Below are 57,671 nucleotides of genomic sequence, written 5' to 3'. Positions count from 1 at the left end.
ATTGTGGCGCCGGCCACTTATGATGAAACACGTTTTTAATTTTGGCTCAGGTTATGTCTACCCTCACGGTTTCCAAACACTTTGTTGAAGCATCCCTGTCCGGCGCACAAAGGCTGGGGCTGGATGTGCACGAGTTGTTGCAGGAAGCCGGTATCTCGCCGGATTTGTTGCGTATCGAGAAAGCGCGAGTCAGCAGTGATCAGTTCAGCACCCTGATGCAGGTAATCTGGAGCCGCACCGGCGATGAGTTTATGGGGCTGGGTTCACGCCGGGCCCGCTCGGGCACCTTTGCCACCATGTGTGCGCTGGTGATCGATTGCCAAACCCTGGAAGAGGTGTATCAGCGGGCATTCCAGTTCTCCCGCCTGTTCGAACCCATGGTGGCCATGGAACTGGAAGTGGGCGAAGAGAGCGCCCGGCTGGTGACACGAATCGAAGGTAAAATCCACGATCCGGACTACTACCTGCGAGAAAGCATTCTGGTGATCTGGCACCGCTTAGGCAGCTGGCTGATCGGCCAGCCGGTGGAACTGGAGAAAGCCGAGTTCAACTACCCGCGGCCGGAGCATGGCGATGAGTACCGCCATATCTTCCACTGCCCGCTGAGCTTTGACTCTGATTGCACCGCCCTCACCTTCAGCAAACGCTTTCTGTCTGCCCCGGTGATTCGGGATAAGCCGGAGATGCGGCAGTTTCTGAAAACGTCTCCTGCGGACCTGCTATCCCGACCAGATGAAAGCAACACCTGGACCGGCCGCATCCGGGGCCTGATTGGTCGGGATTTCTCCAGGCCCATGCCGGATTTCGACTGGATTGCCCAGGAGTTGCACACCAGCCCGCAAACCCTGCGCCGAAGGCTGAAGCAGGAGAATACATCGTTTCAGGAGATCAAGGATTTACTGCGGCGGGATATGGCCATCTACTACCTGAGCCATCAGGAACTGCCCATTAACGATATCGCCGAGCGGGTAGGCTTTACCGAGCCCTCCACCTTCCACCGGGCCTTCAAGAAGTGGACCGGGGTTACCCCGGGCGCCTGGCGGGAAGGCGAGCGGGGCGACCTGGTGCAATAATTCCCGCTCAGGAGCCGGAACGGCCCTGCTGCAGGTTACGAATTAGCCTACCCAGGGTCTGGGCCGCCTCCCGGGCTTTGTCCTGGTTCTGGGTCATCTGGAACAGTCGGGAGCCGTCCCTCGGGTCGTATACCCAGCAGGCCGCAACAGCGGGCTCGCAATCCCAACGCAGCTGAGGGTTTACACCGAACACAGGCAACACGCTGGTTTTGCGCACAAAGCTGTTATCCAGCTCCCGGCGAATCTCCTGGACATTCACGTTGCTGTTATCAATCGTCACCCGGTACTGAATGTCGGCCGGCCGGTCCAGCCGCACCACGGTTTTGTCCCTGCGCCAGCCTGCGGTATCCAGCACGGCATTCAGGTGAATAACCAGCGCTTCCCGGTCAGTTCTGGCCAGGTACAGCTGACGCAGGGTTTTCAGGCTTTCCTGCCCGGCGGGTTCGATCACGGCAACCGGCTCTTCTACCTGCGCAGCGCCTTCGGCCAAAGCGCGTACGTTATCCCGGTTTACCTTCTCGATATCGGTAATCAGCTTCAGGGATTCCTGATAATGCTGGCCCTCGGCCCCCACCTGGCTCACGTAGGTTTCCAGTGCCGCCCGGGCTTCGTTCAGGTGATTAGCCTTGAGCATCGCACGGCCACGGTAATAGTAGTATTCCGCCGGCTTCTCACCTTCCATCGCCTGCAGGCGGTTCAGGAACTCGCCGGCCTCGGCCCAGTTGTCAGCCTGCACGGCGGCTTCGGTGGCCAGCATCAGCCGTCGAATTTCATGCTCGGGCTCCAGGGCAAACGCCTGTCCGGAAAAGGCCGCCAGCGCGGAAGACAGCACCAGGCCGGCCAGCCATGAACGCTTTACCAGCGTTTGCCGCTTGTTCGATACCAACATTCTGCTACTCCTGAGTCTTCTCTGTGCTGTCTTCAGGCTCATCGGGCTCGTAAGGGTCGTCCGCATCTACCTCAGCCTGTTCCGTAATACTTTTGGGCAACTCTTTTTTAACCCGCACGCCCAGCTCCACAAACCGGTTGGCCTGGGAAATCAGGTTACCGCGGCCACGGGTCAGGGTATTCATGGCGTTGTCGTAGGTGCCCTGCGCGGTGTGCAGCTGGCTGCCCAAACGCTCCATAGCTTCCACAAACACCCGCAGTTTGTCGTACACCGCGCTGGCCCTGTCGGCAATGCGCCGGGCATTCTGACTTTGCCGTTCGTACCGCCAGATGTTCTCGATTGTCCGCAGGGTGGCCAGCAAGGTGGTGGGTGTCACCACAATAATCTTTCGCTCGAAGGCTTCCGCGAACAGGTTCTCGTCCTGCTGGAATGCTGCCACAAAAGCCGGCTCAATGGGCATGAACAAAAATACAAAGTCCGGTGAATGCAGGCCATTCAGCTGGCTGTAGTCTTTCTCGCTCAGGGTTCTGATGTGGTTGCGCACGGCTTCTACGTGCTGTTTAAGGGCCTCTTCACGCGCGCTGTCTTCCTCTGCCACCACCCACTGCTGATATGCCACCAGCGAAACCTTGGAATCAATCACCAGGTTGCGCTGGTCTGGCAGGTGCACAATCACGTCCGGACGCAGCAGCTGGCTGTCGTCGTCCCGGTAGCTGCCCTGAGTTTCATACTCTACGCCCTTGCGCAGGCCGGAACGCTCCAGCACCCGCTCCAGAATCAGTTCGCCCCAGTTGCCCTGCACTTTTTTGTCCCCTTTCAGGGCCCGGGTCAGGTTGGCGGCTTCTTCGGTGATCTGGCGGTTCAGCTCCTGCAGGGATTTGATCTCGCTGCGCAGGGCCTGGCGGTCGCGGGTTTCGGTGGTATAAACGTCCTCCACCCGTTTGCGGAAGTCCTGTAACTGGTCGCGGAACGGGTTGAGCAAGGAATCCAGGCTGGTTTTGGACTGCTGGCTGAAGCGCTCAGTTTTCTGGTCGAAAATGCGGTTGGCCAGGTTCTCGAATTCCTGCTTCAGGGCATCCCGGTTGCGTTCCAGCAGTTCCAGCTTTTCATTGGCATTGCGGCGTTCTTTATCCAGGGTTACCTGCTGCTCCCGCAGATCGGCTTTCAGTTCGGTTACCTGGTTACGCCAGCCTTCTATCGCTGCTTCCAGCTTTGCCGACCGCGTTCTCTGCTCTGTCAGCGACTGCTCCAGGTGCTGAACCTGCTGGCTGTGAAGGGCGCCAGTATGCTGCTGCCCGGCCTTAAGCCTGAACAGCGCCCACAGCGTCAGCACCAGCAGAACAGCACAGGCCGCAATCAGCCCCAGAAACCAGCCCGCCATCCACTCGGGGCGTTCAGCCATTGCCCGGATGAGTACGTCTGTCACAAGATTGAACTCCTTGATACGGGAACCATCAAACCCGAGAGTGTACCTGATTGCCACAAGCTTGTTACGGTGGCGGAACCACCACGCAAATCGGGTATCGACTGTTTGGCAATTAAAGGAATTGTATAGATCTCTTGCTGGACGCCCGCCGTAAATTCATCTAAAACGGATTAAAGGTTAATCAAAACCTTTCTCGTGTTGCGCTCACTGGCAAGGACAGGAGCATGTTGAAGGAACTCTGGAGAAAACTGGGAGCAGAATTTCTGCACAGCGATGGCGCCGATGGCCAGCGCGGAGACGGGCTGTATCCCGGCGGTGCAGGCGTGTCTCACGGTGTACGGCTACTACCTCACATTACCCACACCGGCGAGTTCCACCTGGAGCGCCTGACCTCGCTGCTACGTGCGCGCTACGGCAAAAGCTTTGTTGTGCCGGACGACACCGCCGCCAGCGACCACTCGCTCAAGCAGGTGATCAGCTTTGCAGCACGCACCCAGGATCAGGATATCCAGCGGGAATTGCTGCTGTTCTACCTCAACTGTTCGCCGGTGATCCAGGAGTACCTGAGGGCGGAAACCCCGCTCGGGCAGGGTCCGTTTTTTGCCGGCTAAAGCGCCTTAACCATCTGTAAAGTCAACACACAGATGCTTGTAGTATACTTCCCCGCCTGACCGACAACACATCCAGCGCTACCGCTTTATGACCACCGGCGGGCAGCCGTTTCAGGGGATATTCATGGGTTACAGGTTTCCGAAAGCCCGTACACTTACCTTTCTGGCCATTACCGGGCTCGCTGTAGCCTTGGCGGGCTGCTCCACAGACCGCTACCTTATGGTTCCCAAGGATGGGCTTGAAGACGTTCGCGCCACGGTAAAAACCCAGCGCTCCACACTGGTTACCATGGAAGAAAACGCCAACGTTCGGCACAACCAGCTGCTTACCGATAACCGCCAGTCTACCCAGACCATCCTGGATGCCATCGCCACCCAGGTTGAAAAACCCGTGTGCCCGCCGGTTAAAGAAAAAGTATGCCCGCCAATCCCCAAAGACACCGGCCGCGCAGACCGGCTGAAGGGCAAGGTGATTGTGGGCGAGGTGGAAAAATTCTATCTGGCTGACCCGGGCCTGATTTACACCGCCCGTATCGACAGTGGCGCCGAAACCTCCTCTATCCACGCCCAGAACATCAAACGTTTCGAGCGGGATGGCAGCAACTGGGTTCGCTTTGACGTGCCGGTACCAGGCACCGACTACGAACAGTGGGTTACCCTGGAACGGGAAATCTCCCGCCGGGTACGCATCATCCAGTCGGCCGCCGATGAAGCCGAGCGCCGGGTGGTGGTCGAACTGCAGTTTGCCATTGGCGACCACCAGCAAGTGGCGGAGTTCACCCTGGCAGATCGCACCAACCTGACCCACGAAGTGCTGATCGGCCGAAACATACTGAGGGATGTCATGCTGATTGATGTTGGCAAGGAATACGCCACAGAACTGCCGGCCTCCTATCGCGAACAGGCCGAAAGCGGAGGCAATGAATGACCGCCCGCTCACGAGTTCCGTTCTATGTGTTTGTCTTCCTGCTGATTGCGGCCGGGATTTCTATTGCCACCTGGCGCCACCTGGAACTCGGCATTCCCTGGATGACCGGCGAACAGCGCCCGGTATGGATGATTGAAGCCCGGGTGGATTTCGACGCCCTGGGTGACGCCGCCGAGGTCAGCCTGCACATTCCGGAGCAGCCGCCCGGCTTTCGTATTCTGACCGAACAGGCGGCCTCTCCCGGCTACGGCTTCTCCATCCTCGAATCCCCCAGAAGCCGGCGGGCGGAATGGACCAAGCGTGAAGCATCTGGCCCCCAGACCTTGTATTTCAAGGCCCAGTTCGTTCCGGATGAAGATGTTACCGAGCAAACGCCGGTGCGCACGCCCCGGCCCCAGGCGGTATTCTGGGAAGAACCCCAGGCCACCGCGGTTCGTGAACTGCTGGACCAGGCCATGGAACGCTCCAGCAGCCCGGAAAGCATGACCCGGGAACTGATCCGCCTGATGCAGCCAGACACCCGCACCCAGAACACCACCCTGCTGGTCTCTGAAGACAATTACCTGCAGCTGATGGTGCGCATGCTCAACCACGCGGGCATTGCCGCCCGCACCGCCGATGCGCTGAAGCTGGAAGATGCCCGCCGGCGCCAGCAGCTGGTGCCCTTCCTGCAAATCTACAACGGTGAACGCTGGCTGACCTTTGACCCCCGCACCGGCGAGCAAGGCGTGCCGGAAAACCTGCTACTGTGGCGCCAGGGTTCGGAATCCCTGCTGGATGTTCTCGGTGGCGACAACTCCCAGGTCAGCTTCTCCATGCTCCGGCAAACCGTGCCGGCATTGCAGCTGGCCACGCTGGAAGCCAATCAGAACGGGCTGGGCGTACTTAGTTTTTACCAGCTGCCCATCGAAGAACAAAGCATGTTCCGCATGCTGTTGTTGTTACCGCTGGGCGCACTGATTGTCGCGTTCATGCGGATTGTGATCGGCGTCCGCACCTCCGGCACTTTCATGCCCGTGCTGATTGCGGTGGCCTTTGTGCAGACCACCCTGGTGCCCGGCCTGATAGCGTTTCTGTCTGTGGTGGCCATCGGGCTGGTGCTGCGGGGCTACCTGTCGAGCCTGAACCTTTTGCTGGTCTCTCGGATATCCGCGCTGATTATCCTGGTTATCTTTATTACCGCCGGCCTGAGCATCATCGGCTACCAGATGGGCTTCAACACCGGGATGACGGTAACCTTCTTCCCCATGGTGATCATTGCCTGGACCATCGAACGCATGTCCATTCTCTGGGAAGAGGAAGGTGCCCGGGAAGTGCTGGTGCAGGGCTCCGGCAGCCTGTTTGTGGCGATTTGCGCCTATTTGGTCATGAGCCTGCCGCTGGCCGGCCATCTCACGTTCAACTTCCCGGAATTGCACCTGGTGATTCTGGGGCTGATCCTGCTGATGGGCCAGTACACCGGCTACAAGCTCAGCGAACTGCGCCGGTTCACCCCCATGAAGGCCTACGACTGATATGGGCGGCTGGATATCTCCGCGCAGGCTCACCCGGCTTGGCATGCTGAACATGAACCGGCGTAATGTGGATTACATTGCCAGGTATAACGAGCGCTCGTCTTACCCGCTGGTCGACAACAAACTGAAAACCAAGCTCGCTGTCAGCGAATACGGGGTAAAAACCCCGAAACTTCTTCAGGTTGTGCGCCAGCAGCACGAAATTTCCCACTTCCGGGAAATGGCCGAAGACCTGGACGGCTTTGCCATCAAACCCGCCAAGGGGTCCGGGGGCAAAGGCATTACCGTAATCACCGGGCGCGATGGTGACGACTTCGTAAAAGCCTCCGGCGCCCGCATCAGCGTGGCCATGCTGGAGCGACACCTGACCAACATCCTGGCCGGCCTTTACTCGCTGGCCGGTACGCCGGATGTGGCCATTGTCGAAGACCTGGTGCAATCCTCCCCTGCCCTGGCGAAATATTCCTATCAGGGCGTGCCGGATATCCGCATCATCATCTTCCAGGGCTACCCGGTAATGGCCATGCTCCGGCTGGCCACCAAGGCCTCTGACGGTAAGGCCAACCTGCATCAGGGTGCGGTGGGCGTCGGCCTGGACATCGGCAAAGGCCAGAGCCTGAATGCCGTGCAATTCAACCGCCCGATTACCCTGCACCCGGATACCGGCCTGGCCCTGGAAAACATCCGGATTGATGACTGGGAAAACATGCTGGAAATGGCCGCCCGCTGCTATGAAGCGACGGACCTCGGCTACATGGGTGTAGACCTGGTAGTCGATGCCCATCAGGGCCCGCTCCTGCTGGAGCTTAATGCCCGGCCGGGGCTGGCCATCCAGATGGCAAATGGCTGCGGCCTGCTGCCCCGCCTGAAGAATATCGAAGCCCTGAAGCGGCCCCACTTCAGCCCGAGGGAACGGGTGCACTACGCCATGGAGACGTTCGGTAAACTTTGAACGTTTTCTTAAGCCATAAAAAAACCGGGGCCTTTCACAGCCCCGGTTTTTTTATTCCGTTACTTCAGCTGATCAGAGCAATTCGCCCCGCTGAAGCAACAGTTTCCGCTCATGGGTGAGGCCCTTGAGCAAGCCCCAGGTCATGATCAGCAGGATCACCGTGAACGGCAAGCCCGCACTGATGGCCACGGCCTGAATAGCGCCAAGCGCATCATCACCGCCGCCAAAGATCAGCGCCGCAGCAATGGCACCTTCCATAACCACCCAGAACACGCGCTGCGCAGTGGGTGCATCGGTTTTACCGCCAGCAGTGATGCTGTCGATAACCAGCGAACCGGAATCCGATGAGGTTACGAAGAACACCAGCACCAGGATAATCCCGACGAAGGAGATAATGCCGGTCAGCGGCAGGCCTTCAAACATCTGGAAGGTGGCCAGGGACACTTCAGTCAGCCCGTTCTCTGCCAGCACGCCAACGCCTTGCTGGATCTGCTCCAGCGCGGTGCCGCCAAAGCCGCTCATCCACACGGTAGTGATCACGGTGGGAATAATCAGCACAGCAGTCACAAACTCACGCACGGTACGGCCCTTGGATACACGGGCAATAAACATACCTACGAACGGTGACCAGGAAATCCACCAGGCCCAGTAGAACACAGTCCAGCCCTGCATCCAGGCGGAATCTTCACGGCCGAACGGGTTGCTCAGGGGCACCACATTGGCCACATAGCTGGAGGACGTTACCCAGATCGTTTCCAGGATGGTCATGGTGGGGCCGGCGAACAGGATGAAGAACAGCAGTACGCCAGCCGTCATCATGTTGATGTTACTCAGCACCTTCACACCGCCGTCCAGGCCACGCAGAACCGAGACCAGTGCCACTGCGGTAACACCCACAATGATCGCCATCTGTACGTTGGTTCCGGAACCCAGGCCGAACAGGTAATCCAGGCCGGAGGCTGCCTGCTGGGCACCGAAGCCAAGGGAGGTTGCCAGGCCGAAGATAGTCGCAACAACCGCCAGCACATCAATGATGTGCCCGGGCCAACCCCATACGCGGTCTTTCAGCAGCGGGAAGAACGCCGAGCGGATGGTCAGTGGCATGTTCTTGTTAAAGGCGAAGAACGCCAGGGACAACGCCACAATGGCGTAGATTGCCCAGGGGTGAAGGCCCCAGTGGTAGATGGTTGAACCCATCGCCAGGTCGCGGGCTGCGGGCGTGTTCGCCTCGACATTGAACGGCGTTTCGTACCAGCCCGTGTAGTAGGCAACCGGCTCGGCGACGGCCCAGAACATCAGGCCGATACCCATACCCGCCGCGAACAGCATGGCAAACCAGGACAAAGTGGTAAATTCCGGCTTGGCATCCTGGCCACCCAGGCGGATTTTGCCCACCGGCATGAAGATCAGCGCCAGGCTGACAATCACGAAGATGTTGGCACTTAGCAGGAAAAACCAGTCAAAACTGGCAATAATTCCCCACTTTGCACCATCGAGCGTTTCCTTGGCCATAGCCGGAAACAGCAGAGTGGCTATAACAAACAGAACTACAATGACTGCTGTTACCGGGAACACCCAGTTATGCAGGTCCAGGCCAAACGGACTGATATTATCCTGGCCTGCGACGTAGTCCGTCTGATACTCGTCTTTCACTACCTCGCCCACGTTGGAGCCTCCTGATTCTGGTGTGATTTTTGACAGTTCTATATTCAGACGCATGAATGGATATTCAAACGTTACAGGCGCGTCATCTTATTACTTTGAACTCAAAATATCAAAGCAGCAAAACGATCACGCCACCAACCATAAGCATAGACAAACGTTCAGGAAGTGCCTGAAAACTTTCACAATCAGCGGTTCCAACCCGGCAAGGTTTCCGTAAGATAGGTTTTGTAGCTGCAGGCTTCACACATCCGTTCGTCCTCCAGAGGTCACTATGGCGAAAACCACCACCTTCCCAGTACGTTATTCCGCCTACGCCATCAGCATTGCCGGGCTGATCATCTCCCTGCCTGTTACCCTGTGGCTTGGCGGCTGGTACCTCATACCGGTGATCTTCGCGGCGCTGACCGCCCTGGGCACCTGGGACCTACTGCAGCGCAGTCATACGGTGAGCCGCAATTATCCGATCATGGCGAACTTCCGCTACCTGTTCGAATCTGTGGGGCCAGAAATCCGCCAGTACTTTATCCAGTCCGACACCGAGGAGCGCCCCTTCTCCCGGGAACAGCGCACCATCGTTTACCAGCGCGCCAAGCAGGTTCTGGACAAGCGCCCTTTCGGCTCCCAGCTAAGCATGTACGAGGAAGGCTTCGAGTGGATGAACCACTCCCTCACCCCGACGCGGCTGGATAACAGCGACTTCCGCATTGTGATTGGCAGAAACTGCGCGAAACCCTACAGCGCCAGTGTGTTCAACATTTCCGCCATGAGTTTTGGCTCCCTGTCCGCCAATGCCATCCTCAGCCTGAACGCCGGAGCCCGCAAAGGCGGCTTCTACCACGACACCGGCGAAGGCTCGATATCCCGCTACCACCGGGAACCCGGTGGTGACCTGGTCTGGGAGATCGGTTCAGGCTACTTTGGCTGCCGCAATCCGGACGGCAGTTTCAACCCGGACATGTTCCGGCAGAATGCCACGCTGGACCAGGTGAAAATGATAGAGGTCAAACTATCTCAGGGGGCAAAACCTGGCCACGGAGGTATCTTGCCCGGCGAAAAAGTCACCCGTGAAATCGCCGAAGCCCGTGGCGTTCAAATGGGGGAAGACTGCATATCACCGGCCAGCCATTCCGCCTTTTCCAACCCGGTTGAGCTGTTGGAATTCCTGGACCAGTTGCGGGAACTCTCCGGTGGCAAACCGGTGGGCTTCAAGCTGGCGATCGGCCATCCATGGGAATGGTTTGCCATCGTCAAAGCCATGCTGGCAACCGGCAAGAAACCGGACTTCATTGTGGTGGATGGAGGAGAAGGTGGTACCGGTGCCGCACCGCTGGAATTCATCAACCGGCTGGGCATGCCGCTGACCGAAGCCCTGCTGCTGGTTCATAACACACTGGTTGGCGCCAACCTGCGGGAAGATATCGCCATTGGTGCCGCCGGCAAGATCACGTCTGCGTTCAACATTGCCCGCACCCTGGCCCTGGGCGCCGACTGGTGTAACGGGGCACGCGGTTATATGTTCGCCCTCGGCTGCATCCAGGCCCTGAATTGCCACACCGGCCGATGCCCTTCCGGCGTTGCGACACAGGACCCCCGCCGGGGTAACAAACTGGATGTCCCACTGAAGAGCGAGCGGGTGTACAACTTCCACAAGAACACCCTGGATGCCCTTCAGAACCTGCTGGAAGCCTCCGGCTTGAAGCATCCGTCGGAACTGGGGCCGGAACACATTGTTCGGCGGGTGTCCAAAACTGAGGTACACAGCTACCTGGATCTCTTCCCCTTCCTGGAACCCGGCGCCCTGCTGGAAGGCAAAACCGGGCTGACCGTTTTCGACAAATACTGGGACGATGCCCGGGCCGACACCTTCGAGCCGCCGGAATTCATCCTGAAACTGCGGGAAACCAAGCTCCGGTAATTCCGCGAAGAAAATCGCCAGCCCCCTGTTTATTTTTACCGTGGGCTGGTGTAGACTTCGCTCCCGCTAAGCCACTGAGATAAACCTCTTTTCTTGGTGGACAGCAGTTTACGGGGCGTAGCGCAGCTTGGTAGCGCACCTGCATGGGGTGCAGGGGGTCGTAGGTTCAAATCCTACCGTCCCGACCAGAATTCCCTACAACAAAGCCCGGGCCGAAAGGTCCGGGCTTTGTTGTTTCTGGTTCTCGGATTTCAGGACAGAGTATTCAGCTCGCAAACCAGTAGAACATCCGGGAATCCTTCCCCAGCACCGTTACCGGTTCCACGTCATCTGAAGCTCGCCCGGCCATGCCGTAGCACACGTGCAGAGGCAACAAGTGCTCTTCCCTGGGATGACAGAAGCGCGCAGAGGGCGCTTGATCCCAGCGAGCCAGACGTTCGGTACGCTCGGCTTCAGTCAGGTCCGCACCGGCACACCTCTCCGCCAGCCAGTCCTGAAACTGCGCGTTTTTCGTATCCGCTTCGGTATCGGAGCGATCAAAGAACGCCCGCATGTTATGGAATGAGAACCCTGAGCCGATCACCAGCAGATTGTCGTATTCCAGATCAGCAAGCGCCTGACCAATCGCCAGGTGCGCCCTGGCATCCAGAGAGTTCACCAGCGACAGCTGCACGCAGGGTATATCAGCCTCGGGGTACATCAATTTCAGGGGCACGAACAGGCCGTGGTCAAAGCCACGCTCGCCATCCAGCTTCGAGTCTATGCCCGCCTGTTCCAGAGCTGCCCGCACCTTATCCGCCAACACCGGCTCCCCCGGGCAGGGGTATTCAATACTGTAAGACTCCTCCGGGAACCCGTAGTAGTCGTAAATCAGTGGCGGATTAGCACCGGAGGTGAGCGTGGGCACCCCTTCCTCCCAATGGGCACTCACCACCAGAATGGCAGACGGTCTGGGCAACCGCTTCGCAGCAGCTTGCAGGCTTTCTACCATCTGACGATGCCCGGGATCCCCCAGCAGCGGCATGGGGCCGCCACCGTGGGACAGGTAAAACAGGTTCACCCTGCTCACCGCATCGCCTTCAGGGCCTGCGCCCACTTGGCCATTTCTTCGAGCATCACCGTTGCGGACTCGGAATGGGGCTGCGCCGGCTGAAACTTACCGGCATCATCCATGTGCTCCCATGGCATCTGCACCATCACGCCTTCCACCATCGGCATCATCTTCAGGGTGGTTACCAGCTGCTTGGCGTTCTGGGCCGAGCGCAAACCACCAGACACGCCACCGTAGCTTACAAAGCCGCACGGCTTGTAGTTCCACTCGTTGTAGAGATAGTTCAGTGCATTCACGAATGAAGGAGGTGGGCAGTAGTTGTACTCGGGAATGACAAATACATAGGCGTCGGCCCTGGCCACGCTTTCAGACCACGCCTTGGTGTGGGCATGCTCATATTTCTGCATGCGCGGGTGGTTGGGCTCGTCGAAGACGGGGAGATTGAAATCCGCCAGGTCCACCAGCTCACTTTCAAAACCGCCCTGCTCATTGGCATGGCTGTTGAACCATTCAGCAACAGACGGCCCCTTACGGCCCGGGCGGGTACTGCAGATAATAGTTTGAAGCTTCAGAGACATGTTGTTCAGTCCTTTTTTGTGGGCATCCAGGTTGAAGGATGACTATAGGAACAACAAGCCCGGAATGAAAACGGAGAATTCAGCAAAGCTTATTCAGTTTGTCTGATCAAGGCATCACAGGGCGGGGTCTGACCCCGTGTCGAACAATTTGCGCATTTGCAGCAGGGCAACCGCGATCAGTGCGCCGGACAGCCCGAAAGCCAGGGCAAATCCGCCCAACTCTAGCAAGGCGCCGAACATCAGCGGCGCCAGGAAGTGAATGGCGCGATTGGCCGTCAGGCGCATACCGAGCGCACCGGAGCGCTTTTCCCGCTCCACGCTTTCGGCCAGGATAACCATCGAAAGTGGCTGAGTGAGGCCGGACCCAATGCCCACCAGCACCGCCAGCAGCCCCAGTAAAACCATGTGTCCGAACAGGCCCAGCAGGCCAATGCCTGCGGCGAGGGTTCCCAGAGACAGCAACACCGTATTCTCGCGCCCACCCGCCATGGCAATCATGCGCGCCATAAAGGGCCGGATCAGCATCGACACACCGGCCCGCAGGCTGACCAGTACCCCAATCACCACCGGTGTCATGGCCAGGCTTTCCAGGTAAACCGGCAGGTAGCTGCCGTACACTCCCAAGGCAAACATCCCGAGCACAGTAACCAGCACAGAGAGCTGGACGCCCCGGTTAGCCTTCATTAACGCCCACTGAGCCCGGAAGCCCGCCTGCTTTCGGGTGACCGCCATCCGCTCCCGGGCCTGGCCGGTGAGTAGTAATCCAGACAGGGCTGCCAGCACCGCAAACAGCGCCATCACCAAAAAGACATCCCCCCGGCCGGTTTCGCTTGCCAGCAGTGCCCCGGCCAGCAAGGGGCCCACCACCTGCCCGCCGGACAGCCAGGTGGAATACCAGCCGAAATATTTCTCCAGCGAGGGCCCGGTGCCCAGATTGGAAATAATGGTCTGGGCGGACAGCACCATTTGCAGGTGCGCCAGCCCCACCAGCAACTGGCCCAGCACAAGGCCGCCATAGCCATACCAGAAGTGCATGGACAACAGCCCCGCTACCATCAACACTCCGCCGGCGATCAATGTGGCACGGCCACCGTAACGGGTAACCACGCCCCCGAGGGGAATCGCCAGCAACAACGGCAACAGATACTGGGTACTGAGCACCGCACCCAGTACCAGCGGCGAAGCGCCCAACTGCAAGCCGTAAACCGGCACCGCCACAATCAGCATGGAATAAACCACAAAGCAGAAGGTGAGCGAGAGGCAGACGGCAAAGAAGTTTCGGTCAGCGTCGGGGCTTAAGAATGAAGGCAAGGGGTCGTCCTGCTGGGCCTGGCGGATGGTTAGGCGACTATCTTAACGCGGCCGGCAAGCGGGGTGAAATCCACGCCCGTAAAAGAAAGGCCAGCCCCTTTCGGAAGCTGGCCTTAATGATCAAGCCTGTCATCTCAGGCCTTTCAACCCCGGGGTCAGACCCCGGGTCTGACCCCGGGGTTGACGCGCTTATTCGGCTGAGGCGATCAGGCTGGCGTTGCCGCCGGCGGCGGTGGTGTCGATACACAGGTGGCGTTCGATCACGTAGCGCTGGTCCAGCTTGTGCTCAGTGATGATCGGCAGCAAGGCACCATCGCGCTTGGCCAGGGCCTGGCGGTACTGCTTCAGCAGCGGCTTTTCAGCCACGCTGGTAACCGCTTCATAACCGTTGAGCTGAATCAGCGCTTCCGGCTCCAGCAGGCCGTCTGCGGCGGCCACCGGCAGGCCGCCTTTGATGGCGTCGGCCAGCAGATTTTCAACACCCGGTGCGATCACGACCACCTTGTTGCCCTGGGACAACGCAGTGCCCGCCTGCTCTATCGCAGATTCCGCATCCGGCCCAAGACAAAGCACAACTCCACGGGCATGGCAGGACAGATGGTTCTGCTCGCCAGTCGGCCCCGGCATTTCCTCGTAACCTTCGTCCAGCGGTGCGGGCAGGTCGCCAAAGTACGGTTTGAGCGCCTGTTGCCGGCCTTCTGCGACCGGAGCATCCACCTTCGCCAGCTGGTCGATCAGCTTCTGCACCTTGCTGGCCGTAACCGATTTGGCATCGGCAGGGGCCGCCTTTTCAACCACCTCGCCTTTGATAAACCGGCGCACATACTGCGGGCCACCGGCTTTCGGGCCGGTACCGGACAGGCCTTCGCCGCCGAACGGCTGGGAGCCCACAATGGCACCGATCTGGTTACGGTTAACGTAGGTGTTGCCCACCTTGATACGACTGGAAATGTGCTCGATGCGACGATCAACACGGCTGTGGATACCAAACGTCAGGCCATAACCCTTGGCGTTCACGGCATCGATCACCTTGTCGATGTCCTTCGCTGCGAAGGTGGCCACATGCAGCACCGGGCCGAAGATTTCCTCTTCCATTTCTTCGATGCCACTGACTTTGAGCACCGCCGGCGACACAAACCGGCCCTTCTCCGGCACCGGCACTTTCTTCAGCAACTTACCCTGCTGCTCAAACTTGTCGCGGTGATCCGCAATTTTCTTGCGGGCGTTCTCGTCGATCACCGGGCCCACGTCTGTAGACAGCAGCCACGGGTCGCCAATGCCCAGTTCTTCCATGGCACCGTAGAGCATTTCCAGCAGGTTCTCGGCGATGTCTTCCTGCACGTAGAGCATGCGCAGGGCGGAACAGCGCTGGCCGGCACTCTGGAATGACGAAGCCAGTACATCCCGCACCACCTGCTCGGGCAGCGCCGTGGAATCCACAATCATGGCATTCAGGCCACCGGTTTCTGCCACCAGCGGGGCATCCGGCGCCATGTTCTCGGTCATGGCCTTGTTAATGCGCTGTGCCGTGGCGGTAGAGCCGGTGAAGCACACGCCGGTCACCCGGGCGTCTGAGGTCAGAGCTGAGCCCACGGTTGCACCGGTACCCGGCAGCAACTGCACGGCGGCTTTCGGAATACCCGCCTGGTGCATCAGTTCCACCGCACGAACGGCCAGCAGGGAGGTCTGTTCCGCCGGCTTGGCCAGCACCGCGTTACCGGCGGCAAGGTTCGCCAGGATCTGGCCGGTGAAGATCGCCAGCGGGAAGTTCCATGGCGAGATACAGCACATCACACCCCGGGCCTGGCCATCGTCCTTGTAGCGGATGCCTTCGTTGGCGTAGTACATGGCAAAGTCGACGGCTTCGCGAATTTCCGCCACCGCATCGAGCAGGGATTTACCGGCTTCACGGGTGGTCAGCGCAAACAGCTCGTGCACATGCTCTTCGTACAGGTCACCGACTTTGCGGATCATCTCGGCCCGCTGCTCCGCCGGCACTGCCGACCACTGGCTGAAGCCGTCCCGGGCGGCGTCCATGGCCGCATGGATATCGGCTTCGGAGGTGTAGGTAATATGGCCCACCAGGTCATCCGGATCGGCCGGGTTACGCACTTCCACCACTTCATCACTGGTGGATTCCACAGCCAGCACCGGGCCGCCCTGCCACTGGTGGGTTTTGTACTGGTTACGGCCGGCGTCAATCTCCGCCACCGTCACCGGATCAGTAATGTCCCAGCCCTTGGAATTACGACGCTGGTCACCAAACACTTTCGCCGGCGGCACAATGGCCTTGCTGGAAATGTCATGGCCCAGCTGCATCACCACGTCGATCGGATCTTTGGCGATCTCTTCCGGCGTAATACTGGTGTCGACAATCTGGTTGACGAAGGAGCTGTTGGCCCCGTTTTCCAGCAGGCGGCGCACCAGATACGCCAGCAGGTCTTTGTGGGCTCCAACCGGAGCGTAGATACGGCACGGCACCTTGCTGTTTTCCAGCACCTGGTCGTGCAGTGATTCTCCCATACCGTGCAGGCGCTGGAACTCAAACTTGTCCCGGCCCAGGTCTTTCGCCAGTTCCAATACCGCAGACACCGAGTGGGCGTTATGGGTAGCAAACTGCGGGTAAATCCGATCCGTCATGCCCAGCAACTGGCGGGCACAGGCCAGGTAAGACACGTCACTGCAGGCCTTGCGGGTAAACACCGGGAAGCCGTCCAGCCCCATCACCTGGGCCCGCTTGATCTCGGCATCCCAGTAGGCGCCTTTTACCAGTCGCACCATGATGCGGCGGTCGAGTTTTTCAGACAGGGCATACAGCCAGTCCAGGGTCTGGGAAGCCCGCTTGGCGAAGGCCTGGACCACCACGCCAAAGCCGTCCCAACCTTTGAGTTCTTCGTCTGAGAGGATAGCTTCGATCACGTCCAGAGAAAGGTCCAGGCGGTCCTGCTCTTCGGCATCGATGTTGAAGCCCATATTGGCAGCGGCGGCTTTTTTGGCGAGTGTCAGGGCGCGGGGGACCAGCTCGGTCATCACCCGCTCCTTCTGGCCGTATTCATAACGGGCCAGCAAGGCAGACAGTTTTACGGAAATACCGGGATTGGTGCGCACATCGCCTTCGCAACGCTTGCTGATGCTGTCGATGGCATCGGAATAGGCGTTGAAGTAACGCTCGGCATCGGCATCGGTGCGGGCCGCTTCGCCCAGCATGTCATAGGAATAGGTGTAGCCCTGCTCTTCCTGGGATTTGCCGCGGTCCTGGGCTTCTTCAATGGTACGGCCCAACACAAACTGCCGGCCCATTTCTTTCATGGCCTGGCCAGCGGCGGTGCGCACCACCGGTTCACCCAGGCGCTTCACCATCTTGCGCAGGGTGTCACCCACGCTCTGGCGCTCGGAGTCTTTCAGCAGGTTGCTGGTCATCAGCAGAGCCAGCGTGGCCGAGTTGATCAGGCCGGACTTGGCTTTACCTACGTGGGCGCCCCAGTTGCCGGAGGTGATCTTGTCTTCGATCAGATCCTGGATGGTGAGGTTATCCGGCACCCGCAACAGCGCCTCGGCAAGGCACATCAGGGCCACGCCCTCTTTGGTGGTCAGGCCGTATTCAGCCAGGAACTTTTCCATGATGGTGGGCTTGGCGTTATCACGCACATCCCGCACCAGGTCCGCTGCCCGGGCTGAAATGGCCTTGCGGGTTTCATCAGACAGCTGAGCCTGCTCAATCAGCTGGTGAATCACTTCATATTCATCCGCCAGGTAGTTATTGCGGATGGCCTGGCGAATGTCCTGAAGCCCGGGGGACACGGATTGCTGCAGACTCATGGATGTACCTCCTGATTATTTTGATTACTGACCGCATTGTAGCCAACGGGGAATATGCTATTTACCTAATACAGCGCGAAACACCGAGATACTTTCCTTTTCTGATACGTTAAAAATTACCGTTTCGCCCACAAATTCACTAAAATCAGCCATATTCACCAAACCAATGAAAGCCAGCCACCTCCTTCAAGGATAGCAGCCATGTCAGATCTCGACAGGATCGACCTTTCCATCATCCGGGAACTCCAGAAAAACGGGCGGATCACCGTCACCGAGCTGGCCTCGCGGGTGGGCTTGTCGAAAACCCCTTGCCAGGTGCGCATGCGCCGGCTCGAAGACCAGGGCTATATCACCGGCTACAGCGCCATGGTGAACCAGACCAAGCTGGGCCAGTCCCACGTCGCCTTCGCCCAGGTAACCCTCAACGACACTTCCAGCAAAGCCCTCGCGGCGTTCAACGCTGCGGTCAAACAGATCTCTGCGGTGGAGCAATGTCACATGATGGCCGCCAACTTCGACTACCTGCTGAAGGTAAGAACAAAGAACATGGCCGAATACCGCCAGGTACTGGGCGAACAGATCTCCAGCCTGCCCCATGTGCTACAGACCAGTTCATTTGCGGTGATGGAGAATGTAAAAGATCGGGGATTGTAGGGATTAAATAGTCCCGTTTACGGAAATCCCACAAAGCGGGGGTGCGCAGAGCCATGTTTGACTTTAAACTTGGCGCCGAATAACCAACCTGATTAGTAGGATATTAACCCAGCCCTATTCTGGAGATTGCCGATGCATCTGGTACTGATCCTGGTCGCGATCATAATTTTCATTGTGTTCGCCACCAGCCGACTGAAACTGAATCCGTTCATTACCCTGTTACTGGCATCCTTCCTGGCTGCCTTCGCGTTTGGTTTACCACTTGAAGATATCGAGAAAACCATCCGTGCCGGCTTCGGCAACATTCTGGGCTACATTGGCCTGGTGATCGTGCTGGGCACAATTATCGGCGTTATCCTCGAACGCACTGGCGCAGCCATCGTGATGGCCGAAACCATTATCAAGATCCTGGGCCAGAAGTTTCCTACCCTCACCATGTCACTGGTCGGGTTTATTGTTTCCATACCGGTCTTCTGCGACTCCGGCTATGTCATTCTTAACAGCCTGAAGCGTTCCATGGCCCGCTCCCTGAGCGTATCGCCGGTCTCGATGACCGTTGCCCTGTCTACCGGCCTGTTCGCAACCCATACGCTGGTACCCCCCACCCCCGGCCCTATCGCTGCAGCGGGCAACCTCGGGCTGGAGGACAACCTCGGCATGGTCATCGGTGTTGGCCTGGTTTTCGCCATCATCGCCGCAATGGCAGGCCTGTTCTGGGCTTCGCGCTGTAAAAACCTGAGCAGCACCGAACTGGAACAGGCAGAGGAAGCCTTCGAGGAAGCAAAGCAGCACTACGGTGAACTGCCCTCCGCCGGCAAAGCCTTTGCTCCGATCTTTATCCCGATCCTCCTGATCTGCCTGGGCTCGGTCGCAAGCTATCCTACGGCTCCGCTGGGGGACGGCCTGCTGTACGAGACACTGAACTTCCTGGGCAAACCCCTGAACGCCTTGCTGATCGGCCTTGGCTTCGCGCTGACCCTGCTGCAGAGCAAAGGCAAGCTGGAAGAGTTTGGACGCCACACCAGCAAAGGCCTGGAAGTGGCCGCGCCGATCATCCTGATCACAGGTGCCGGCGGCGCCTTTGGTGCAGTTCTCGCCGCCACCCCGCTTGGCGAGTATCTGGGTGATACCCTTTCAACGCTTGGCCTTGGTGTTGTCATGCCGTTTATTGTTGCTGCCGCCCTGAAGTCAGCCCAGGGTTCGTCCACGGTCGCACTGGTTACAGCATCTGCCCTGGTCGCACCGTTGCTGCCTCAGCTGGGGCTGGATTCGGATATGGGCCGGGTACTCACAGTTATGGCCGTTGGTGCCGGCGCAATGACGGTGTCCCACGCTAACGACAGCTACTTCTGGGTAGTCTCCCAGTTCAGCAAAATGAACGTGGCCACGGCCTATAAATCCCACACGACAGCCACCCTGATTATGGGCCTTGTGACCATTACCGCAGTCTGGCTGACATCCCTGGTGGCTTTGTAACATGCGCATCGTCATCGCCCCGGACTCTTTCAAGGAATGCCTGGCTGCCGAACAGGTAGCCAGCGCCATCGCGCGCGGCTGGCGCCGGGCGGCGCCGGCGGACCAGATTACTGAAGTACCGCTGGCCGATGGCGGTGAGGGTACTACCGTTGCACTCACCGAGGCCCGTATGGGAGAACTGCATGAGGTGACGGTAACCGGCCCGCTCGGACAGCCGGTGACTGCACGCTACGGGCTGGTGAATGATGGTGAGACGGCGATTGTGGAGGTGGCTGAAGGTAGCGGCCTGCATTGTGTGCCCGCCAACGCCAGGGATGCCATGGCCGCCTCCAGCCGGGGCACCGGAGAGCTGCTGCTTGCCGCGCTGGCTCACCGGCCGAAAACCCTGATCATGGGGCTGGGTGGCAGCGCCACCACCGACGGCGGTGCGGGAATTCTTCAGGCAATGGGCGCCCGGCTGCTGGACGCCCGGGGCCAGGACATTCCTGCCGGCGGAACCGGCCTGGAGCAACTGGCCAGTGTAGACCTTAAACCTGCTATTGATCGCCTGTCCGGAGTGCGTCTGGTCGTCGCTTGCGATGTGAATAATCCCCTGCTCGGCCCTAACGGCGCTGCCGCCGTTTTCGGGCCCCAGAAAGGCGCCAATGCCCAACAGGTTGTGCAGCTGGATGCCAATCTGGGGCACTTTGCCGCGCTGGTGCAACAGCAGGGCTTTGATATCGCGAGTTTTCCGGGCAGCGGTGCGGCCGGAGGTATTGGCGGTATGGTGGCCGGAATACTTGGCGCACAGTTGCGCCCGGGCATCGAGCTGGTGATGGAAACCGTCGAACTGGAAAGCCATGTGAAAGGTGCAGACCTGGTGATCACGGCCGAAGGGGCCATCGACGCCCAGAGCGCCTACGGCAAAACACCGGCCGGCGTGGCCGGCCTTGCCAGCAAATACGGTGTACCGGTGATTGGGCTGGCCGGCAAACTGGGCTCGGAACTGGGGGAGCTACACAAGCTGGGCCTGACCGCTGCGTTCTCGATCACACCTGCCCCAATGGACCTCCAGCAAGCCTACCAGCAGGCTGAGGCCAACCTGGAGCAATCCGCCGAGCAACTGGCCCAGCTGCTTCATGGCCTGTCAGGCCGTCGCTGAACGCTTCTTCAAGCCGGTCAGCTCAATCTTGCCGCGGGCCAGGCCAACCTGGCCCCGGCGCTCCAGCTCTTTCAGCAAACGGCTGATCACTTCCCGGGCGGTACCCAGTTCCGTTGCCAGCTCCTGGTGCGTGATGGTCAGTGTCCGCTGCCCCTGCGCCGCCCTAGCCTGCAACCACTCTTCCAGGCGCTCATCCATGCGGTGAAAGGCAACTTCCTCTACCAGCAACATGAGGTCGTCCAGCCGCCGGCCATACGATTCCATGATGCCCAGGCGGAATTCCGCAGACTGGTCCATCAGGCGGTCAAACAGCCCCCGGGGAATGATAGCAGCCTCGGTTTCTTCCTCCACAATGGCCTCGGCACGGTAGCCGCGGCCTGTCATCAGGCAACCGATGGACAAGGTGCAAATATCGTCAGAACCCATGCGGTACAACACGATGCTGTGGCCGGACAACCCGGTCATCTGGACTTTGATGCTTCCGCCCAGTACCAACGGCAAGCCACGGCAATGTTCACCGGCACTGAACAACACCTGCCCGGGAGGAAAGCGCATGGTGCTGATGCCCGCTAGCGTATCTTTTCGCAGCGAATCGTTGAGGGTGTCCAGAATGCTGTGCCTTGCCATGAATGGCGCCCTGTTTGCTCGGTTTATTAGGTTCTGTGTGACTTTATCACTGAACAGTCACGGATTGCGGACTATAGTTGTTTCAACATCCGACATCACACAGGAGAGAGAACGATGACGGTTAATATGGGATCAGCAGACCGGATTATCCGCGCAGTTGTGGGCATTGTACTGATTGCCCTGGTATTTGTGGGCCCGCAAACCCCCTGGGGCTGGATTGGTATTGTGCCGCTGGCCACTGCGTTAATGGGCAACTGCCCGGCCTACTCTATCTTCGGCATCAAAACCTGCAAGAACAAGTAAGCCCTGGCTCAGCCTTAACGCAAAAAGGCCGGGGCAAAATGCCACGGCCTTTTCGTTACAGTACCTTGCTGCGGGATATTCGCCTCAGGACGCTGGCGAATTCAGCACATCCAGTACTTCTTCCAGTTCGGTAATCATCTGGCGGATCAGCTGCTTGTACTGGGAGGTATCGTCTTTCACCTCACTGCTGCTGAGCTTTTGCTTGGCACCGCCGATGGTGTAGCCCTGATCGTAAAGCAGGCTGCGAATCTGGCGAATGGTGATAACGTCTGCCCGCTGATAGTAACGGCGGTTACCCCGGCGTTTCACCGGCGACAGCTGCGGGAATTCCTGTTCCCAGTACCGCAGTACATGGGCCTTCACCGCACACAGATCGGCTACTTCACCGATGGTGAAATAGCGCTTCCCCGGAATGGCGGGGAGTTCGTTGTTATGACTCGGTTCCAGCATACGTTTCTACTTTTTGCTTGAGTTTCTGGCCTGGCCGGAAAGTCACGACACGCCTGGCACTGATAGGGATTTCCTCACCCGTTTTCGGGTTCCGTCCCGGCCGCTGTTTCTTGTCCCTGAGGTCGAAGTTGCCGAATCCCGACAACTTCACCTGTTCGTTGTGGCTGAGTGCACCCCTGATCTCATCGAAGAAAGCTTCCACCATTTCCTTGGCTTCCCGTTTGTTAAGACCCAATTCCTCATACAAACGTTCCGCCATGTCCGCTTTCGTCAAAGCCGCCATCTGTCAACTCCTCAGTGTTGCCCCCAGCTCTTCCTTCAGGGCGTCGATGACCCCGTTGAAGAGCGAATGCACTTCGTCTTCGTTGAGCGTGCGCTCCGGATGCTGCCAGAACAGGCTGACCGCCAGGCTGCGGTTGCCTTCGCCCAGGCTTTCGCCTTCGTAGACATCAAACACACGCATCGCTGTCAGGTGCTCGCCGGCATGCTTACGGGCGATTTCTTCAACCTGAGCAAACGCCACATCGCTCCCGATAATAATAGCCAAATCCCGACGAACTTCCGGGAATTTCGAAATATCTTTGAAATTAGGCACATATCCGGTAACGATCGAATTCAAGAATAGCTCAAACATCAGGATCGTGCCATTAAGTTCAAGATTTTTCTGCACTTGCGGGTGCAATGTACCCAACCAGCCCACATGCTCGCCGTCGCGCAGCAATTCGGCGGTCTGGCCCGGGTGCAGAGCCGGGTGCTGGCTGGCGAGGAACTGAATCTCGATACCCAGCACTTTGAACAGGCTCTCCAACTCCCCTTTTACATCAAAGAAGTCGGCGGTTCTGCGACCGTTTACCCAGTTTTCCGGCACCTGGTTACCAACCACGACACCGGCCAGCATCGGCTGCTGATCGATGCCATCACCATTCTGTTCGAAACGCAGACCAGTCTCGAACAGGCGAATCCGTGGCTGCTGACGGTTCTGGTTATGGGCAACCGTCTTCAGCAGGCCGCTCCACAGGGTGGTGCGCATGACTGAAAGATCAGCGGAAATCGGGTTCGCCAGGGCGATGCCCTCACGTTCAGGATCCAGCAGCTGCTGGACCTTCGGGTCTACGAAGCTGTAGGTAACTGCTTCCTGGTAGCCCTGCGCCACAAAGAAATTGCGGATAGCAGACAGCGGGCGAACCGCTTCTTCCCGAGCACGAAGACCCAGGGAACCGGTTGGCTCGGTAACCGGCAGGTTGTTGTAACCATAAATCCGGCCCACTTCCTCGATCAGGTCTTCCTCGATGGAAATATCCGGGCGGAAGCTGGGCACGCTGATGCGCCAGCCATCTTTCAACAGCTTGTCGGTTCGCAGGCCAAGGCGTGTCAGGATTTCTTCAACCGTGGTCCGGTCGATCGCCAGGCCCAGCACATCCGCCAGGCGCTGCTCTCGCAGGTCGATGGTGCGCGCCTTGGGCAGGTGTTCGTCGCTGTACACTTCAACAATTTCGCCGGGCTCACCACCGACAATCTCCATCAGCAGGCTGGTAGCCCGCTCCATGGCATCCCGGGCCAGCTCGTAGTCGACGCCACGTTCGAAGCGGTGGGAAGCATCGGTATGCAGGCCATACTCGCGCGCCTTACCGGCCAGGGTAATCGGGTCGAAATAGGCAGACTCCAGCACCAGGTCCCGGGTCTTGGCGCTCACACCTGAGTGCTCGCCACCCATCACACCGGCAATGGCCACCGGCTTCTCGTGATCGGCAATCACCAGGGTGTTTTCAGTCAGTTCCACTTCCTGGCCATCCAGCAACACCAGCTTTTCAGCGGGCTTTGCCATGCGCACCACAATGCCGCCCTGGATCTCTTCGCGATCGAACGCGTGCATGGGCTGGCCAAGTTCCAGCATGACGTAGTTGGTGACATCCACCGCCGCGTCAATGGAACGGATACCGGAGCGACGCAGCTTTTCCTGCATCCACAGCGGGGTTTCCGCCTGCAGGTTCACGTTGCGCAGTACTCGGCCCAGATAGCGGGGACAGCCGGAGGGAGCTTCCACACGAATGTCAGGAACCTCTGAATGCACGGCTTCAACCGGCTCGATAGCCGGCGCGTTCACCAGCAGGCTGTTCAGAACACCCACTTCACGAGCCAGGCCTTTGATGGACAGGCAGTCACTGCGGTTCGGGGTGAGATCTACATCAATGGTGATGTCGTTCAGCTTGAGGTAATCCGCCACGGACTGGCCGACAGGGGCATCGGCAGGCAGCTCCATCAGGCCATCATGATTCTCGGACAGCGCAAGCTCGGACTCGGAACAGAGCATGCCTTCGGAAGGCTGGCCGCGCAGCTTGGCCTTCTTGATCTTGAAGTTGCCAGGCAGCACCGCGCCGACAACCGCGAACGGCACTTTCAGGCCGGCACGCACATTGGGCGCACCACACACGACCTGCACGGTGTTGGTACCATCGCTCACCTGGCACACGCGCAGCTTGTCAGCATCCGGATGGGGTTCGGCGGAGATCACCTCGCCAACCACCACGCCGGTGAATTCGCCAGCCACCGGTTCGAAGCCGTCCACTTCCAGCCCGGCCATAGTGATCTGGTCCATCAATTCCTGGGATCCCAGATTCGGGTTAACCCATTCGCGCAGCCACTGTTCACTGAATTTCATCGTTCTTGCCTTGTCCTGATGCGATTTGTGCGGTTGATTCTGAGCTCTGCGTACGCCGTTCTGCCCTGGGCCTTACCGGAACTGGCGCAGGAAACGCAGGTCGTTTTCGAAGAACATGCGCAGGTCTTTCACGCCGTAGCGAAGCATGGCCAGGCGCTCTACGCCCAGGCCAAAGGCAAAGCCACGATATTCTTCGGCATCAATGCCGCAATGCTCGAACACTTTCGGGTGCACCATGCCGCAGCCCATGACTTCCAGCCACTTGATGCTGCCGTCTGCTTCCCGGCCCCACTCGATATCCACCTCGGCGGATGGCTCGGTGAACGGGAAATAAGACGGACGGAAACGTACTTTCAGGTCACGCTCGAAGAACACCCGCAGGAATTCTTCCACCGTGCTTTTCAGATCCGCAAAGCTGACGTTCTTCTCAACCAGCAACCCCTCCACCTGGTGGAACATGGGGGTGTGGGTCATGTCGGAATCGCAGCGGTAAACGCGGCCCGGGCAGATCATACGGAACGGCGGCTTGCCGGCTTCCATGGTACGGATCTGGACCGGAGAGGTATGGGTGCGCAGCAGGGTACCGGGATTGAAGTAGAAGGTATCGTGCATGGCGCGGGCCGGGTGGTGCCCGGGAATATTCAGAGCCTCGAAGTTATGGTAATCGTCTTCGATCTCGGGCCCTTGCTCCACGCTGTAACCGGCGCGGGCAAAAATCTCTTCAATACGCTGCAGGGTGCGGGTTACCGGGTGCAGGCCACCCAGGTCCTGGCCACGGCCTGGCAGGGTAACATCAATGGATTCGCTGGCCAGCCTGGCTTCGATGGCCGCCTTCTCGAGATCCGCACGGCGGGCATTGATGGCCTGTTCAACCTGCCCCTTGGCTTCGTTGATCTTCTGACCGGCCGCAGGGCGTTCCTCTGCCGAGAGCTTGCCCAGGGTCTTTGCCTGCTGGGTAATTACGCCCTTCTTGCCGAGGTATTCCACGCGAATTTGATCAAGTGCCTGCAGGTTGTCTGCCTTTTCAACGGCGTTCAACCCGTCCTGAACCAATTGCTCCAGGTTTTCCATTGACCCTGCTCCAAACCAGAAATGGGGTAGGTTAAAACAAAAATAGGGGAAGAGCGTGCCCTTCCCCTATCAGAGGGTGCATTCACGATGACATGAAGCACCCGGATCGATCAGTCATCGATGAAAGAGCTTAAGCGATCACAGGGACGCTTTGGCCTTCTCAACAACAGCGGCAAACGCCTGCTGCTCGTTCATGGCCAGGTCAGCCAGAACCTTACGATCGATTTCAACATTCGCTTTCTTCAAGCCAGCGATCAGACGGCTGTAAGACAGACCGTTTGCACGGGCGCCAGCGTTGATACGGGCAATCCACAGTGCACGGAACGCGCGCTTACGGTTGCGACGGTCACGGTAGGCATACTGACCAGCCTTGATAACCGCCTGCTTGGCAACGCGGAATACACGACTACGAGCGCCGTAGTAACCCTTGGCCTGCTTGAGAATCTTCTTGTGACGACGACGTGCTACCACGCCACGCTTTACACGAGCCATACTATAATCCTTCTACCTTTACTTTCTAAGGAACGTTTCGCGCGGCTGGATCAGCACGCGGTCATGCGCTTGATAGATGCAACATCTGACTTGGCGATGAGCTTGGTGCCGCGCAGCTGACGCTTACGCTTCGGGCTCTTCTTGGTCAGGATGTGGCTGGTGAAGGACTGCTTGTGCTTGAAGCCAGTGGCGGTCTTTTTGAACCGCTTGGTAGCTCCGCTCTTGGTTTTCATCTTCGGCATTTTTAAAACTCCGCATTCTATTTTTAAATAAAACAAATTGTGTCCCTGAACGACAAATCCCCCGCCAATGCGGGGGACCCGTCAGAGGATCAGGTTCACTTCTTTTTGCGGGGAGCCACGATCATGGTCATCTGACGGCCTTCCATTTTCGGCCGCATTTCAACCGTTGCAATCTCTTCGATATCGGCTTCAATCCGGCCCATGAGCTTCATACCAAGTTCCTGGTGTGCCATCTCACGGCCGCGAAACCGAATCGTGATCTTGCCGCGGTCCCCGTTCTCAAGGAAACGTACCAGGTTGCGTAGTTTTACCTGATAATCCCCTTCTTCAGTTCCTGGACGGAACTTAAGCTCTTTGACTTGCGTCTGCTTCTGTTTCTTCTTGGCAGCAGCCTTCGCCTTTTTCTCGTCGAAGATCTTCTTGCCGTAATCCATTATCTTACAGACGATCGGATCGGAATCCGTAACCTGTACCAAATCCAGGGTTGCCTCCTCCGCCATCCGGAGGGCTTCCTCGATTGCTACAACACCTACCTGGTTGCCTTCGGCATCGATCAGGCGGACTTCAGTTGCGTCAATATTCTCATTGATAGGCGCTTTAGGAGTGCGCCCACCCCGATTCGTTCGCTGTTTAATAATCAGTTCTCCGTCTTGGTTCTGCCCTTGCGTTGAATGTCGTCAGCCAGCAGCTGTTCAAACGCTTCGAGCGATAAGGTTCCCAGATCTTCACCTTTGCGAGTACGTACGGCAACGGCGTTGTTTTCGATTTCCTTGTCGCCTGCAACGACAAGATAGGGAACCTTGTTAAGAGTATGCTCGCGGATTTTAAAGCCGATCTTCTCGTTTCTCAAGTCAGCATTAACCCGATACCCCAAAGAATCCCACTTTTCGGCCAGTTTCTGACAGTAGTCACGCTGATTATCGGTGATATTCAGGATCGCAACCTGCGTTGGTGCCAGCCAGGTGGGGAAAGCCCCTTCGTATTCTTCGATCAGTATACCGATAAACCGCTCAAAAGACCCGAGCACCGCCCGGTGCAGCATAACCGGCGTTTTCCGCTCGGAATTATCGGCCACATACTGGGCGCCAAGGCGACCCGGCATGGAGAAATCGACCTGAATGGTACCACACTGCCACACCCGGCCGAGACAATCTTTCAGGGAGAACTCGATCTTGGGCCCGTAGAAAGCACCCTCACCCGGCAACAATTCCCAGTCAACGCCTTCGCGATTCAGGGCTTCTTCCAGGGCGGCCTCGGCCTTGTCCCAGACTTCATCGGAACCTACGCGCTTTTCCGGGCGGGTAGACAGTTTGTACAGAATCTCGTTAAAGCCGAAGTCTGCATAGACTTCGTGCAGCATTTCGATAAATGCCGATACTTCCTGCTGGATCGCATCTTCTTCGCAGAAGATATGCGCATCATCCTGGGTAAATCCACGCACCCGCATCAGGCCGTGCAGCGCACCGGAAGCTTCATTCCGGTGGCAGGAACCGAATTCCGCCAGGCGCAGCGGTAAATCCTTGTAGCTCTTCAGGCCCTGGTTGAACACCTGCACGTGGCAGGGGCAGTTCATGGGCTTGATGGCATAGTCGTGTTTCTCGGACTCGGTGGTAAACATGCCGTCCTTGAACTTGTCCCAATGCCCGGATTTCTCCCACAGGGTACGGGACACCACCTGCGGAGTCTTGATTTCCTGGTAGCCATGCTGGTGCTGCTTGGCCCGCATGTACTGCTCGATCTCCTGGTACAGAGACCAGCCATCCGGGTGCCAGAACACCATACCCGGAGCTTCTTCCTGCATGTGGAACAGGCCCAGTTTCTTGCCGATCTTGCGGTGGTCCCGCTTCTCGGCTTCTTCCAGCCGGTTCAGGTAGGCCTTGAGCTCTTTCTTGTTGCCCCAGGCGGTACCGTAAATCCGCTGCAGCTGCTCGTTATTCTGGTCACCACGCCAGAATGCGCCGGCAACCTTGGTCAGCTTGAAGGCCTTCAGTTTGCCGGTGCTGGGCACATGGGGGCCCCGGCACAGGTCAATAAAGTCGCCCTGACTGTAGAACGACAGGTCCTCTTCACCGGGAATATCCTCGATGATGCGCACCTTGTATTCTTCGCCCATTTTCTCAAACAGCTTGACCGCGTCTTCCCGGGACATCACAGAACGGGATACCGGCAGATCCTGCTTGGCCAGCTCTTCCATGCGCTTTTCGATACGCGCCAGGTCTTCGTTGGTGAACGGGCGCTCGTATTTGAAGTCGTAATAGAAGCCGTTTTCGATTACCGGGCCGATGGTCACCTGGGCGCCCGGGAACAGCTCCTGTACGGCCATCGCCATCAGGTGAGCGGTGGAATGGCGGATAACATCCACGCCGTCTTCATCACGTTCCGTTACGATGGCCAGCTCGGTATCGTTCTCGATCAGGAAACTGGTGTCGACCAGCTTGCCATTCACCTTTCCGGCCAGGGCGGCTTTCGCCAGGCCTGCACCAATATCGGCGGCAACGTCGTGAACGGTTACGGGTTCGGCAAAACTACGGTGGCTGCCATCGGGCAGAGTAATAACGGGCATGATGCTCTCCTGTGGTTTCTCAGCGGTGATCTATACCAAAGATCACATGGTGGCCGGCTGCCGCGATACAAACCGCGGATCGGTTTGGAGGCGAGTTTAACAGAAAAAAACCCGGCAACAATGCCGGGTTTGTACGAACGCCGATTCAGGTTACGCAGCCTGGGGCTGAGCATCCTCCCTGGCCTTCCGCTTGAGCTGGCCAAAGGCCACCAACGCAAGCAGCAACAGGGCCGGAATGAACATCACTTCCTTCGGCGGTCTGTCGAGCTTGGCCTGCACCGCTTCGATGTTCCAGCCGAAATCGATACCGGCTTCTTCCGCGGCACTGCCAAAGTTCACGAAGTCGACTGCCAGCATGTCGCCACTGACAGACACCTCCAGGCCTGCAGCAGACAACCGCTCAGTTGCCGAATCGCCGGCAGGAATCTCCAGTTGGGTGTAGGTTGTGGTATCACTGCCATCCAGTGCCATACCGGAAACACGGAACACCACTTTCTCGTCTGGCTCAGCCTGCTCGACGTACTCCATGATGGCTTCGCCCTGGCGTTCCTCGTATGGCGGATAAACCATATCCCACCAGAAGCCGGGCCGGAACATGGTGAAGGTAATCAGCAGCAGCAAAACGGTTTCCCACTTGTAGCTGCGGGTAAACCAGTAGCCCTGGGTAGCCGCAGAAAATACCAGCATGGCGGTCACCGCACTGAAGACTGTAATCAACAGATCCACCCAACCGGTCAGCCCGATCAGCAACAACTGGGTGTTGAAGATGAACATGAACGGCAGGATCGCGGTCCGGATATCGTAGGTGAAGCCCTGAATACCCGTTCGTATGGGATCTGCCCCGGATATGGCCGCCGCCGCGTAGGCGGCCAGCCCAACGGGCGGCGTGTCGTCCGCCAGTATGCCGAAGTAGAACACAAACAGGTGCACCGCAATCAACGGCACCAGCAGGCCGTTCTGGGCCCCCAGAGTCACAATCACCGGCGCCATCAGGGTGGACACCACAATGTAGTTGGCCGTAGTGGGCAAACCCATACCCAGGATCAGGCTGATCACCGCGGTAAACATCAGCATCAGCAGCAAATTACCGCCAGACAGGAATTCCACGAACTGGGTCATCACCAGCCCGATACCCGTCAGGGTAACCGTACCCACCACAATGCCCGCAGTGGCCGTTGCCACACCGATACCCACCATATTCCGGGCACCGGTGGCCAGGGAGTGGAACAGATCACCGATACCACCGGTGAACTCGTCCATGAAGCCGCCATGCTTGCGAAAAAACGCCTTCAGCGGGCGCTGGGTGATGACAATGAACACCATGAACAGGGTGGCCCAGAACGCCGACAGCTGGGGCGAGAATCGCTCAACCGTCAGGCACCAGACCAGCACCACCACCGGAAGCAGGTAATACAACCCGGTTTTCACCGTAGGGCCGACTTCCGGAAGTTCATCCATGGCCTTATCCGGATCATCTTCCTCCAGCTCCGGGAAGCGGGTGGCATAGCCAATCAACGCCACGTAGATAGCAACCAGGATGGGACCAAGTACCCAGGGTGCCGCCTCTCCAAGCACACCCTTGGTCCAGCCGACGCCGTAATAGACGGCAAAGGTCAGCACAATCAGCCCGATCAGTACCACCACCCAGTTCAGCATGCGCTGGGCCAGGGAGGGACGGTTCGGCCGTTCAATGCCGTGCATCTTCAGCTTGCAGGCTTCCAGGTGCACGATGTAGATCAGTGCCACATAGGAAATCAGCGCCGGCAGAATCGCATGCTTGATCACTTCCAGGTAGGAAATACCGACATATTCCACCATCAGGAACGCCGCAGCACCCATGATCGGCGGGGTCAGCTGACCGTTGGTGGACGCAGCCACCTCAACCGCACCGGCCTTGGTAGCCGGGAAACCCACCCGCTTCATCAGCGGAATGGTAAAGGTACCGGTAGTCACCACGTTGGCAATGGAAGACCCGGAAATCACACCGCTCAGGCCACTGGACACCACCGCCGCCTTGGCCGGGCCGCCCTTCATATGGCCGAGCATGGCGTAGGCCACCTTGATGAAATAGTTACCGGCGCCCGCCCGCTCGAGCAGAGCACCGAAGAGCACGAACAGGAAGACGAAGCTGGTGGAAACCCCGAGAGCAACACCGAACACGCCCTCTGTGCCCAGCCACTGGTGTGAAGCCAGTTTATTCAGGCTGACCCCTTTGTGGGAGATGACATCCGGCATATAGGGGCCGGCAAGGGAATAGCCTATAAACACCGCTGCAACAATCGTCAACGGCAGGCCAAGCGCCCGCCGGGTTGCCTCAAGTAACAGCACCAGGCCAACCATTGCCACCCACAAATCCGCGGTAATCGGTGCGCCCGGCCGGGTAGCCAGCTGGTCGTAGAAAACGTAGAGATAAGACGCCGCAAAGGCCGCGGCCAGGGCCAGCACCCAGTCATAGATGGGCACCTTGTTGGCATGAACCCCCTTGATCATGGGGAATGCCGAAAACGCCAGAAATACCGCAAACGCCAGGTGAATGGAGCGGGCTTCTGTCGAGTTGAAAATACCGAAGTTCAGAATGAACGGCAGGGGTGATGCGATCCAGAGCTGGAACAAAGACCAGCATACCGGAATGATGAAGAGGAGCACCGCTGCCGGGCCTTGCAGGGCACGGCCACCGGTTTCGGTCTGCAGTACCTCACTTACCTTTGCGGCATCCGCACCTGCCCCGGTGCCCGGGTCATTCGTTGCCATAGAACGTTCCTGCAAATAAAAAACAGTCTGACTGAATCAACAGAGCGGGCTTGGCGCCCGCTCTGCTCTCTACCCGGCTGATCAGTCGATCAGACCAGCTTCACGGTAGTACTTGGCCGCACCCGGGTGCAGCGGTGCACTCAGGGCATCAGAGACCATTTCTTCCTTCTTCAGGTTGCCAAACGCCGGGTGCAGGCGCTTGAAGCTGTCGAAGTTCTCGAATACCGCCTTGACCACTTCGTATACCACGTCGTCCGGCACATCGGTGGAAGACACAAAGGTAGCTGCCACACCGAAAGTGGTTACGTCATTGTCGGAACCACGGTACATGCCGCCGGGGATAACCGCCTTACGGTAGTACGGGTTATCGTCGATCAGCTTCTTGGTGGCTGCGTTATCCACGTTCACCAGTACGCTGTCACAGGAAGTGGTGGCTTCCTTGATGGCACCGGAGGGGTGGCCAACGGTATAGAAGAAGGCATCGATGTTGCCATCACACAGGGCCTGGGACTGCTCTGCCGCCTTGATTTCGGCCGCCAGGGAGAACTTGTCCATCTCCCAGCCCATTTCCTTCATCAGAACTTCTGCGGTAGCGCGCTGGCCGGAACCCGGGTTACCCACGGAAACCCGCTTGCCTTCCAGGTCTTCGAAGTTCTTGATGCCGGAGCCTTTGCTGGCAACAACGGTGAACGGCTCCGGGTGCATGGAGAATACCGCGCGCAGCTTTTCATTCTTGCCCGCGTCAGTGAACTCGCTGGTGCCGTTGTAGGCATGGTACTGCCAGTCAGACTGGGCAACCGCCAGGTCCAGTTCGCCGGCACGAATGGCATTCAGGTTATAGACAGAACCACCGGTACTCTCTACCGAGCAACGGATACCGTGTTCCTTACGATCCATGTTCACGAGACGACAGATCGCGCCACCCGCCGGGTAATAAACGCCGGTTACACCGCCAGTGCCGATGGTTACGAAGCGCTGCTCCTGGGCAGAAACTGCAGTCGATGCAGCTCCCAGAGAAACAGCTGCAGCCATGGCAAAAGCGGACGCTTTGAGTTTCAGTGTCATGTGTGCTCTTCCTTTTTCTTGGTCGTTGTAATCAATTGCCCGCCCAGAAATACGGACAAACATCCGGTTCGTTTTAAAACATAGAACACTTCGGGCGATAAATAAAGAAAGGATTAGTTCGCTAACCAGCTGAGTATTCAAGAAAAAAGCCCGCTTACGCGGGCTTTCGGGGGCTTTAGCCAATCATTAAGACTTGGCTGCGCGGGCTTTCGCCAGCATTTTGTCCGGTCTCAGCAGGAACCGGGCCAGTGCTGGCAACAGCCAGATCGCTCCCACCATGTTCCACAGGAACATGAAGAACAGCAGGAAGCCCATATCCGCCTGGAACTTGATCGGCGAGAAGATCCAGGTCACTACACCAAGGCCCAGGGTCACGCCGGTGAAGATAACGGCCTTACCGGTCGAACGAAGGGTTTCGTAGTAAGCCTCCTGCAGCGTCTTGCCTTCCAGCAGGAACTTCTCGAGCTTGGCGTAGATGTAGATACCGTAGTCGACACCAATACCCACGCCCAGCGCGATTACCGGCAGGGTCGCTACCTTGATACCGATACCGGACACCGCCATGATCGCCTCACACAGAATGGAGGTCAGGCCCAGCGGAATTACGATACAGGCCACCGCACGAAGTGAACGGAAGGTCAGGAAGCACAGCAAGCTCACAACACCGTAAACCAGCATCAGCATCATATCCTTGGCGCTGGAAATTACCTCGTTGGTCGCCGCTTCAATACCTGCGTTACCGGCCGCCAGCAGGAAGGTGTGCTCTTCGTTGCTGTTGGTCTGGGCGAAGGCTTCAACGCGCTCAACCACGGTTTCCAGGGTTTCCGCCTTGTGATCTTCCAGGAACACCAGCACCGGAGTCAGGTCGCAACTGGTGTTGATCAGGCCGGCCGGCGCATCCCGGATAGACGCATTGATGATGGTCTGGTTGCGGGAAATCTCGAACCACTTCCAGTTACCCTCGTTCAGGGCCTTGGTCACCAGCTTGGAAACATCTGCCAGGGATGCGGAACTCTGCACGCCCGGGGTGTTCTGCAGCTGCCACTGAAGGCTGTCCATGGCGCGTAGCACGTTGTACTGGGTGCACTGCTCTTCCGGGGTTTTCACCATAACCACCAATACATCGGCACTGGTGGAGTAGTTGTTGATGATGTAGGCGTTGTCCTTGTTGTAGCGGGAATCTGCACGCAACTCCGGCGCACCCTGGTCAAGGTCACCTACTTTCAGGTCTTGCTTGTAGTACAAGCCAAGGCCCAGGCCGATCACGGCAATCAGCAGGGAAATCGGTGCCACACCCGGGTGGGAGAAGTAAGACATAACCCGCCATTTGCGGTCCTGCTTGTCGCCGTGGTTCTGCACATGGCGCACACCGCCCTTGGAAATGCCGATGTAAGACATGATCAGTACATGCAGCACCAGGTTGGTGATGATTACAAACGCCACACCCAGGCCGGCGGCAACGGCGAGGTCACGGATAACGTCGATTTCGATGAACACCAGGGTCAGGAAGCCCATGGCGTCGGAAATCAGCGCCAGCATGCCCGGGATATACAGGGCACGGAATGCCAGGCGGGCTGCAGTTACAGCATCAAAGCCCTTGGCCGCTTCCACAGCCATGGCGTTAACAATCTGTACGCCGTGGCTGATACCGATCGCAAACACCAGGAACGGCACCAGCACCGAGTACGGATCCAGTCCATAGCCCAGAAGCCGGAGGGTACCCAGCTGCCAGAACACAGCGATGATGGAGGTCAGCACCGGGATCAGCGTGCCGGCGATGCAGCGGGAGTACCAGAACAGCAGCAACGTGGTCAGCAGGATGGTAATGCCGGCAAACCAGGCAATGGAACCGATACCTTCAATCAGGTCGCCCACTTTCTTGGCAAAGCCAACAATGTGGATGCTGATTTCCGGGTTCTGCTCCTGGTATTTGCTGCGAATCTTTTCTTCCAGCTCTTTGGAGAACGCGGCGTAATCCAGCGGCTCGCCGGTTTCCGGGTTGGTCTCGTACAGCGGCGCGTACACAATCGTGGAACGGAAGTTGTCTGAAATCAGGCGCCCTACTTCGTTCGAACGCAGTACGTTCTGGCGCAACTGCTCAAGACTCTCGCGGGTGCCGTCGTAGGTGTCCGGAATCACGGTACCACCCTGGAAGCCCTGCTCGGTCACTTCCACCCAACGTACGTTGGAGGTCCAGAGAGACTTCAGGCCGGAACGGTCAACACCGTTCAGGTAGAACATCTCGTCGGTAATCTGCTTCAGGGTTTCCATGTATTCGGCGGTAAAGATGTCGCCGTCTTCCACCGCAACCGCAATACGCACGAAGTTACCCAGGTTTTCCAGGTCGTCCCGGTGTTCGAGCATATTCACAATGTACGGATGCTCGAGAGGAATCATCCGCTCGAAGCTGGCGTCTGGCTGGATCTTCACGGCGTTGTAGCCGAGGAACAGCGTCAGCACAAAGAACGCGATAAGAATCAGCGCCCGGTTATTAAAAATCAAACGCTCAAGGAACGGCTCCGCCTTGGGCGTTGTCAGGTAATGTTCACCCCTGTCATGCATCGGGTCAGACATTAAAAAACCCCTCTATCCATTAAATCCGTTGATGCCACACCAGGGCGTTGTTACAGGTCCCGGCCGCGGGAATCGGTGATCATCACACCGCCCTCGCCTACCAGAAGAAGATTGGTTCCGCTCAGTGGAACCACACCCATGACACCCTCCCGGTCGTTCCGGAAGTGCGCGCGGAAACTTTCGCCACCATTACTGCTCATCAGCACCGCGCCGCTGTTACCCACCAGGGTGACCCGGCCATCGTCTGCAACCGAACCGTTGTTCAGGGTGGTGCCGCCTTCGTTAGCAACCATGGTCCAGCTGCGGCCCAGATCCGTCGATAACATGGTGTTGCCGCGAAGACCGAAGGCCAGCACTTCATTTACCTTGCCGGTACCCATCACGCCGAACAGTGAGCCATCGTAGGGGCTCTCGCGCCGCTCCCAGGTGTCACCGTTATCTACGGACACATGCACCTGGCCGGCTTCGCCCACGATCACCAGCCCACCACCGGTTACCCGGGCTACGCTGTTCAAATGGAAGTTCTGCGGGTTGCTAAGCTGCGGGCCCCAGTCTTCCCAGGTTTCACCGCCATCCTGCGTGCGCAGGACCATTCCGTAGGCACCCACCACGAAACCGTGCTGGTCGTCTTCAAACCACACATCCAGTAACGGGTTAACCGGGCCGATTTCCATGTCTGCCTGCACGTTCTCCAGGGCAAAGAACAGGTCATCCAGCGCCCATTCCAGGTCGCCCTTTTCGGCTTCCGGAGCCTGTTCGATACGCTCCTCCATCGCAGCAATCTGCTCTTCCCGGCTTTCGATCACCAGCTCGGCCGCCTGCAGGCCATCGAACTGCAGCTGCCAGGTAGCCCCGGCATCCCCGGAATGCAGCACCGCACCGCTGTGGCCAACAACCCAGCCGCTGCTGTCGCTGCCAAAATCCACGGCGTTCAGCGTCACCGATACAGGCACCTCGGCCTGGGTCCAGGTTTGCCCTTCATCATCGGAGTAAATCACATGCCCGCGCTCGCCAACGGCAACAATGCGGTCACCCGCACGGGTGGCGTCGTTGAGCAGGGATTCCGGAGCCAGGTCCGACATTAAAGCCGGGGTCTCGATGATATCTGTCAGCGCAAACGCCGCAGGTGCTGCCAATGCCATGGACAGGCCAAGACAGGCAGAACCCAGTGTCTCGCACATGAACCTATTAGCCATTCAGATTGCCTTTACGTTGGTTAGATCAGAAAGCTGCCGGCGCGGGCCTGAGCCCGCGCCAAAACTCAGCGTACACTTCGTCTGCGCAGGGAAGCCGGCGAGAAGTAACGCTTGCTGGGCACGTCGTCAGTGAACACTCGGGTGTTGGGTTCTTCGGTATCCAGGCCCAGAACATGGTAACGACGGGCCTGCAGGTCGTGGTACACGTCCAGTGCTGTCCACACACCCGGCATGTCGTAATAGTTCTTAGCGATACCCATGGTTACGCGCCAGAGCTCACCACGGCCGTCGTACTGGTCGAGCAGCAGAGTGTTCCAGCTGTCGGCATCGACATAGAAACGACGCTTGGCGTAGATGTGGCGCTCACCATCCTTGAGGGTGGCTTCAACCACGTGCACCCGGTGCAATTCCCAGCGGGTAAGGTCAGGATTCAGGTGGGAAATACCCAGAATCTCGGAATACGGAGTGCCCTTTTCGCCAATCTTGTAGTTGTTGTAGGGCACGTAGATTTCCCGCATCCCTTCGTAATTCCAGTTATAGCGATCCATGGCACCGTTGAAAATATCGGTGTCGTCGGCCGTCCGAAGGTTATCGGCCGCCGCGATCGGGGAGTCGTAACCCAGGTTGGGTGCCCGGCGCACACGGCGCTGCCCGGCGTTATAACCCCAGCCATTACGGGGGCTGACAATCTGGTTCAGGGTTTCATGAACCAGGATCGCACCACCGGCAAGGCGAGGCGGAGACTGGGTGAAAGACAGGTAGTAGAAAATGATGTTATCGAGGTCTTTTTCGCTGCCTTCAGGGCTGTAGAAGTTGAAAAAGGCTTCCTGCTGGGACGTCACCAGGCCGTAATCCCCGTTGGGCTGCACGGCCACTTCACTGGAACGACGGGTCAGGGATATACCGCGCCAGCGGGTCAGGTGGTTCCAGATCACCTGCCAGGCTTTTTCTTCGTTATTGCCATGCAGGATCGGGAAAGGATAGCCACCGAAGGCGCCATCAAGGCCTTCAGCCTCACCAACCACTTCCGCATTCACTGCGTTCTTGCGGGTGTTCTCGGCAACCCAGTCAGGAACCGCATGGGTACGGCGGGACTGGTAAACCGGAATCTGAAAGGTCGTCGGGTAGGTTTCAAACATGGCCTTCTGGCCATCGGTCAGGTGCTCGCTGTACTGGTCCATGTTGGACGCATTTATGGTGAACAGCACCTGGTCATTCGGAAACGGGTTGATATGGTGCTGGCCACTGCCCTGATAGCCGGCCGGAGGCTCTGTCAGGCCACCGTCCCACGCCGGGATGGTGCCATCGGCGTTTCCGGCCTTGACCGAACCGAAAGGGGTCAGGTCATTACCCAGCCGTGCTGCTTCTGAAGCAGACACAGCCGCGTAAACGGGGGATGCGGCGAAGGAAGCTGCCAGCAGCCCACCCAAAAGAACGTTTTTGTTGTATCTCATTGTGCAACCTTTCCGTCTGGAAGCCTCTGTCGGGCTTTATTGTTATGGTCTGATGCAATCGCAGACTTTCCAACAGATTAGCCGATTGAGCAACATTGTCTATCGACCGAAAGTGCGATTTTGTATCAGGGTGTGACGACGGTGGAAAAAACACATACAGATACACAGCCAGCGCGGGCCCGCGCGCCTGGCACGGGCCCCGCCAGCAGATCAGCCTGCCAGGCTCTTGTGCACAACTTCGTAAAGGTCACGGGACAGGTTATCTTTGTCCCGGATGCCTTCCAGTGCCGCTTTCATCTGGCTGGAGTAGGCAGGTGCGAACCTCCGCCAGCGCGTTAACGGCGTCACCAGGCGTGAGGCAATCTGCGGGTTGCTGTCATCCAGGCGGCAAACCTGCCCGGCCAGGAACTGATAGCCACTGCCATCAGGATTATGGAACGCCGCCAGGTTCTGGCCGGCAAATACACCCACTACGGAGCGCACCTTGTTCGGGTTTTTCCAGTCAAAGGCCGGATGCTCCAGCAGCTGCAGGATGTGTGGCAGCTGGCCGGCCTGGCCGCTGGACGCCTGTACCGAGAACCAGAGCTCCACCACCTGCGGATCATCGCTGAAGCGCTGGTAGAAGCTCTCGAGGGCCTGCTCACGATCTGCTGCAAAGCCGGAATTGACCAGCGCCCGCAAGGCACCCAGGCGATCCGTCATATTGTCTGCACTGCGGAACTGCTCTAACGCCAGCTCCCGGGCCCGCTCATCGTCAATACTCATCAACCAGCCCAGTGCCGTATTACACAGGCTGCGACGGGCAATGGCATCCGGGCCCAGCTGGTAATCGCCCTGCTCCCGGTTGCGCTGGTAACAGGCCAGCAGGTCATCTTTCAGCTCTTGTGCCAGGTGCTTCAACACCCGCTCCCGGGCCGCGTGGATAGCCGGCACATCGGCCTGCTCCGCCAGTTCTACCAGGTAGGCTTCCGACGGCAGCAACAGCATCTTGGCCACCAGCGCCTGGTCCAGAGAGGCATCGTTCAGCAATTTACGGTAGGCATCCGCCAGCCGCGGCTCAACCTCGGCCTGCTCCGGCGTACCCACCAGAGACTGGATAACATCCACGGCCAGGCGCTGGCCCGCATCCCAACGATTGAAGCCGTCCGGATCGTGGCTCATCAGGAACAACAGCTGTTCCCGGCTCCACGGATACTGCACCCGCACCGGCGCCGAGAAATCCCGCAGCAGGGACGGCACCGGCCGTTCAGCCAGGCCATGGAATTCGAAACGGTGCTCGGCCTCAGTCAGCTCCAGCACCCGCTCCAGCGGGCCGTCCTGTTCGCCAGCGCTGATATTCAGCGGCAACGGCTGGCCTTTGCTGTCGAGCAGGCCCATGGCGAACGGAATGTGCTGAGGCTTCTTGCCGGTCTGCCCCGGCGTGTCGGGAATGTTCTGGCGGATGGTCAGGCCATACACACCCTTATCCGCATCGTAGTCATCTTCCACGCTAACCACCGGCGTGCCTGCCTGTTCGTACCACAACCGGAACTGGCTCAGGTCGCGGCCGGACGCATCTTCCATGGCCTTGACGAAATCATCCGTGGTCACCGCCTGGCCATCGTGGCGCTCGAAGTACAGATCACTGCCCTTGCGGAACAGTTCGTCGCCAAGCAGGTTGTGAATCATCCGTACCACTTCCGCCCCTTTCTCGTAGATGGTCAGGGTGTAGAAGTTGGAGATCTCCATGTATGACGCGGGCCGCACCGGATGGGCCATGGGGCCGGCATCTTCCGCGAACTGTGCGGTGCGCAACAGGGTAACGTCTTCAATGCGCTTGACCGTTGGCGATCCCATGTCGGCGGAGAACTGGGAATCCCGGAATACCGTAAAGCCCTCTTTCAGGCTCAGCTGGAACCAGTCCCTGCAGGTAACCCGGTTGCCGGACCAGTTGTGGAAGTACTCGTGGGCGACAATGGCTTCGATACGCTGGAAGGTGGCGTCGGTCGCCGTGTCCTGGCTGGCCAGCACGCAGGACGAGTTGAAAATATTCAGCCCCTTGTTTTCCATGGCCCCCATGTTGAAATCATCCACCGCCACGATCATGAAGATATCCAGGTCGTATTCGCGGCCGTAGACGTCTTCATCCCAGCGCATGGAGCGCTTGAGGGCGTCCATGGCGAAATCGCACTTCTGCGCGTTGCGGGGCTCCACGTACATTCGCAGGTCAATGTTACGGCCGGAACAGGTGGTGAAGGTGTCTTTTTTCTCTACCAGGTCTCCGGCGACCAGCGCGAACAGATAAGCCGGCTTGGGGAACGGGTCTTCCCAGGTGACAAAGTGGCGGCCGTTTTCGAGCTCGCCCTGCGCTACCGGGTTGCCGTTAGACAACAGTACCGGGTAAGCGCCTTTATCGGCTTCAATCCGGGTGCGGAACCGGGCCATCACATCCGGGCGATCCGGGTAGAAGGTAATGCACCGGAAGCCCTCGGCCTCGCACTGGGTACAGAACATTCCGGACGACTTGTACAAACCTTCCAGCCGGGTATTGTTCTGCGGCTCGATCCAGGTAACCACCTGCAATTCGAATTGCGCCGGTACCGAAGGCACGATCAGCGCATCGCCACGGTCTTCGAAATCACCGGCAGCCAGCGCTGAGCCATTCAGCGCCACCGACTCCAGCTTCAGGCTGTCGCCGTGCAGGAACAGGGGGGCACCGGCCTCCGCAGACTCAGGGTTACGACGCACAGACAGGGTGCTGTGCACCCGGGCGCCGTCTTCAAACAATTCGAAACGCAGATCCACGTGGTCAACCAGATACGCAGGAACCTTGTATTCACTCAGGTAAATGGTTTGTGGCTGGTTGGTTCGCATTCATACTCTCCAGACAAAAGACATGGCGGGCTCAGTCGAGAACCCGGAACCGGACTTCATAGCCGGTAAATTTGCGGATATTGATCACCCCGGTGTCCAGCATCAGGTACTGCCCTTTGATACCTTCAAGCAGCCCTTCCACTTCCGGCGTTTTATCCAGATTATGGGTTTTCACTTTCGCCGGCCATACCTGAACCGGATAACCCAGCCCAAGTGAGGCCTCGTCCACAATCCGGATGCTGTCTTCGCCGTGCTCTGCACGCAATTGCGCCAGGTCGTCTTCGATCAGCTCCAGGATTCTCTGGCGCTCCTGAGCCAGGTCCAGCTCCGGCACATTGCCCTTGAGCATGGCCCGCCAGTTGGTGCGATCGGCCACATGGCTCTTGCACGCCACTTCTACCAGCCCGGAAAGGTACCGGCTGGAAACCCGCAGCATGGGGATCGCCGTCACCGCGCCCTGGTCAATCCAGCGCGTAGGCACTTGCGAGCCCCGGGTAATACCCACCTTCAGGCCACTGGAATTGGCCAGGTACACCACGTGCTCCACCATGCAGTTGGCTTCGCCCCATTCCGGCTCCCGGCAGGTGCCCAGGTGAAAATGGCACTTTTCCGGGCTCATGATGCAGCTGTCACAAGCTGCCAGCTTGCGGAAGCAGGGGTAACAATAGCCCTGGTTGAAACTCTTCTTGGTGGTGCGATCGCAATGGATACAGCGGATCACGCCATCAAAATCCAGCCGGACCTTGCGCCCTACCAGATCATTCAGCGGAATGCGGGTATCGCCCACCGCCAGGGTATAGGCTACCGGGTCGCCGGCTTCGGCCGGCATCTTGCGAAGACGGCCGGTTACATCAATGGAGTCGCTCAAACCTTGACCTCTACAAACTGATCCGGATCGACATCATCGTTGCCCTGGCGATCCTTGCGGAACTGCACAGACGGGTCACAGGCGGTACCCGCCTTTTCACCCCGGTCGAGGTAGCCGACACGCTGTTCTTCCGGCACCTTGTGCTTTTCTTCGTAATAGATCACCGCTTCCAGGCTGATTTCCCGCTGCTCACGGGTCATGGCACGGCCGTCCGGCCACTTGCCCAGCTCAATCGCCTGTTTCAGATTGCGGTACACGTTCGGATCCAGCCGCTCGATCAACTCTTCGTAGGTCATTGCCCACCTCCTGAAAATTTGTTCATTGAAAAATCGGCAAATCCGTTTGACAGACGCAAATGATAACAATTATCATTAATTCACCAAATGACAGACGGTCGTATCATTTGGTCTCTCTCATCAGGAGCTAAAACGCTCTTTTTATGCCCCACCTTCCGGTGGGGCTTTTTTTTTGGTTTATCGCCAGCGCTTGCCCCGCAAGGGCGACAACGCGGCCACCAGCAACCCTGCCACAAAACCGCCCAGATGGGCTTCGTTGGCCATGCGGCCAAGGCCAAGCATTTCCGGCAACGGCGTAAAGCCGATCACCATCCACACCAGCGCAAAGGTCACCAGTGCCGGCGGGAACTGGAAACGCGGGCGCCTGCGCTGGCTCATCCAGCAGTAACCCAGAATGCCGTACACCACACCGGACAAGCCACCAAACAGCGGGCCGGACACCAGGTACTGCAGGCCATTGGACAGCAGGCTTGCCACCACAAACAGCACCGCCAGCCGGGCACGGCCGTCTATCCACTCAATCTGACTGCCCAGAAACCACAACATCACCGAGTTGAAGATGATGTGGGTCCAGCTGAAGTGCAGGAAATCCGGGGTAATCAGCCGCCACACCTGGCCACTGGCCAGGGACGCCGACAGCGCCTCCAGGCGGCCAGCCAGCGAGCTGAACACCTCCCAACTGAATGGCCGGGGATCCACAAACATCAGGTTTGCCGCCAGGGCGTTCTGGCCCATGCCGGTAAACCACACCATCACCACCGCGATCACTATGGTTGCGATCACAAACGGGGCGTGGCGAGGCGCGGGCTGCCAGCGGCCGTCCGGGGTAATCGGGTAAGACCTTTCGTTATCCACCTGCTCTCCCCGCCTCAGCGTGCCACACTGTCTTCACTGGTGGGATAATCCGGCTGTTCCGGCCGGTCTACATCCACCCAGACAAACTTGTCTTTCGACAGCACGTCTTCGCCGTCCATCCGGTACGCCACCAGCTTGCCGTACTTCACCGCACTGTAATCGATACAGGCCACATTGGTCTTCAGCGGCGCCGGCTTGCCATCCATCCAGTAATGGCCCACAAACACCGGGGGCGCATCCAGCGGATAGGTGATCAGCTGCCGGTACTCGGCATCCGTCAGCTCCATACGGGCCACTTCCGGGGGCAGCGGGTCTGGCTGGAACACCACGTCGGCGTAGGTTTTCGGATCATCGGCCCAGAACTTGGTGCGGAAGAATTCCCGTACATAACCGTCCTTGCCGGTAATCGACATGCCTTCCGGCAAGCGCAGGTCGGTTCCCCGCAGCAAGGTATCCATCACCTGCCCGGCAAACGACTCGATCGCTGCAGAGGCATGCAGGAAGTCCTCATCAATGCAGGCTCCGCCCTGGTTTTGCCTGAACTTGTCGATCAGGTCCTGGTCCCAGCACGCATGCACCACCCGGAAATCCTCATCGTCGATGAACAGCGGAATGGTATAGAACCATTCCAGGAATTCATTCCACTCATGAGGATACGCATCAAACTGCTCAAGGGTTTCCTTGATCAGCCGGTCATGCCGCGGGTTGTGCTCCCGAAGGAACTGCTTGCCACTGCCCGGGCGGGCCCGGGTGCAGTAACCCAGCGCATTGTACTCATGGTTGCCCATGACAATACGGGCAGCGCCATGCTCCACCATATCCCGCACCAGGTGCAGGGCCTCGCGGATGCGCGGGCCGCGGTCGATAATGTCACCAATAAAAATTGCCTGCCGCTTCGGGTGCCGGTAAACCCCGTTCACCTTGCGGTAGCCCATCTGATCCAGCAGCCGCTGCAGCGTATTAGCGCAACCGTGGATGTCGCCGATAATGTCGTAACCCGCCATACTCAACTCGCTGTAATCGTGCTTGCCCAGCCCAGCTTGTCACGGCAGGTGGCGTAGAAGTTGTGGTCGGTGGGGTGAATCAGCCGAACCTTGAAGGGCTTCTTGGTGATGCGAATGATGTCACCCGGCGCACAGGAAATGTTCATCTGGCCATCGAAACTGATCTGCGGATAGGTTTCGTTGGTCTCGCCGATCACCAGTTTGATCTCGCTCTTGCCATCCACCACGATCGGGCGACTGCTGAGGGTATGGGGGAACATGGGCACCAGCACCACGGCATCCAGCTTGGGATGCATAATCGGACCGCCGGCAGACAGTGAATAAGCCGTCGAACCGGTGGGCGTGGCTACAATCAGGCCGTCAGAGCGCTGGCTGTAAACAAAGTGGCCGTCGATAAACAGGTCGAAGCCGATCATCCGGGTAGACTTGCCCGGGTGCAGCACCACGTCATTCAGGGCAGAGCCATAGCCAAGAGGCTGGCCGTTGCGCTCTACGTGGCCGTCCAGCAGAAACCGGGATTCTTCGATGTAGTCACCGGCCAGCACCTGGGCCAGCCGCTCTTCTAGGTCGTTGGGGGAGATATCGGTCAGAAATCCGAGGCGACCCCGGTTAACACCCAGCAACGGAATCTTGGCCTTGGCCATTTCCCGGGCGGCACCCAGCAAACTACCGTCACCACCGACCACGATTACCAGGTCACAGATTTCACCCAGGAGCTTCTTGCTGGCCACCTGCAGGCCGTGGCCCGGAATCATGGTCGCGGTGTCTTCTTCGATAATGACGTGGTAGTTGTTTGCGGTCAGGTACTGTTTCAGCTGGCGCAGCGACTCAACTACCTTGACGCTGCCCATGCGCCCGATAATCCCGATATTCCTGAACTGGTCCATGAAGTATCCCGTGGTGTCTGAATGAGACGAACAGACCCACAGTTTAACGAAACTCGGGCGGATACTGAAAAAACTTCGCGGGATCAGGCTTTATGCTGTTCGCAGCGGTCGTCTTTGCCGGCCTCGAAATCCGCCGGCTGGGACACTCTCATGATCGGTTCACCGCACGCATTGCCGTCGGTATCGGCATGGTTGCACACCGGGTTTTCATAGTGGGCCAGCCACTCCCGGTAGGCGGCCTCGTTCATGCCGCACTGGTCAGCGGCGTAGGCCTGGGGATTGGCAAAGTAAGTTTCGATATCATCGTACGGCAGTGTAATGTGGCCGACACCCGGGTGATAAGCCACCAGGAACACCACCTGGTTTCGCAACTGTTCCAGCAGCGAATCTTCCGGCACTTCGCGATTTCTGAGTTCCTGGTTTTCCTGTTCGAGGGCAACCAGCCTTTCCTCCCGCAGCTCCAGCTCCCGCTCCTTGCGCTCCAGCTGCTCCCTCAGCAGGACCGTTTCGGCATCCGATTTGCCGCCCTCAACGTCGGGCCCTGCTTCCGGATCGGCCGGGGCCTCTTTACCCAGCTGCTCCTGTAGCGCGAGGTATTGCTCATTACGCTCCTGCAGGCGATTCTTGAGCTGCTCCTTACTGACCCGAAGCCGTTCGTACTTCTGGTCCAGCTCGGTCATCTCCGAACGCAAAGCCTGCATCTCCAGGCGATGGTCACGCTGCAGGTCAGACACTGCATCCCGGTGCACGCTCTGCAGGGTTTTGATGCGCAGCCGTTGCTCCCGAAGCACCTGGGCCAGGCGGGCACGTTCGATATCGACACGCTCGTCGGTGGCCGCAGACGACGAATTCACCAGAACAGGGATATTCTCTTCTGCCGGCTCGGCCTGGCGGAAATGCAGGGTATTGGCTTCAACAGCCTTGCGAATCGAGTGGAAATGGTTGCTGCCCGGGGTCATATCCGGGTCCCAGAGTTCCTCTGCAAAAGCAGGGTCCGGACACTGGCTGCGACACACCAGGCGGATAGCGCCACCGCCCAGGTCTGGGCCCTTGGCACCCTTTTCCGCCAGCGCTTCGATGGGCACGTTCCAACTGCTGTCTGCGCGGCCTTCTTCGTCAAACCAGATCCGGAAGAACACCAGGGACGCCACCGTCAGGTCCGGATTGAGATTGACCAGCACGGCGCGCACATCGGTTTCGGCAAGGTCCGAAAGCCCAACATAGCCATCCAGGAAGGCACCAAACTCCGACCAACGCATCTGCCGGGAAACCTGGCTACCATCCATCAAGAAGACAGCTGAGTTACCCTCGGCTGCCTGGGCGGCACTGACCATCAACCTTCTCCATGCTTGTAACTTGTTATTCGAACGACAGGGCCGGCCCGAGGGTTCCCTACCCCCTTGCCGGATTTCCATAGTCTAGCCAGACCGGCCCCAAAACACAGAGAAAAACTGCAACGATTTGTGATCAGATCTCCGCTGCCAGGCGGCTGCCCTGGTCAATTGCCCGCTTAGCATCCAGCTCGGCGGCAACATCGGCACCACCAATCAGGTGCACCGGCAGGCCTGCGGCTTCAAGGCCTGCCTGCAGTTCGCGCAAGGGTTCCTGGCCGGCACACACGATGATGGTATCCACCGGCAGCAGTTTGTCTTCGCCCTGCTCTGCGCCCTTGGGCGTAACCGTGATGTGCAGGCCTTCGTCGTCAATCTTGCGGTAAGAGACACCCGGAACCATCTGCACATTGCGGTTCTTCAGGGATGTACGATGAATCCAGCCGGTGGTCTTGCCCAGGTTCTTACCGACCTTGGACGCCTTGCGCTGCAGCAGGAACACTTCACGGGCCGGGGCCGGGACTTCCGGCTGCACGCCCTGAATACCACCACGATGCGCCACGGTCAGGTCGACACCCCACTCTTTCATAAAGTGTTCGGTGTTCAGGGACGGCGATTCGCCCTGGTGCACAATGAATTCGGACACGTCAAAGCCGATACCACCGGCACCGATTACCGCGACACGCTGACCCACCGGCTTGCGACCCATCAGGGCATCCAGGTAACCGATCACCTTCGGATGGTCGATACCTTCGATATCGGGGGTACGAGGCTCGACACCGGTGGCCATAACCACTTCATCAAAGCCACCGGCTTTCAGGTCGTCTGCACTGACCCGAGTGTTCAGGCGAACATCCACGCCGTGCTTATCGAGCATCACCCGGAAATAACGCAGGGTTTCGTAGAACTCTTCCTTACCCGGAATCCGCTTGGCCACGTTGAACTGGCCGCCAATCTCGCTGCCGTCATCGAACACCGTCACCTTGTGGCCACGCTCTGCGGCTACGCTGGCAAAGGCCAGGCCAGCGGGGCCTGCACCCACCACCGCGATGGATTTGGGCTGGGCAGTTTTCACATAGGTCAGCAGGGTTTCGTTACAGGCGCGCGGGTTCACCAGGCAGGTGGTGAGCTTGCCGCTGAAGGTGTGGTCCAGGCAGGCCTGATTACAGCCGATGCAGGTGTTGATTTCCTCGGCACGGTCTTCGGCTGCTTTCAGTACCAGCTCGGCATCCGCCAGGAACGGCCGGGCCATGGAGACCATGTCGGCATCGTCCTCAGCCAGGATCTTCTCGGCCACGTCCGGCATATTGATCCGGTTGGTAGTCACCAGCGGAATGCTTACCTCGCCTTTCAGGTGGGCGGTTACCTTGGTAAAGGCACCGCGGGGTACCGAGGTGGCAATGGTCGGCACGCGGGCTTCGTGCCAGCCGATACCGGTGTTAATGATACTGGCGCCGGCTTTTTCGATTTCCTTGGCCAGCTGCACCACTTCTTCCCAGGTGCTGCCGTCTTCGATCAGGTCCAGCATGGACAGGCGGTACACAATAATAAAGTTCTCACCCACCCGCTCACGCACACGGCGCACGATTTCAATCGGCAGGCGAATGCGGTTTTCATAGCTGCCACCCCACTGGTCGGTGCGGTGGTTGGTGTGTTTGACGATGAACTGGTTAATGAAATAACCCTCGGAGCCCATAATCTCGACGCCGTCGTAGCCGGCGCGCTGGGCCAGGGCGGCACAGTTCACGTAGTCGTCAATCTGCTTCTGGATACCCGCTTCATCAAGTTCTTTGGGCTTGAACGGGTTGATGGGTGCCTGGATAGCAGAGGGCGCTACCAGCTCCGGAGAATAGGCATAACGGCCAGCATGCAGGATCTGCATACAGATCTTGCCATCGGCCTCGTGCACGGCCTGGGTGATCACCTTGTGCTTGTCAGACTCTTCCTCGGTGCTCATCTTGGCCGCGTGCTGGAACACCGCGCCTTCGCTGTTGGGGCCGATGCCGCCGGTCACAATCAGACCAACGCCGCCACGGGCACGCTCGGCATAGAATGCCGCAAGCCGGTCGAAACCACCCTTCACTTCCTCAAGGCCCGTGTGCATGGAGCCCATCAGGGTGCGGTTGCGAAGCTTGGTAAAGCCCAGGTCCAGGGGTTCAAGCAGGTGCGGGTACTTGCTGGTGCCAGGTGTTGCGGTCATTGCGGTGCTCCTCATCGGATTATCAGGCGGGATGTCGAGGCTCCCGTTGTTATGGGCCTACACTACCCAGCACCGAAGGCGCCAACAATATCCAAACCAAACATTTTATTATCTTTAAATAACAGCAATAATACCGGCATGCCTGAAAATACACCCCCTAAGCAGAACGCCCTCGGCGATATCAGCCTGCTGTATGCGGCAGTACTGCTGCGCGCAACCGAAGCCGAAGGCGGCAATATCGACAAACTGAAAGCGAGGTTCCGGCTGGATGATGCTGCACTGGCCTCGGCTGATGCCCGCATCAGCATCCCCCGTTTTATGCGTCTTGGCCATGCTGCCATCACCGCAACCGGCAATCCCGCCCTGGGCCTGCGCATGGGCGCCCTGACTCGGCCGGTGGACGCCGGCATGGCCGGACTGGCCGCAGAAACTGCCAGCTCGGTGCGCCAGGCCTTCCGTAGCCTGATTCGCTATTCCCTGCTCACCAGCCAGAATTCCCGGGGCGAACCCTCGGTCGATGAATTGCAGCGTACCGTGCGCTTCTACTCGATCCAGCCCTACAACCCGTACAACTACTTTGTGGTGGATTCCATACTGGCCGCCTGGACCCAACTGGCCCGGCATATCACCGGCCGCTACGACGTGCTGGAAAAGGTATGGATAGAGTATCCATCCATTGGCCTGGACGACGTGTTCGAAAGCTGGTTTCGCTGCCCGGTAGAGTTCGGCGCCCGGGAAAACGCCATCCGCTTCAAGGAAAGCGTGTGGCGACAAAGCCCGTCCCAGGCCCATGAGGGCATGTACGAGAAGCTGTCAGGAGTCTGTGAACGGGAGCTGCGGCAAATCCGCAAAGGCTGGAGCGTGGCCGACCGGGTGCGCCATCTGTTAACCCCCCTGCTGCGGGGTGAAACACCTACGCTGGAAACACTGGCGGCCCGGCTGGGCACCACGGCCTGGACCCTGCAACGGCAACTGAGCGCCGAGGGTACCGGGTTCCGGCAACTGCTGGACGACACCCGCAAACAACTGGCAGAGGATTACCTGAAGGAAACCGATACATCACTGGCGGAAATTGCCTGGCTGCTGGGCTTTGCCAACCCGCCGGCCTTTCACAAGGCATACCAGCGCTGGCACGGAACAAGCCCGGGCGAACGGCGAAAACAAATCAGCTCAGATAGCTGAGAAAAAGCTGGAAATAAAAAGGGGATATCGAAAACAAGGGGGAGGAGATAAATGGCGGAGCGGACGGGACTCGAACCCGCGACCCCCGGCGTGACAGGCCGGTATTCTAACCAACTGAACTACCGCTCCGCGCGGCGTGCCTGAGCTGTCTTGCGACTGCTCTGTGACAACGAGGGCGCATTATAACGACGCCCCCGTTTATGTCAACGCTTTTGAAGAACTTTTTTCAGATTTTCAGAAAACCGCCTTACATGGCGTCGACCATCACATCCTTGGTCTGGGCGGTTTTACGGTACTCGATCGGCGTCATGCCAGACCAGCGCTTGAACGCACGGTAAAACGTGCTGGGCTCGGAGAAACCGGTCAGATACACGATCTCGTCGATGGACTCGTCGGTGGTTGCCAGCAGCTGTCGGGCCAGCCGGTAGCGGAAATCCGCCAGCACCTGGTTGAAACTGGTTTCAGCTTCGGTCAGCCGGGTGCGCAGGGTTCTGGGCTTGATACCCAGCCGTTCGGCCACCGCATCCAGTGTCACCTCACCGCTGTCCAGCAGCTCGGCAATAATCCGCTCCACCTGCCCTACGATGTCTTTCTTCTCGAGCCTCGCTACCTGCTCACTGGCAAAACGCTCGTGCAGGGCCAGCAGTTCCGGCTCGGCATGGGGCGAGGCATAGGACAGAATTTCCACCGGGAAGTACAGACGGTTTTCACGGGCGCCGAACACCACATCACAACCGAGCACTTCCTTTGCGTGGTCGATACCTTTTTCCCGCTCATGCTCGAACTCGATGCGGGAGGGATAAAAACGGCCATCGGTGATGGATTTGAAGAAGGTAATCAAGCCCTGCACAAAACACTCGTTGAAGTGCCGCAGCCGGCTGACTTCTTCCGAGGCTGCATCCAGCACCATGCAGGCTTCGTCGCCTTCCACAAAGAAATCGGTATTGGCCGCATCACTCAGCAGGCGCTGATAGTTCTGGGCCCGGCGAAGACCTTCGCCAAAGGTGGGGCTACTCAGGAACAGGTATTCCAGTACCTGCCCTTTGTAGGCCGGCAACAGTGGCCCCAGGTGCAGGCCAACATCTTCATCACCGGATACATCTTCAACCGCCTGCCAGAAATACAGCTGGGCATTGTGGGGAGTTCGGAGCTGATCGGTATAAACATACTGCTCGTCTACACCCAGACGGCTGAAAATAGCATTGGTATCAATGCCCTTTTTCTTCATCGCCTCATAAATCAGGCGCAGCATCACGCCCGCATCACGTAGTTCCTGCATAGAGTCCCGCTTTTTTATTTATCAGTTACCACTTTGACCCACCGGACAGGGTCCGGAGCACGCCGGGTCAATGCCACCTCTGGCCGGGTTTGCCAGACTTTCGTCGTACATTAGAGCATATCAGGCCACGCACGCACAGTTGTACCTGAAACCATTAATAATCGGGAGAAAGCCTTAATGCCGGATTCACTGGTCTACCACAGCGCACCGCCGGCCTTGCTGCCACTGTATGGCAAGGCCCTGCTGCCCAAACAACACAAGCCGGGCGAGCAAACCCGCATTCCGGACCTGCAGGCAGACCTGCTGGGGATTGCCACCAACACTCCGGCCCTGAAAACCTATCAGCGCATATGCGGGTTCAAGCCTGGCTCCCGGGCCCCTATTACCTGGCCTCACATCCTGGCGTTTCCCCTGCACCTGAAGCTGCTGACGGAAAAATCCTTCCCCCTGCCCTTGCTGGGGCTGGTGCACCTGCGCAACACCATCATCCAGCATCGCCCGGTCAGTGCCGGCGAAAACCTGGATATCCGGGTAACGCTGGGCAACCAGCAGCGCACAGACAGGGGCATGGAGTTCGACCTGATTACCGAAGCCCGGGCCGCCGGCAAGCTGATCTGGGAAGAAACCAGCACTAACCTGTTCCGGATGGCCGGCCAGGGAACCTCCGGAGGCAGGAAGAATCCCCCGCAACCGGACCATTACCCGTTCTTTGAAGCCATCAAGGCGCCGGAAAGCATCGGCCGGCAATATGCGAAGGTATCCGGTGACCGCAACCCCATCCACATGCATGCCTTGAGTGCCCGGGCTTTCGGTTTTCCGCGGGCGATTGCCCATGGCATGTGGAGCAAGGCCCACGCACTGGCGCTGTTGGAACAACAGGAAGGCTGGCAGTCAGGGCCGGTGAAGGTCAGCTGCCAGTTCAAGAAGCCGCTGTTCCTGCCCGGCACCGCGCAGCTGAACTGGCGCACCGGGGCAGACGGCTGGGACTATCAGATTCTGAATGCCAAGGGAGACGCGCCCCACCTTACCGGGCGCATAGACTGGCTATAAGGGGGTCAGGCTTCGTCAGGGGTGCAGGGTGCGCCCTCGGCGCCTGCAATGGGCAACACAAACCAGAAACAGGCACCACCGCCTTCCGGGCGCTGGTAACCGATATCGCCACCCTGGGCCTGCATCAGCGAGCGACAGGTAGCAAGGCCAATGCCCATGCCATCTTCCTTGGTGGTGTAGAACGGGTGGAACAGCTTGTCCTCGGCCTCTTCCGGCACACCGACACCGTGGTCACGCACCTCTACCCGAACGCACTGCTCACCACAACGCCGTGCTGAAACCTCCACAGGCTGGGACGAGCCGGCACTGCGGGTTGCCTCCAGGGCGTTGCGGATCAGGTTCAGGGCCACCTGCTGCACCTGGATGGGGTCTGCCAGTACACCCGGCAGATCGTCGTCTATCCGCACCTCAATGCCGCCCTCATTGTTGCGCATGTCCACCTCGGCAAACTGCCGGGTGTCTTCCAGCAACTCGGGCACCGACAATTCTTCCTTACCGGTGGCAGGCTTTTTCATAAAGCGGCGGATGCGGCGGATAATCTCGCTGGCCCGGTGGGACTGGGCATCGATTTTATCCAGGGTTTCACCCAGCAGCTCAAGGTCCGGCTCGTCCTTGGCCATCATGCGCTTGGAAACCCGGGCATAGTTGGAAATCGCGGTCAGCGGCTGGTTTACCTCGTGGGCAAAGCCGGCGGCCATCTCGCCCATAGTGGTCAGGCGGGACGTATGGGCCAGCTGATCGCGCTGCTCCTGCACCAGCTCACGGGCTTCTTCCAGGGCTTTTTCGCTTTCCAGCTCGGCGGTAATGTCGTGAAACACCACCACAGCGCCATGCAGCTCATCGCCATCAAGCTTCGGGGTGGCCCGGTATTCTGCAGGGAAGCTGCTGCCATCGGCACGCAGCATCTGGATATCCCGCTGGTGTTCAGGCACACCTTTGTTACAGGTCGCCATCACCGGCAGGCTGTCACGGCATTCTTCAGCCGTGGCAAAGTGCAGGTCAAAGAAACATTTGCCGATCAACTCTTCAACCGGGCGGCCGGCAATCGCGGCGGCAGCCGGGTTGGCAAACTCGATCAGGCCGTTTTCGTCCAGCCCGTAGATGCCTTCGCTGATGGAATCCAGAATGCGGGTCTGGTCGCCCTGCAGTTCCCGGTTACGGGCCTGCAGCTCACGTTCGAGCCGGATAACCCGGGCATGGGTTTTCACCCGGGCGATCACTTCCAGGGACTGGAACGGCTTGGAGATGTAATCGGCCCCACCCAGGGAAAAACCCTTCACCTTGGCCTGCAGGTCGTCCAGGGCGGACAGGAATACCACGGCGATGTCGGCGGTTTCCGGATCGGCCTTCAGGCGCTCGCACACCTCATAGCCATCCATCTCCGGCATCATAATATCCAGCAGGATCACTTCCGGGTGGTGACGGTGGGCCAGGTCCAGTGCTTTCTCGCCTTCGTTGGCAATCAGCAGGCGGTAGCCTTTGTCTTTCAGGGTCTCGTAGAGGACTTTCAGGTTCTGCGGGTTGTCATCAACCAGCAGGACCGTCACCTCTGAGTTCTCACTGACAACTTCAGTCATACAAGCGTGGCCGGTTATAAACGTTCTGGCATGATGACCACAGCAACCGGCTTAGTCGATAAGGTCCTTTACGGACAGAACCATACGCACCAGATGTGCAAGGGAATGTGTACCCATCTTGTGCATAACCCGGGAACGGTGGATTTCCACGGTGCGCTGGCTGATCTCCAGCTCGATGGCAATCACCTTGTTGGCCTGGCCGGCAATCATGCGGTCCATGATTTCGGCTTCCCGCGGGGTCAGGCTTTTCACCCGGCGGATGATTTCCTGTTTTTCGTCCAGGGTCTTGCGCTGCTCGAGGTCCTGCTCCAGGGCCGCCTCGATCTTTTCCAGCAGGGCTTCTTCCCGGTACGGCTTCTGGATGAAGTCCACCGCGCCTTCTTTCATGGCGTCTACCGCCATCGGCACGTCGCCGTGACCGGTCACAAAGATGATGGGCAGAATCGAATGCTTTTCGTTCAGCTTCTTCTGCAGCTCCATGCCGTCCATACCCGGCATACGGATATCCAGCACAATGCAGCCGGCCATTTTATCGGAGTAGTCCTTCAGAAAGGCGTTGGCGCTTTCGTAGGTCTTCACCGGCTTGCCATCGGATTTCAGCAACAACTCCAGGGAGTCGCGGACGGCTTCGTCGTCTTCTACCACGTACACAGTTTGCTGGATATCAGTCATGGATCTCTATTCTCCTGTCCGTTTTATTATGGTCCCGGTCAGTGGATGGACGGGTCTTTCTGCTCGTCCCGCGCGTGTTCCTGCCGCTCGTGTTCCCGCATTTTCTCAAGCCGCTGCTGAATAATGCCAAAAACACTCTGTCTGGGATACCGGCCTTTGTCATTCGCCTTGCCGGCGGGCTTGCCCAGCAGCAAGGCAACGGCTTCTTCCACCCGGCTTACAGGGTAAACCGCAAACTGGCCATTGCGCGCAGCCTGCACCACTTCACTGTCGAGCATCAGGTTCTGCACGTTGGTTTCCGGAATGATCACACCCTGGGTGCCGGTCAAACCGCCCTTGAGCTCGCAGGTAGCAAAGAAGCCTTCAATTTTCTCGTTCACACCGCCGATGGGCTGCACCTCGCCAAACTGGTTCACTGAACCGGTAATGGCCAGGTCCTGGCGCACCGGCACACCGGACAACGACGAGATCAGCGCCACCAGCTCCGCCAGCGATGCGCTGTCGCCGTCTACCTCACCATAGTTCTGCTCCATGGTCAGGCTGGCAGACAGGTGCATGGGGTCGTTCACCGCAAAGTAAGACGCCAGCCAGGAGCTGAGAATCATCACGCCCTTGGAGTGAATGTTGCCACCCAGCTTTACGTCCCGCTCGATATCCATCACGGCACCATCACCATAGTAGCAGGTTGCCGTTACCCGGTTAGACAAGCCGAACTCGAAACCGCCGGTAGACAGCACAGACAACGCATTCACCTGCCCCACGCAGGTGCCGGAGGTGGTGACCAGCGTGGTGCCGTCGCGGATGGAATCGTAGAACTGGTCACGAATGCGACTGCTGCGGTAACGGGCACTTTCCAGCGCCCGCTCCACGTGCACCTCGGTAATCAACCGGGCACCGGCCTGGCGGGCCCAGAAATCCGATTCACGCAGCAGATTGGCAATATCCGCGGCATGCAGAGATAACCGGTCCTGGTGGTCGGCCATACGGGCGCTGTGTTCGATTACCCGGGCCACCGCCCTGGTGTTGCAGTGCAGCAGTTTCTTTTCCACCACCAGGCTGGCAATAAACTTGGCGTACTGCAGCTGGCTTTCCGCCGTGCGGTACATTTCATTCTCGAAGTCCGCCGTTACCCGGAACAGCTCGGCAAACTCGGAATCGTATTCCTGCAGCAGCATCCAGGTTTCGCGGTCCCCGAACAGCACAATCTTCACATCCAGCGGCACCGATTCCGCCTCGATGGAAATGGTCCCGGAGAGGGTCAGTTCCCGCTCCAGGGAGTTGATCTGAAGGGTACGGGAGCGCAGCGCCCGCTTCAGGCCATCCCACACGAAGGGCTGCTCCAGCACCTTGATGGCATCCATCAGCAGGTATCCACCGTTGGCCTTGTGCAGGCTGCCGGGGCGAATCAGCGAGAAGTCGGTAAACACCGTGCCCTTGTATGTGACGTTTTCCACGTAACCGAACAGATTGTGGTAGGTGGGGTTATCTTCCACCACCACAGGTACTTCGTTGCTGGTCTGGTGTACCAGCACATTTACGATATAGCGGCGGGGTGTTTTCTTGTCCAGAGACGCATAGGCAATGGCCGCCTGTTCTTCGTCGTCTTCCAGGAAGATATCCAGGTTTTCAGCCAGGTCTTTGCGCACCGCTTCCAGGTAGGCCGTTACATCTGGCAGCTCTTTATATTTGTCTTTCAGCTCGTCAATCTGGTGGCCGGAGATGCCTTCCAGGGTTTCCTGGTTCAGGGCCTGCTGTTTCTCGGCGTATTCCTGCTCCCAGTCTGCCAGCTTGCGCAGAACCTGCCGGAGTTTCTTCTCCAGCTTATTGATGACTTCCTCGAACTTGTCCCGCTGCTCCTGGGTCAGGGCCTGGAAGCTTTCCGCCGTGTGGGGCTCTTCGCCGTTCATGGCCACCAGCCGGTATCCGCCGGGGGTGCTGATGGTCAGGCGCACTTTCTTGCGCTTGGCCTGGTTAGCCACCTTTTCGAGTTCGTCTTCCTGCAGTTTGACGTAGTCGTTCTTCAGCTGCTCTGCACGTTCCAGAAAACTGTCGCCCTCAAAGGTCTGGGGAATCATCTTCACCAGCCGGGCCATCAGCTTTTCCATGTCCTGCTTCAGCTGGGTGCCCTTGCCCGAGGGCAGCTTCAGCAACTTCGGATTACGGGGCTCTTCGAAATTGGCCACGTAACACCAGTCATGGCTTTGCTGTTCGGTGTCTACATGGTGCTCCAGGTAGCGCAGCATCATGGTGCGCTTGCCCAACCCGTTCCGGCCTACCGCATACACGTTGTAACCACCGTGGGGCATGGCCAGTGCGAAACGCACGGCTTCCTGGGCACGGTTCTGGCCGACGATCTCAGCCAGCGGCTCCAGTTGCCGGGTGGTTTTGAATGGCAGCTCTTTCAGAACACAGGATTTGTAGAGTTGGTGCAGCGGCAATGACTTCAAGTTTGCTTCCCGTCGACATCGGATTGAATGGTTTTGAACCCGCCATTGTAGTGTTTGCCAGACAGACTGTCGCCTACCGGTTCCGGTTTTATCCGATCAGGCCGGAGCGACTGCCGGGTGAGACGCCGGTCACACTTTTCATGCTGATCAATTTTCAGACAACCCGGTGCTGGCTACACTTGAGGGTCCGGATGGCTTCCGGAAACAACAAAGACAAAAAGACAGTGGATGCAGCCATGGCAAGTAAGCCCTCAGATCGCCGAATCAAGGAACGGTTTCCCGCCACCTGCCTGGACGTGCAGCTCAGTGAACGCGGCTTTTTTGGCCGTGGCAAGAACCCGGTGGCGGTGAACTGCCTGGATATGAACCGCTACGGCATGGCGGTTCAGTGCCCCCGGCCGGTCGAACCCGGCGCCCGCCTGTACCTGCAAATCCGCGGCAAATACATAAACGAACCCCGCGTAGCGGCCCGCGTAGTCCGCTGCCAGCCATGGCGCACCGGCTTCCGGGTGAGCGTTCAGTTCAGTTACTGCCTGGACCAGAAACGCTATTCCCGGGCCGTCGACAATGCCCTGTCACGCATTGAAGGCTTTTACAGCCGCCTGGCCGGCTAGGCCACCGCCTGCCCGCTTACCCGGTTTTACCAATCCACTGCACCAGATCCTCGAACAACATGGGCCGGGCAAAGTAGTAGCCCTGGAAGCTCTCGCAACCATGGCT

Annotated in this window: 47 protein-coding genes and 2 tRNA genes (1 of these 49 running past the window's edge); 14 read left to right on the top strand and 35 right to left on the bottom strand. The window is 58.5% G+C overall.

From position 1 onward, the window contains the following. Positions 1 to 53 precede the first annotated feature (53 nt). The gene (locus AQ621_RS09025; RefSeq protein ID WP_058341191.1) at positions 54 to 1,073 is read left to right on the top strand and encodes an AraC family transcriptional regulator; all 1,020 of its coding nucleotides are present in this window, start codon (positions 54 to 56) and stop codon (positions 1,071 to 1,073) included. 7 nt (positions 1,074 to 1,080) lie between these two features. Here AQ621_RS09025 and AQ621_RS09020 read toward each other — a convergent pair whose 3' ends face one another. Both AQ621_RS09020 and AQ621_RS09015 read right to left on the bottom strand, forming a co-directional pair. Then, entirely contained in the window at positions 1,081 to 1,962 is an 882-nt protein-coding gene (locus AQ621_RS09020) for a tetratricopeptide repeat protein (RefSeq protein ID WP_058341190.1), read from the bottom strand. A gap of 4 nt (positions 1,963 to 1,966) precedes the next feature. Continuing rightward, complete coding sequence (locus tag AQ621_RS09015) at positions 1,967 to 3,364, bottom strand: DNA recombination protein RmuC (protein WP_058341189.1); 1,398 nt, start codon at positions 3,362 to 3,364, stop codon at positions 1,967 to 1,969. 248 nt (positions 3,365 to 3,612) lie between these two features. On the opposite strand from AQ621_RS09015, the gene AQ621_RS09010 reads away from it, so the two are divergent. From AQ621_RS09010 to AQ621_RS08995, 4 genes are all read left to right on the top strand, one after another. Continuing rightward, positions 3,613 to 3,999, top strand: a complete 387-nt coding sequence (locus AQ621_RS09010) for a hypothetical protein (RefSeq protein ID WP_058341188.1) — start codon at positions 3,613 to 3,615, stop codon at positions 3,997 to 3,999. A 124-nt stretch (positions 4,000 to 4,123) separates the two neighbouring features. Continuing rightward, positions 4,124 to 4,927 (top strand): ATP-dependent zinc protease family protein, encoded by an 804-nt coding sequence (locus AQ621_RS09005; RefSeq protein ID WP_022989355.1) that lies wholly within the window; start codon positions 4,124 to 4,126, stop codon positions 4,925 to 4,927. Then, a complete protein-coding gene (locus AQ621_RS09000; RefSeq protein ID WP_058341187.1) occupies positions 4,924 to 6,441 on the top strand; it encodes an inactive transglutaminase family protein in 1,518 nt (505 codons plus the stop codon). The genes AQ621_RS09005 and AQ621_RS09000 overlap by 4 nt, the downstream gene beginning before the upstream one ends. Before the next feature lies 1 nt (position 6,442). Continuing rightward, positions 6,443 to 7,393 carry an alpha-L-glutamate ligase-like protein gene (locus AQ621_RS08995; RefSeq protein ID WP_036219643.1) on the top strand — a complete coding sequence of 317 codons (951 nt, stop codon included), beginning with the start codon at positions 6,443 to 6,445 and terminating at the stop codon, positions 7,391 to 7,393. Positions 7,394 to 7,465: 72 nt separating this feature from the next. On the opposite strand, the gene AQ621_RS08990 is transcribed toward AQ621_RS08995, so the two are convergent. Next, positions 7,466 to 9,058, bottom strand: coding sequence for a BCCT family transporter (locus AQ621_RS08990; RefSeq protein WP_058341186.1), 1,593 nt, complete (start codon positions 9,056 to 9,058; stop codon positions 7,466 to 7,468). Positions 9,059 to 9,329: 271 nt separating this feature from the next. Between AQ621_RS08990 and AQ621_RS08985 the strand changes: the two genes are divergently transcribed. Together AQ621_RS08985 and AQ621_RS08980 are read left to right on the top strand one after the other, a co-directional pair. Then, positions 9,330 to 10,973 (top strand): FMN-binding glutamate synthase family protein, encoded by a 1,644-nt coding sequence (locus AQ621_RS08985; RefSeq protein ID WP_058341185.1) that lies wholly within the window; start codon positions 9,330 to 9,332, stop codon positions 10,971 to 10,973. Between the two features lie 111 nt (positions 10,974 to 11,084). After that, positions 11,085 to 11,161: transfer RNA gene (locus tag AQ621_RS08980), tRNA-Pro, on the top strand. 77 nt (positions 11,162 to 11,238) lie between these two features. Here AQ621_RS08980 and AQ621_RS08975 read toward each other — a convergent pair. From AQ621_RS08975 to putA, 4 genes are all read right to left on the bottom strand, one after another. After that, a complete protein-coding gene (locus AQ621_RS08975) occupies positions 11,239 to 12,042 on the bottom strand; it encodes a DODA-type extradiol aromatic ring-opening family dioxygenase (protein ID WP_082641005.1) in 804 nt (267 codons plus the stop codon). After that, positions 12,039 to 12,602, bottom strand: coding sequence for an NADPH-dependent FMN reductase (locus AQ621_RS08970; RefSeq protein WP_022989361.1), 564 nt, complete (start codon positions 12,600 to 12,602; stop codon positions 12,039 to 12,041). Before AQ621_RS08970 ends, AQ621_RS08975 begins: the two co-directional genes overlap by 4 nt. A gap of 114 nt (positions 12,603 to 12,716) precedes the next feature. Continuing rightward, a complete protein-coding gene (locus AQ621_RS08965) occupies positions 12,717 to 13,913 on the bottom strand; it encodes an MFS transporter (RefSeq protein WP_227508280.1) in 1,197 nt (398 codons plus the stop codon). A 189-nt stretch (positions 13,914 to 14,102) separates the two neighbouring features. Next, entirely contained in the window at positions 14,103 to 17,732 is a 3,630-nt protein-coding gene (gene putA, locus AQ621_RS08960) for a bifunctional proline dehydrogenase/L-glutamate gamma-semialdehyde dehydrogenase PutA (RefSeq protein ID WP_058341184.1), read from the bottom strand. A 201-nt stretch (positions 17,733 to 17,933) separates the two neighbouring features. On the opposite strand from putA, the gene AQ621_RS08955 reads away from it, so the two are divergent. The 3 genes from AQ621_RS08955 to AQ621_RS08945 all read left to right on the top strand — a co-directional run bounded on the left by AQ621_RS08955 (position 17,934) and on the right by AQ621_RS08945 (position 21,003). Then, positions 17,934 to 18,386, top strand: coding sequence for a winged helix-turn-helix transcriptional regulator (locus AQ621_RS08955; RefSeq protein ID WP_058341183.1), 453 nt, complete (start codon positions 17,934 to 17,936; stop codon positions 18,384 to 18,386). 132 nt (positions 18,387 to 18,518) lie between these two features. Then, complete coding sequence (locus AQ621_RS08950) at positions 18,519 to 19,862, top strand: GntP family permease (protein WP_058341182.1); 1,344 nt, start codon at positions 18,519 to 18,521, stop codon at positions 19,860 to 19,862. A 1-nt stretch (position 19,863) separates the two neighbouring features. Next, complete coding sequence (locus AQ621_RS08945) at positions 19,864 to 21,003, top strand: glycerate kinase (RefSeq protein WP_058341181.1); 1,140 nt, start codon at positions 19,864 to 19,866, stop codon at positions 21,001 to 21,003. On the opposite strand, the gene AQ621_RS08940 is transcribed toward AQ621_RS08945, so the two are convergent. Next, a complete protein-coding gene (locus tag AQ621_RS08940; protein WP_058341180.1) occupies positions 20,989 to 21,630 on the bottom strand; it encodes a Crp/Fnr family transcriptional regulator in 642 nt (213 codons plus the stop codon). The two genes, AQ621_RS08945 and AQ621_RS08940, sit on opposite strands and share 15 nt — an antisense overlap. A gap of 114 nt (positions 21,631 to 21,744) precedes the next feature. Between AQ621_RS08940 and AQ621_RS08935 the strand changes: the two genes are divergently transcribed. Beyond that, on the top strand, positions 21,745 to 21,933 hold the full coding sequence (locus tag AQ621_RS08935) for a YgaP family membrane protein (RefSeq protein ID WP_022989368.1): 189 nt from the start codon (positions 21,745 to 21,747) through the stop codon (positions 21,931 to 21,933). A gap of 84 nt (positions 21,934 to 22,017) precedes the next feature. On the opposite strand, the gene AQ621_RS08930 is transcribed toward AQ621_RS08935, so the two are convergent. From AQ621_RS08930 to AQ621_RS08830, 21 genes are all read right to left on the bottom strand, one after another. Further along, positions 22,018 to 22,383 carry a MerR family transcriptional regulator gene (locus tag AQ621_RS08930; protein WP_022989369.1) on the bottom strand — a complete coding sequence of 122 codons (366 nt, stop codon included), beginning with the start codon at positions 22,381 to 22,383 and terminating at the stop codon, positions 22,018 to 22,020. Next, entirely contained in the window at positions 22,364 to 22,666 is a 303-nt protein-coding gene (gene ihfA, locus AQ621_RS08925) for an integration host factor subunit alpha (protein WP_022989370.1), read from the bottom strand. Before ihfA ends, AQ621_RS08930 begins: the two co-directional genes overlap by 20 nt. 3 nt (positions 22,667 to 22,669) lie before the next feature. Further along, positions 22,670 to 25,042 carry a phenylalanine--tRNA ligase subunit beta gene (gene pheT / locus AQ621_RS08920; protein WP_058341179.1) on the bottom strand — a complete coding sequence of 791 codons (2,373 nt, stop codon included), beginning with the start codon at positions 25,040 to 25,042 and terminating at the stop codon, positions 22,670 to 22,672. Between the two features lie 72 nt (positions 25,043 to 25,114). Further along, a complete protein-coding gene (gene pheS / locus AQ621_RS08915) occupies positions 25,115 to 26,113 on the bottom strand; it encodes a phenylalanine--tRNA ligase subunit alpha (protein WP_058341178.1) in 999 nt (332 codons plus the stop codon). A 138-nt stretch (positions 26,114 to 26,251) separates the two neighbouring features. Next, positions 26,252 to 26,605 (bottom strand): 50S ribosomal protein L20, encoded by a 354-nt coding sequence (gene rplT / locus AQ621_RS08910; RefSeq protein ID WP_022989373.1) that lies wholly within the window; start codon positions 26,603 to 26,605, stop codon positions 26,252 to 26,254. 50 nt (positions 26,606 to 26,655) lie between these two features. After that, the gene (gene rpmI, locus AQ621_RS08905; RefSeq protein WP_007151842.1) at positions 26,656 to 26,847 is read right to left on the bottom strand and encodes a 50S ribosomal protein L35; all 192 of its coding nucleotides are present in this window, start codon (positions 26,845 to 26,847) and stop codon (positions 26,656 to 26,658) included. 95 nt (positions 26,848 to 26,942) lie between these two features. Continuing rightward, complete coding sequence (gene infC / locus AQ621_RS17300) at positions 26,943 to 27,488, bottom strand: translation initiation factor IF-3 (protein WP_081697581.1); 546 nt, start codon at positions 27,486 to 27,488, stop codon at positions 26,943 to 26,945. Further along, the gene (gene thrS / locus AQ621_RS08895) at positions 27,485 to 29,410 is read right to left on the bottom strand and encodes a threonine--tRNA ligase (protein WP_058341177.1); all 1,926 of its coding nucleotides are present in this window, start codon (positions 29,408 to 29,410) and stop codon (positions 27,485 to 27,487) included. The genes infC and thrS overlap by 4 nt, the downstream gene beginning before the upstream one ends. A gap of 150 nt (positions 29,411 to 29,560) precedes the next feature. Next, entirely contained in the window at positions 29,561 to 32,161 is a 2,601-nt protein-coding gene (locus AQ621_RS08890; RefSeq protein ID WP_058341176.1) for a TRAP transporter permease, read from the bottom strand. Between the two features lie 81 nt (positions 32,162 to 32,242). After that, complete coding sequence (locus tag AQ621_RS08885) at positions 32,243 to 33,226, bottom strand: TAXI family TRAP transporter solute-binding subunit (RefSeq protein ID WP_058341175.1); 984 nt, start codon at positions 33,224 to 33,226, stop codon at positions 32,243 to 32,245. Between the two features lie 186 nt (positions 33,227 to 33,412). Next, complete coding sequence (locus tag AQ621_RS08880) at positions 33,413 to 35,800, bottom strand: efflux RND transporter permease subunit (protein ID WP_058341174.1); 2,388 nt, start codon at positions 35,798 to 35,800, stop codon at positions 33,413 to 33,415. A 50-nt stretch (positions 35,801 to 35,850) separates the two neighbouring features. Next, positions 35,851 to 36,996, bottom strand: a complete 1,146-nt coding sequence (locus tag AQ621_RS08875; RefSeq protein ID WP_227508279.1) for a WD40/YVTN/BNR-like repeat-containing protein — start codon at positions 36,994 to 36,996, stop codon at positions 35,851 to 35,853. Between the two features lie 65 nt (positions 36,997 to 37,061). Beyond that, positions 37,062 to 38,450, bottom strand: coding sequence for a DUF1329 domain-containing protein (locus AQ621_RS08870; protein ID WP_058341172.1), 1,389 nt, complete (start codon positions 38,448 to 38,450; stop codon positions 37,062 to 37,064). 210 nt (positions 38,451 to 38,660) lie between these two features. Then, complete coding sequence (gene pepN / locus AQ621_RS08865; protein WP_058341171.1) at positions 38,661 to 41,303, bottom strand: aminopeptidase N; 2,643 nt, start codon at positions 41,301 to 41,303, stop codon at positions 38,661 to 38,663. A gap of 31 nt (positions 41,304 to 41,334) precedes the next feature. Next, positions 41,335 to 42,171, bottom strand: a complete 837-nt coding sequence (locus tag AQ621_RS08860; RefSeq protein ID WP_058341170.1) for a DUF2797 domain-containing protein — start codon at positions 42,169 to 42,171, stop codon at positions 41,335 to 41,337. Next, the gene (locus AQ621_RS08855; protein WP_022989383.1) at positions 42,168 to 42,467 is read right to left on the bottom strand and encodes a YeaC family protein; all 300 of its coding nucleotides are present in this window, start codon (positions 42,465 to 42,467) and stop codon (positions 42,168 to 42,170) included. The genes AQ621_RS08860 and AQ621_RS08855 overlap by 4 nt, the downstream gene beginning before the upstream one ends. Before the next feature lie 177 nt (positions 42,468 to 42,644). Then, positions 42,645 to 43,340 carry a rhomboid family intramembrane serine protease gene (locus AQ621_RS08850; protein ID WP_082640983.1) on the bottom strand — a complete coding sequence of 232 codons (696 nt, stop codon included), beginning with the start codon at positions 43,338 to 43,340 and terminating at the stop codon, positions 42,645 to 42,647. Further along, positions 43,337 to 44,326: a metallophosphoesterase gene (locus AQ621_RS08845; RefSeq protein ID WP_058341169.1), complete on the bottom strand. Its 990-nt coding sequence runs from the start codon at positions 44,324 to 44,326 to the stop codon at positions 43,337 to 43,339. The genes AQ621_RS08850 and AQ621_RS08845 overlap by 4 nt, the downstream gene beginning before the upstream one ends. Positions 44,327 to 44,328: 2 nt before the next feature. Further along, positions 44,329 to 45,213: an NAD(+) kinase gene (locus tag AQ621_RS08840; protein ID WP_022989386.1), complete on the bottom strand. Its 885-nt coding sequence runs from the start codon at positions 45,211 to 45,213 to the stop codon at positions 44,329 to 44,331. 83 nt (positions 45,214 to 45,296) lie between these two features. Beyond that, positions 45,297 to 46,547, bottom strand: a complete 1,251-nt coding sequence (locus AQ621_RS08835; RefSeq protein WP_058341168.1) for a hypothetical protein — start codon at positions 46,545 to 46,547, stop codon at positions 45,297 to 45,299. Positions 46,548 to 46,680: 133 nt separating this feature from the next. Further along, positions 46,681 to 48,744 carry an NADPH-dependent 2,4-dienoyl-CoA reductase gene (locus AQ621_RS08830; protein ID WP_058341167.1) on the bottom strand — a complete coding sequence of 688 codons (2,064 nt, stop codon included), beginning with the start codon at positions 48,742 to 48,744 and terminating at the stop codon, positions 46,681 to 46,683. Positions 48,745 to 48,882: 138 nt separating this feature from the next. Between AQ621_RS08830 and AQ621_RS08825 the strand changes: the two genes are divergently transcribed. Beyond that, the gene (locus tag AQ621_RS08825; protein WP_058341166.1) at positions 48,883 to 49,926 is read left to right on the top strand and encodes an AraC family transcriptional regulator; all 1,044 of its coding nucleotides are present in this window, start codon (positions 48,883 to 48,885) and stop codon (positions 49,924 to 49,926) included. Between the two features lie 52 nt (positions 49,927 to 49,978). On the opposite strand, the gene AQ621_RS08820 is transcribed toward AQ621_RS08825, so the two are convergent. Next, positions 49,979 to 50,055, bottom strand: a tRNA-Asp gene (locus AQ621_RS08820). 118 nt (positions 50,056 to 50,173) lie between these two features. Continuing rightward, entirely contained in the window at positions 50,174 to 51,205 is a 1,032-nt protein-coding gene (locus AQ621_RS08815) for an AraC family transcriptional regulator (RefSeq protein ID WP_036219645.1), read from the bottom strand. A gap of 177 nt (positions 51,206 to 51,382) precedes the next feature. Between AQ621_RS08815 and AQ621_RS08810 the strand changes: the two genes are divergently transcribed. Then, positions 51,383 to 52,255: a MaoC family dehydratase gene (locus AQ621_RS08810; RefSeq protein ID WP_058341165.1), complete on the top strand. Its 873-nt coding sequence runs from the start codon at positions 51,383 to 51,385 to the stop codon at positions 52,253 to 52,255. A gap of 5 nt (positions 52,256 to 52,260) precedes the next feature. Here AQ621_RS08810 and AQ621_RS08805 read toward each other — a convergent pair whose 3' ends face one another. Genes AQ621_RS08805 through AQ621_RS08795 form a run of 3 tightly spaced genes read right to left on the bottom strand, consistent with a single transcriptional unit; the run spans position 52,261 to position 56,951 of the window. Continuing rightward, complete coding sequence (locus tag AQ621_RS08805; protein ID WP_058341164.1) at positions 52,261 to 53,832, bottom strand: response regulator; 1,572 nt, start codon at positions 53,830 to 53,832, stop codon at positions 52,261 to 52,263. A 51-nt stretch (positions 53,833 to 53,883) separates the two neighbouring features. Continuing rightward, complete coding sequence (gene fixJ, locus AQ621_RS08800) at positions 53,884 to 54,504, bottom strand: response regulator FixJ (protein ID WP_058341163.1); 621 nt, start codon at positions 54,502 to 54,504, stop codon at positions 53,884 to 53,886. A 38-nt stretch (positions 54,505 to 54,542) separates the two neighbouring features. After that, positions 54,543 to 56,951, bottom strand: a complete 2,409-nt coding sequence (locus tag AQ621_RS08795; RefSeq protein ID WP_058341162.1) for a Lon protease family protein — start codon at positions 56,949 to 56,951, stop codon at positions 54,543 to 54,545. Between the two features lie 236 nt (positions 56,952 to 57,187). On the opposite strand from AQ621_RS08795, the gene AQ621_RS08790 reads away from it, so the two are divergent. Continuing rightward, positions 57,188 to 57,565 carry a PilZ domain-containing protein gene (locus AQ621_RS08790; RefSeq protein ID WP_058341239.1) on the top strand — a complete coding sequence of 126 codons (378 nt, stop codon included), beginning with the start codon at positions 57,188 to 57,190 and terminating at the stop codon, positions 57,563 to 57,565. Positions 57,566 to 57,581: 16 nt separating this feature from the next. Here AQ621_RS08790 and AQ621_RS08785 read toward each other — a convergent pair whose 3' ends face one another. Then, on the bottom strand, positions 57,582 to 57,671 hold the end of the coding sequence (locus AQ621_RS08785) for an EAL domain-containing protein (protein ID WP_082640981.1). It continues 3,384 nt past the right edge of the window; 90 of the gene's 3,474 nt are visible here — the last part of the coding sequence; the start codon falls outside the window, past its right edge — the gene reads right to left on this strand; it ends in the stop codon at positions 57,582 to 57,584.

It is taken from the genome of Marinobacter sp. P4B1 (genome assembly GCF_001447135.1).
GTDB lineage: Bacteria > Pseudomonadota > Gammaproteobacteria > Pseudomonadales > Oleiphilaceae > Marinobacter > Marinobacter vinifirmus.
The sequence above is the reverse complement of the archived record's forward strand: the minus strand, read 5'-3'. Positions and strand labels throughout refer to the sequence as shown.

Excerpts from the sequence above, each read along its gene's own strand:
- AQ621_RS09025 (WP_058341191.1), top strand. The coding sequence starts at position 54 with ATGTCTACCCTCACGGTTTCCAAACACTTTGTTGAAGCATCCCTGTCC.
- AQ621_RS09020 (WP_058341190.1), bottom strand. The coding sequence starts at position 1,962 with ATGTTGGTATCGAACAAGCGGCAAACGCTGGTAAAGCGTTCATGGCTG.
- AQ621_RS09015 (WP_058341189.1), bottom strand. The coding sequence starts at position 3,364 with ATGGCTGAACGCCCCGAGTGGATGGCGGGCTGGTTTCTGGGGCTGATT.
- AQ621_RS09010 (WP_058341188.1), top strand. The coding sequence starts at position 3,613 with ATGTTGAAGGAACTCTGGAGAAAACTGGGAGCAGAATTTCTGCACAGC.
- AQ621_RS09005 (WP_022989355.1), top strand. The coding sequence starts at position 4,124 with ATGGGTTACAGGTTTCCGAAAGCCCGTACACTTACCTTTCTGGCCATT.
- AQ621_RS09000 (WP_058341187.1), top strand. The coding sequence starts at position 4,924 with ATGACCGCCCGCTCACGAGTTCCGTTCTATGTGTTTGTCTTCCTGCTG.
- AQ621_RS08995 (WP_036219643.1), top strand. The coding sequence starts at position 6,443 with ATGGGCGGCTGGATATCTCCGCGCAGGCTCACCCGGCTTGGCATGCTG.
- AQ621_RS08985 (WP_058341185.1), top strand. The coding sequence starts at position 9,330 with ATGGCGAAAACCACCACCTTCCCAGTACGTTATTCCGCCTACGCCATC.
- AQ621_RS08970 (WP_022989361.1), bottom strand. The coding sequence starts at position 12,602 with ATGTCTCTGAAGCTTCAAACTATTATCTGCAGTACCCGCCCGGGCCGT.
- putA (WP_058341184.1), bottom strand. The coding sequence starts at position 17,732 with ATGAGTCTGCAGCAATCCGTGTCCCCCGGGCTTCAGGACATTCGCCAG.
- AQ621_RS08955 (WP_058341183.1), top strand. The coding sequence starts at position 17,934 with ATGTCAGATCTCGACAGGATCGACCTTTCCATCATCCGGGAACTCCAG.
- AQ621_RS08950 (WP_058341182.1), top strand. The coding sequence starts at position 18,519 with ATGCATCTGGTACTGATCCTGGTCGCGATCATAATTTTCATTGTGTTC.
- AQ621_RS08945 (WP_058341181.1), top strand. The coding sequence starts at position 19,864 with ATGCGCATCGTCATCGCCCCGGACTCTTTCAAGGAATGCCTGGCTGCC.
- AQ621_RS08940 (WP_058341180.1), bottom strand. The coding sequence starts at position 21,630 with ATGGCAAGGCACAGCATTCTGGACACCCTCAACGATTCGCTGCGAAAA.
- AQ621_RS08935 (WP_022989368.1), top strand. The coding sequence starts at position 21,745 with ATGACGGTTAATATGGGATCAGCAGACCGGATTATCCGCGCAGTTGTG.
- AQ621_RS08930 (WP_022989369.1), bottom strand. The coding sequence starts at position 22,383 with ATGCTGGAACCGAGTCATAACAACGAACTCCCCGCCATTCCGGGGAAG.
- ihfA (WP_022989370.1), bottom strand. The coding sequence starts at position 22,666 with ATGGCGGCTTTGACGAAAGCGGACATGGCGGAACGTTTGTATGAGGAA.
- pheT (WP_058341179.1), bottom strand. The coding sequence starts at position 25,042 with ATGAAATTCAGTGAACAGTGGCTGCGCGAATGGGTTAACCCGAATCTG.
- pheS (WP_058341178.1), bottom strand. The coding sequence starts at position 26,113 with ATGGAAAACCTGGAGCAATTGGTTCAGGACGGGTTGAACGCCGTTGAA.
- rplT (WP_022989373.1), bottom strand. The coding sequence starts at position 26,605 with ATGGCTCGTGTAAAGCGTGGCGTGGTAGCACGTCGTCGTCACAAGAAG.
- rpmI (WP_007151842.1), bottom strand. The coding sequence starts at position 26,847 with ATGCCGAAGATGAAAACCAAGAGCGGAGCTACCAAGCGGTTCAAAAAG.
- thrS (WP_058341177.1), bottom strand. The coding sequence starts at position 29,410 with ATGCCCGTTATTACTCTGCCCGATGGCAGCCACCGTAGTTTTGCCGAA.
- AQ621_RS08890 (WP_058341176.1), bottom strand. The coding sequence starts at position 32,161 with ATGGCAACGAATGACCCGGGCACCGGGGCAGGTGCGGATGCCGCAAAG.
- AQ621_RS08885 (WP_058341175.1), bottom strand. The coding sequence starts at position 33,226 with ATGACACTGAAACTCAAAGCGTCCGCTTTTGCCATGGCTGCAGCTGTT.
- AQ621_RS08880 (WP_058341174.1), bottom strand. The coding sequence starts at position 35,800 with ATGTCTGACCCGATGCATGACAGGGGTGAACATTACCTGACAACGCCC.
- AQ621_RS08875 (WP_227508279.1), bottom strand. The coding sequence starts at position 36,996 with ATGGCTAATAGGTTCATGTGCGAGACACTGGGTTCTGCCTGTCTTGGC.
- AQ621_RS08870 (WP_058341172.1), bottom strand. The coding sequence starts at position 38,450 with ATGAGATACAACAAAAACGTTCTTTTGGGTGGGCTGCTGGCAGCTTCC.
- pepN (WP_058341171.1), bottom strand. The coding sequence starts at position 41,303 with ATGCGAACCAACCAGCCACAAACCATTTACCTGAGTGAATACAAGGTT.
- AQ621_RS08855 (WP_022989383.1), bottom strand. The coding sequence starts at position 42,467 with ATGACCTACGAAGAGTTGATCGAGCGGCTGGATCCGAACGTGTACCGC.
- AQ621_RS08845 (WP_058341169.1), bottom strand. The coding sequence starts at position 44,326 with ATGGCGGGTTACGACATTATCGGCGACATCCACGGTTGCGCTAATACG.
- AQ621_RS08840 (WP_022989386.1), bottom strand. The coding sequence starts at position 45,213 with ATGGACCAGTTCAGGAATATCGGGATTATCGGGCGCATGGGCAGCGTC.
- AQ621_RS08835 (WP_058341168.1), bottom strand. The coding sequence starts at position 46,547 with ATGGTCAGTGCCGCCCAGGCAGCCGAGGGTAACTCAGCTGTCTTCTTG.
- AQ621_RS08830 (WP_058341167.1), bottom strand. The coding sequence starts at position 48,744 with ATGACCGCAACACCTGGCACCAGCAAGTACCCGCACCTGCTTGAACCC.
- AQ621_RS08825 (WP_058341166.1), top strand. The coding sequence starts at position 48,883 with ATGCCTGAAAATACACCCCCTAAGCAGAACGCCCTCGGCGATATCAGC.
- AQ621_RS08815 (WP_036219645.1), bottom strand. The coding sequence starts at position 51,205 with ATGCAGGAACTACGTGATGCGGGCGTGATGCTGCGCCTGATTTATGAG.
- AQ621_RS08810 (WP_058341165.1), top strand. The coding sequence starts at position 51,383 with ATGCCGGATTCACTGGTCTACCACAGCGCACCGCCGGCCTTGCTGCCA.
- AQ621_RS08805 (WP_058341164.1), bottom strand. The coding sequence starts at position 53,832 with ATGACTGAAGTTGTCAGTGAGAACTCAGAGGTGACGGTCCTGCTGGTT.
- fixJ (WP_058341163.1), bottom strand. The coding sequence starts at position 54,504 with ATGACTGATATCCAGCAAACTGTGTACGTGGTAGAAGACGACGAAGCC.
- AQ621_RS08790 (WP_058341239.1), top strand. The coding sequence starts at position 57,188 with ATGGCAAGTAAGCCCTCAGATCGCCGAATCAAGGAACGGTTTCCCGCC.